Origin of the sequence: Neorhizobium sp. DAR64862/K0K3 (genome assembly GCF_050500185.1) — a bacterium.
Taxonomy (GTDB): Bacteria; Pseudomonadota; Alphaproteobacteria; order Rhizobiales; family Rhizobiaceae; genus Neorhizobium; species Neorhizobium soli.
On record NZ_CP191450.1, the window covers coordinates 698,971 to 756,641 of the forward strand.

Annotated in this window: 48 protein-coding genes and 1 pseudogene (2 of these 49 only partly in view); 26 read left to right on the forward strand and 23 right to left on the reverse strand. The window is 60.6% G+C overall.

Going from position 1 to position 57,671, the window contains the following annotated elements; all coding sequences use genetic code 11:
• Positions 1 to 155 carry the beginning of a 3-hydroxyacyl-CoA dehydrogenase gene (locus tag ACQY1L_RS20035; RefSeq protein ID WP_430245820.1) on the reverse strand. Its footprint begins 784 nt before the window's first position, so 155 of the gene's 939 nt are visible here — the first part of the coding sequence; its start codon is at positions 153 to 155; the stop codon falls past the left edge of the window.
• A 1,047-nt stretch (positions 156 to 1,202) separates the two neighbouring features.
• Between ACQY1L_RS20035 and ACQY1L_RS20040 the strand changes: the two genes are divergently transcribed.
• The 5 genes and pseudogenes from ACQY1L_RS20040 to ACQY1L_RS20060 all read left to right on the forward strand — a co-directional run.
• On the forward strand, positions 1,203 to 3,368 hold the full coding sequence (locus ACQY1L_RS20040; protein WP_430262123.1) for a bifunctional diguanylate cyclase/phosphodiesterase: 2,166 nt from the start codon (positions 1,203 to 1,205) through the stop codon (positions 3,366 to 3,368).
• A 287-nt stretch (positions 3,369 to 3,655) separates the two neighbouring features.
• Entirely contained in the window at positions 3,656 to 4,084 is a 429-nt protein-coding gene (locus tag ACQY1L_RS20045; RefSeq protein ID WP_062459130.1) for a YeeE/YedE family protein, read from the forward strand.
• The gene (locus ACQY1L_RS20050; protein ID WP_062459126.1) at positions 4,084 to 4,521 is read left to right on the forward strand and encodes a YeeE/YedE family protein; all 438 of its coding nucleotides are present in this window, start codon (positions 4,084 to 4,086) and stop codon (positions 4,519 to 4,521) included. Before ACQY1L_RS20045 ends, ACQY1L_RS20050 begins: the two co-directional genes overlap by 1 nt.
• A 347-nt stretch (positions 4,522 to 4,868) precedes the next feature.
• Complete coding sequence (locus ACQY1L_RS20055) at positions 4,869 to 6,482, forward strand: TolC family protein (RefSeq protein WP_430245825.1); 1,614 nt, start codon at positions 4,869 to 4,871, stop codon at positions 6,480 to 6,482.
• Between the two features lie 313 nt (positions 6,483 to 6,795).
• A pseudogene (locus tag ACQY1L_RS20060) lies at positions 6,796 to 7,077 on the forward strand (BapA/Bap/LapF family prefix-like domain-containing protein); the annotation flags it as partial.
• Positions 7,078 to 7,095: 18 nt separating this feature from the next.
• Here the strand turns inward: ACQY1L_RS20060 and ACQY1L_RS20065 are convergent.
• Entirely contained in the window at positions 7,096 to 8,007 is a 912-nt protein-coding gene (locus ACQY1L_RS20065; protein WP_430246082.1) for a hypothetical protein, read from the reverse strand.
• Between ACQY1L_RS20065 and ACQY1L_RS20070 the strand changes: the two genes are divergently transcribed.
• From ACQY1L_RS20070 to ACQY1L_RS20150, 17 genes are all read left to right on the forward strand, one after another.
• Entirely contained in the window at positions 7,960 to 9,867 is a 1,908-nt protein-coding gene (locus ACQY1L_RS20070) for an Ig-like domain-containing protein (protein WP_430245989.1), read from the forward strand. The two genes, ACQY1L_RS20065 and ACQY1L_RS20070, sit on opposite strands and share 48 nt — an antisense overlap.
• An 89-nt stretch (positions 9,868 to 9,956) precedes the next feature.
• Positions 9,957 to 12,164: a type I secretion system permease/ATPase gene (locus ACQY1L_RS20075; RefSeq protein ID WP_430245827.1), complete on the forward strand. Its 2,208-nt coding sequence runs from the start codon at positions 9,957 to 9,959 to the stop codon at positions 12,162 to 12,164.
• Positions 12,165 to 12,168: 4 nt separating this feature from the next.
• Entirely contained in the window at positions 12,169 to 13,368 is a 1,200-nt protein-coding gene (locus ACQY1L_RS20080; protein WP_430245829.1) for an HlyD family efflux transporter periplasmic adaptor subunit, read from the forward strand.
• A gap of 6 nt (positions 13,369 to 13,374) precedes the next feature.
• Positions 13,375 to 15,087 (forward strand): hypothetical protein, encoded by a 1,713-nt coding sequence (locus ACQY1L_RS20085; RefSeq protein ID WP_430245831.1) that lies wholly within the window; start codon positions 13,375 to 13,377, stop codon positions 15,085 to 15,087.
• A gap of 179 nt (positions 15,088 to 15,266) precedes the next feature.
• Complete coding sequence (locus ACQY1L_RS20090) at positions 15,267 to 16,211, forward strand: DMT family transporter (protein ID WP_430245833.1); 945 nt, start codon at positions 15,267 to 15,269, stop codon at positions 16,209 to 16,211.
• A 58-nt stretch (positions 16,212 to 16,269) separates the two neighbouring features.
• Positions 16,270 to 17,550: a 3-oxo-tetronate kinase gene (gene otnK / locus ACQY1L_RS20095; RefSeq protein ID WP_430245835.1), complete on the forward strand. Its 1,281-nt coding sequence runs from the start codon at positions 16,270 to 16,272 to the stop codon at positions 17,548 to 17,550.
• A 5-nt stretch (positions 17,551 to 17,555) separates the two neighbouring features.
• Complete coding sequence (locus tag ACQY1L_RS20100) at positions 17,556 to 18,203, forward strand: class II aldolase/adducin family protein (RefSeq protein WP_062577786.1); 648 nt, start codon at positions 17,556 to 17,558, stop codon at positions 18,201 to 18,203.
• A 20-nt stretch (positions 18,204 to 18,223) separates the two neighbouring features.
• Positions 18,224 to 19,012, forward strand: coding sequence for a shikimate dehydrogenase family protein (locus ACQY1L_RS20105; protein WP_062577784.1), 789 nt, complete (start codon positions 18,224 to 18,226; stop codon positions 19,010 to 19,012).
• Between the two features lie 124 nt (positions 19,013 to 19,136).
• The gene (locus ACQY1L_RS20110) at positions 19,137 to 20,246 is read left to right on the forward strand and encodes an ABC transporter ATP-binding protein (protein ID WP_430245837.1); all 1,110 of its coding nucleotides are present in this window, start codon (positions 19,137 to 19,139) and stop codon (positions 20,244 to 20,246) included.
• 53 nt (positions 20,247 to 20,299) lie between these two features.
• Positions 20,300 to 21,121 carry an ABC transporter permease gene (locus tag ACQY1L_RS20115; protein ID WP_062578383.1) on the forward strand — a complete coding sequence of 274 codons (822 nt, stop codon included), beginning with the start codon at positions 20,300 to 20,302 and terminating at the stop codon, positions 21,119 to 21,121.
• Entirely contained in the window at positions 21,118 to 21,909 is a 792-nt protein-coding gene (locus tag ACQY1L_RS20120) for an ABC transporter permease (RefSeq protein WP_192078362.1), read from the forward strand. Before ACQY1L_RS20115 ends, ACQY1L_RS20120 begins: the two co-directional genes overlap by 4 nt.
• Positions 21,910 to 21,952: 43 nt before the next feature.
• On the forward strand, positions 21,953 to 23,020 hold the full coding sequence (locus ACQY1L_RS20125; RefSeq protein WP_430245839.1) for an extracellular solute-binding protein: 1,068 nt from the start codon (positions 21,953 to 21,955) through the stop codon (positions 23,018 to 23,020).
• 116 nt (positions 23,021 to 23,136) lie between these two features.
• Positions 23,137 to 23,487, forward strand: a complete 351-nt coding sequence (locus tag ACQY1L_RS20130) for a hypothetical protein (protein WP_062577779.1) — start codon at positions 23,137 to 23,139, stop codon at positions 23,485 to 23,487.
• Entirely contained in the window at positions 23,477 to 25,723 is a 2,247-nt protein-coding gene (locus ACQY1L_RS20135; RefSeq protein WP_430245841.1) for a N,N-dimethylformamidase beta subunit family domain-containing protein, read from the forward strand. Before ACQY1L_RS20130 ends, ACQY1L_RS20135 begins: the two co-directional genes overlap by 11 nt.
• A gap of 83 nt (positions 25,724 to 25,806) precedes the next feature.
• Positions 25,807 to 27,474 carry a N,N-dimethylformamidase beta subunit family domain-containing protein gene (locus ACQY1L_RS20140; protein ID WP_430245843.1) on the forward strand — a complete coding sequence of 556 codons (1,668 nt, stop codon included), beginning with the start codon at positions 25,807 to 25,809 and terminating at the stop codon, positions 27,472 to 27,474.
• 63 nt (positions 27,475 to 27,537) lie between these two features.
• Positions 27,538 to 28,404, forward strand: a complete 867-nt coding sequence (locus tag ACQY1L_RS20145) for a transketolase (protein ID WP_430245845.1) — start codon at positions 27,538 to 27,540, stop codon at positions 28,402 to 28,404.
• Positions 28,401 to 29,399, forward strand: coding sequence for a transketolase family protein (locus ACQY1L_RS20150; protein ID WP_430245847.1), 999 nt, complete (start codon positions 28,401 to 28,403; stop codon positions 29,397 to 29,399). Before ACQY1L_RS20145 ends, ACQY1L_RS20150 begins: the two co-directional genes overlap by 4 nt.
• A gap of 23 nt (positions 29,400 to 29,422) precedes the next feature.
• On the opposite strand, the gene ACQY1L_RS20155 is transcribed toward ACQY1L_RS20150, so the two are convergent.
• Positions 29,423 to 30,145, reverse strand: a complete 723-nt coding sequence (locus ACQY1L_RS20155; RefSeq protein WP_156461761.1) for a GntR family transcriptional regulator — start codon at positions 30,143 to 30,145, stop codon at positions 29,423 to 29,425.
• Between the two features lie 277 nt (positions 30,146 to 30,422).
• On the opposite strand from ACQY1L_RS20155, the gene ACQY1L_RS20160 reads away from it, so the two are divergent.
• Complete coding sequence (locus tag ACQY1L_RS20160; protein ID WP_430245849.1) at positions 30,423 to 31,640, forward strand: aminotransferase class III-fold pyridoxal phosphate-dependent enzyme; 1,218 nt, start codon at positions 30,423 to 30,425, stop codon at positions 31,638 to 31,640.
• Positions 31,641 to 31,747: 107 nt separating this feature from the next.
• Here the strand turns inward: ACQY1L_RS20160 and ACQY1L_RS20165 are convergent, their stop codons facing one another.
• The 6 genes from ACQY1L_RS20165 to ACQY1L_RS20190 all read right to left on the reverse strand — a co-directional run bounded on the left by ACQY1L_RS20165 (position 31,748) and on the right by ACQY1L_RS20190 (position 37,638).
• On the reverse strand, positions 31,748 to 32,851 hold the full coding sequence (locus tag ACQY1L_RS20165) for an FAD-dependent oxidoreductase (RefSeq protein ID WP_430245851.1): 1,104 nt from the start codon (positions 32,849 to 32,851) through the stop codon (positions 31,748 to 31,750).
• Positions 32,844 to 33,518 (reverse strand): ATP-binding cassette domain-containing protein, encoded by a 675-nt coding sequence (locus tag ACQY1L_RS20170; protein WP_062577766.1) that lies wholly within the window; start codon positions 33,516 to 33,518, stop codon positions 32,844 to 32,846. The genes ACQY1L_RS20165 and ACQY1L_RS20170 overlap by 8 nt, the downstream gene beginning before the upstream one ends.
• A complete protein-coding gene (locus ACQY1L_RS20175; protein ID WP_092663438.1) occupies positions 33,518 to 35,206 on the reverse strand; it encodes an ABC transporter permease in 1,689 nt (562 codons plus the stop codon). The genes ACQY1L_RS20170 and ACQY1L_RS20175 overlap by 1 nt, the downstream gene beginning before the upstream one ends.
• Positions 35,207 to 35,248: 42 nt before the next feature.
• Positions 35,249 to 36,478, reverse strand: coding sequence for an ABC transporter substrate-binding protein (locus ACQY1L_RS20180; protein ID WP_430245853.1), 1,230 nt, complete (start codon positions 36,476 to 36,478; stop codon positions 35,249 to 35,251).
• Between the two features lie 87 nt (positions 36,479 to 36,565).
• Positions 36,566 to 36,850, reverse strand: coding sequence for a zf-HC2 domain-containing protein (locus ACQY1L_RS20185; protein ID WP_430245855.1), 285 nt, complete (start codon positions 36,848 to 36,850; stop codon positions 36,566 to 36,568).
• On the reverse strand, positions 36,847 to 37,638 hold the full coding sequence (locus ACQY1L_RS20190; RefSeq protein WP_430245856.1) for a TVP38/TMEM64 family protein: 792 nt from the start codon (positions 37,636 to 37,638) through the stop codon (positions 36,847 to 36,849). The genes ACQY1L_RS20185 and ACQY1L_RS20190 overlap by 4 nt, the downstream gene beginning before the upstream one ends.
• 154 nt (positions 37,639 to 37,792) lie before the next feature.
• On the opposite strand from ACQY1L_RS20190, the gene ACQY1L_RS20195 reads away from it, so the two are divergent.
• On the forward strand, positions 37,793 to 38,401 hold the full coding sequence (locus ACQY1L_RS20195; RefSeq protein WP_062463278.1) for an RNA polymerase sigma factor: 609 nt from the start codon (positions 37,793 to 37,795) through the stop codon (positions 38,399 to 38,401).
• 17 nt (positions 38,402 to 38,418) lie between these two features.
• Here ACQY1L_RS20195 and ACQY1L_RS20200 read toward each other — a convergent pair whose 3' ends face one another.
• From ACQY1L_RS20200 to ACQY1L_RS20240, 9 genes are all read right to left on the reverse strand, one after another.
• Positions 38,419 to 39,036: a CDP-alcohol phosphatidyltransferase family protein gene (locus tag ACQY1L_RS20200; RefSeq protein ID WP_430245859.1), complete on the reverse strand. Its 618-nt coding sequence runs from the start codon at positions 39,034 to 39,036 to the stop codon at positions 38,419 to 38,421.
• The gene (locus tag ACQY1L_RS20205; protein WP_430245861.1) at positions 39,033 to 40,535 is read right to left on the reverse strand and encodes a dihydrolipoyl dehydrogenase family protein; all 1,503 of its coding nucleotides are present in this window, start codon (positions 40,533 to 40,535) and stop codon (positions 39,033 to 39,035) included. The genes ACQY1L_RS20200 and ACQY1L_RS20205 overlap by 4 nt, the downstream gene beginning before the upstream one ends.
• Before the next feature lie 164 nt (positions 40,536 to 40,699).
• A complete protein-coding gene (locus ACQY1L_RS20210) occupies positions 40,700 to 41,959 on the reverse strand; it encodes a DUF2254 domain-containing protein (protein ID WP_430245863.1) in 1,260 nt (419 codons plus the stop codon).
• Between the two features lie 254 nt (positions 41,960 to 42,213).
• Positions 42,214 to 44,202 (reverse strand): BCCT family transporter, encoded by a 1,989-nt coding sequence (locus ACQY1L_RS20215; RefSeq protein ID WP_430245866.1) that lies wholly within the window; start codon positions 44,200 to 44,202, stop codon positions 42,214 to 42,216.
• Between the two features lie 363 nt (positions 44,203 to 44,565).
• A complete protein-coding gene (locus tag ACQY1L_RS20220; RefSeq protein WP_430245868.1) occupies positions 44,566 to 45,276 on the reverse strand; it encodes a ribonuclease activity regulator RraA in 711 nt (236 codons plus the stop codon).
• A 20-nt stretch (positions 45,277 to 45,296) separates the two neighbouring features.
• On the reverse strand, positions 45,297 to 47,033 hold the full coding sequence (araD, locus tag ACQY1L_RS20225) for an L-arabinonate dehydratase (RefSeq protein ID WP_430245870.1): 1,737 nt from the start codon (positions 47,031 to 47,033) through the stop codon (positions 45,297 to 45,299).
• Positions 47,034 to 47,082: 49 nt separating this feature from the next.
• Positions 47,083 to 48,582, reverse strand: a complete 1,500-nt coding sequence (locus tag ACQY1L_RS20230; RefSeq protein WP_430245872.1) for a tripartite tricarboxylate transporter permease — start codon at positions 48,580 to 48,582, stop codon at positions 47,083 to 47,085.
• A gap of 51 nt (positions 48,583 to 48,633) precedes the next feature.
• On the reverse strand, positions 48,634 to 49,113 hold the full coding sequence (locus ACQY1L_RS20235; RefSeq protein WP_430245874.1) for a tripartite tricarboxylate transporter TctB family protein: 480 nt from the start codon (positions 49,111 to 49,113) through the stop codon (positions 48,634 to 48,636).
• Positions 49,114 to 49,175: 62 nt separating this feature from the next.
• Positions 49,176 to 50,156 carry a Bug family tripartite tricarboxylate transporter substrate binding protein gene (locus tag ACQY1L_RS20240; protein WP_430245876.1) on the reverse strand — a complete coding sequence of 327 codons (981 nt, stop codon included), beginning with the start codon at positions 50,154 to 50,156 and terminating at the stop codon, positions 49,176 to 49,178.
• A gap of 240 nt (positions 50,157 to 50,396) precedes the next feature.
• On the opposite strand from ACQY1L_RS20240, the gene ACQY1L_RS20245 reads away from it, so the two are divergent.
• Positions 50,397 to 51,422, forward strand: a complete 1,026-nt coding sequence (locus ACQY1L_RS20245) for a LacI family DNA-binding transcriptional regulator (protein WP_430245878.1) — start codon at positions 50,397 to 50,399, stop codon at positions 51,420 to 51,422.
• Positions 51,423 to 51,425: 3 nt separating this feature from the next.
• Here ACQY1L_RS20245 and ACQY1L_RS20250 read toward each other — a convergent pair whose 3' ends face one another.
• Positions 51,426 to 52,586 carry an L-talarate/galactarate dehydratase gene (locus ACQY1L_RS20250; RefSeq protein WP_430245991.1) on the reverse strand — a complete coding sequence of 387 codons (1,161 nt, stop codon included), beginning with the start codon at positions 52,584 to 52,586 and terminating at the stop codon, positions 51,426 to 51,428.
• A gap of 127 nt (positions 52,587 to 52,713) precedes the next feature.
• On the opposite strand from ACQY1L_RS20250, the gene ACQY1L_RS20255 reads away from it, so the two are divergent.
• The gene (locus ACQY1L_RS20255; protein WP_430245879.1) at positions 52,714 to 53,613 is read left to right on the forward strand and encodes a LysR family transcriptional regulator; all 900 of its coding nucleotides are present in this window, start codon (positions 52,714 to 52,716) and stop codon (positions 53,611 to 53,613) included.
• Between the two features lie 211 nt (positions 53,614 to 53,824).
• On the opposite strand, the gene ACQY1L_RS20260 is transcribed toward ACQY1L_RS20255, so the two are convergent.
• The 4 genes in view from ACQY1L_RS20260 to ACQY1L_RS20275 are tightly spaced (at most 15 nt apart) and all read right to left on the reverse strand, a layout consistent with a single transcriptional unit that may run on beyond the window.
• On the reverse strand, positions 53,825 to 54,706 hold the full coding sequence (locus tag ACQY1L_RS20260; RefSeq protein ID WP_092662780.1) for a dihydrodipicolinate synthase family protein: 882 nt from the start codon (positions 54,704 to 54,706) through the stop codon (positions 53,825 to 53,827).
• A gap of 15 nt (positions 54,707 to 54,721) precedes the next feature.
• Positions 54,722 to 56,347, reverse strand: coding sequence for an ABC transporter ATP-binding protein (locus tag ACQY1L_RS20265; protein WP_430245881.1), 1,626 nt, complete (start codon positions 56,345 to 56,347; stop codon positions 54,722 to 54,724).
• The gene (locus tag ACQY1L_RS20270) at positions 56,340 to 57,269 is read right to left on the reverse strand and encodes an ABC transporter permease (protein WP_430245993.1); all 930 of its coding nucleotides are present in this window, start codon (positions 57,267 to 57,269) and stop codon (positions 56,340 to 56,342) included. The genes ACQY1L_RS20265 and ACQY1L_RS20270 overlap by 8 nt, the downstream gene beginning before the upstream one ends.
• Before the next feature lie 14 nt (positions 57,270 to 57,283).
• A protein-coding gene (locus ACQY1L_RS20275) for an ABC transporter permease (RefSeq protein WP_092663432.1) crosses the window boundary here: on the reverse strand, positions 57,284 to 57,671 show its 3' portion. The gene runs 527 nt beyond the window's last position; only the last 388 of its 915 coding nucleotides appear in the window; its start codon lies beyond the right edge, outside the window; the stop codon is at positions 57,284 to 57,286.

Here is a 57,671-nt window from a genome sequence, read left to right on the forward strand (position 1 = left end):
CCGACGGCCTTGTCGATCTGCGCGCCGATGACAGTCTCGGCGTTTTCGCGGGCATCATAAACGGTGACGTCCATGCCGGCCCGCGCGAAGACAATCGCCCAGCCCTGCCCCACCAGACCTGCGCCGACGATGGCAACGTTCCTGATCGCATTCATGCCCTGGATCTCCCCTTGTGAGCTGCAGCAAAGGCAGCGCCTTCACGCTGGCTGGGTGAGCAAGCAGCAAGGCTGCCCGAGGGTCAATCGCCGATCATCCCAGTGAAAATCTTTCACGAAGGAAGGCGTCCCACCGTCGTCGTATCGGTCTTTTGGCAGTCGAGGAGGCAGGCGGTTGCTCCCGGACTGATATCCCGAAGCAGCGTCACCGCCGGGGTTTACTTCATTCCAGAACCGAACTTTTCCGAAGGAATTTCCGCAATCTCGGTGCTAGTGCGTCCTCGACGGCGAAGAGCCTGTCTCGCCGTAAACAGAGAAATCCTTGGACAGCCCACCTCATGCAGAGATGCGATGCCGGAGGACCGCTCCGACGAATTCGCTAGCGTGACGCCGAACAGCATTGAAAGCCTTCCAACCACGCGAGGAATTCGGACGGTTGTGTCAGTGCGCTGAAAGGACAGTGGCCGACATCGCGGTTTGCCTTCGCGGCGATGGTTCCCCGATGGAAAGCCAACAGAAGTTGCTCCTTATCGACTCCAAGGTTTCCATCCTGTTCTTCGCGGACTGAGAAGTCATCGAAGACACTTTTGCATCGCGTAGCGAGCATGAGTCCATGCCTCCCATTGTTAAGTTGGAGGTCAAACTAGTCATCGGGCCTGAATGGTGACTGAATACCAGCTCCCGCAGTTTCACACGACCAGAAGTTCCAAGAGCGCGCGACCACTGTGTTGGACGCAGTTTGTGTGGCGGTAATTTCCGATTGGAAGCCCGCCAAACGGCGTCGGGCCGCCCGTGAATGGTTGATGGGTGTTGTCCAGGCAAAGGGTGGTAGGCAGTTCGCGCATGCCAGTTAACCCAGCGGATTTGTCTGGAGAATGCCTGCGATAAGGCTTATCCCTCAGCCGCTCTTCGCACTCGTGCTAGGAGGATGCCTGAGGAAGTCGTGCCGCTGTTTCGCCATTTAACGCAGACGTAACCACCTTACTTACCCGTGCTTTAATAGCCTCTGTTTTACCATCACGTAAAATAAGAGATGACGGTTGCGGGATGAAGATACAGTTTCAGAGTCAGTGGTTTCTACGATGGTGCCTGCCGGCTCTCGTTTCTTTGGTCGTCTGTGGTCTGCTTTTACTGAGTTTGAGTTGGGCGGCTGCTACAAGCGATGAGGTGGCCGCAGCAAGGCAGCGCGATCTCATGAAACTTACGGTCGCGAAACTGACGGCTGGCATTGCGCATGACCAGGAAAGCGCAACTGTCTGGGACGACGCCGTGAGGCATGCAACCAGTGGTGACCTGAAATGGATCGAGACGAACCTCGGTTCATGGATGCACAGCTATTTTGGGCATGATGGCGCTTTAGTCCTTCGACCGGACCTCTCTGTGCAATATCTGTTTTCATCCGAGACAGACTATTCCCCTACCCCAGATGATCTCCGCAACGCCTACTTGCCGCTCGCTAAAAAGCTTCAAGCGCGTCTACTTGCCGAAGATACCGAGGGTATCAGCGAACGGACGCTTTCGATTGGCGAAGCTGATCTGAGCTATGTCGGATTTCGACCTGCAATTGTCAGCATAAAGCCAATCGTTTCGGACACCGGTGATCTGGAACAGACGCCGGGCGAGGAAATGCTGCATGTGAGCATACGCTTTCTCGACGGCGATCTTCCTCTGGCAATCGGTACCGAATATGAGTTCGCCAAACTGGAGTTCACCTCCAAGCGACCTCGGGAACGGAATGTTGCTTACGTACCCTTGGTCGCACGAGACGGGCAAGTTTTTGGATACTTCCGTTGGAACCCATTCCAACCCGGACAATATGTATTCGAAGCCACTGCCCCGGCCCTTTTTATCGCGTTTATCGCACTTTTCGCTGGGACCAGTTTTTCTGGAGGTGCAATCTGGCGCCGCTCCGAGCGGCTGGCTGCGAGCCGCGCAGAACTGAAACATCAAGCCTCCCACGATGCCCTGACCGGGCTTGCAAACCGCGCTTACTTCAACGAGCAACTCAATCGTCAACTATCGAGCGGGCACGCCGAGGCTCTCCACTGTGTGTTGTTCGTTGATCTTGATCGCTTCAAGGCTGTCAACGATACGTTCGGTCACCCGGTTGGCGACAAGCTGATCTGCTTGGCAGCAAACCGGATGCGCGATCTCCTGCCGCAATCTCTTTTGGCGCGGGTGGGAGGCGACGAATTCACCATTCTGCTGGGAGAAAATGATGCCAGGAATGCTGAAGATCTCGCATCGAAAATTGTGCAGTCACTGCGGGCACCGTTCGAAATCGGAACGACGCATGTCGTCATTGGCGCAAGCGTCGGAGCAGCTCTAGCAACCGGCCCATGTGACCCCATCGAACTGACGCGCCAGGCTGATATCGCGCTTTATCATGCCAAAGCAGCCGGCAGGAATACCCATGCGGTGTTTGGTGAACATATGGACGAACTGCTACGCAGGCGCAGGGCGTTGGAAAGTGATCTCCGTTTTGCAGTCGAGACCAGGACCCAGCTCGAGACTTTTTATCAACCAGTCTTCAATGCGACCGACGGAAGCATTTGTTCTCTCGAAGCGCTTGCTCGGTGGAAGCACCCGACGATGGGCTACATAAGTCCCGACCAGTTCATTCCTCTGGCGGAGGACATCGGGTTGATCAACGACATCGGCGCCCTTGTGCTGGACAATGCATGCAGGACTCTTGCTGATCTTCCCGGCATCTCTATTGCGATCAACGCTTCGCCGCTTGAGCTTGGTTCTCCCGGCTACAGTCTGCGGGTTTTGACGACCCTCGCAAACATGAACGTAAGCCCCGAGAGGCTTGAGATCGAGATGACCGAAACTGCAACTGCGGATAACACGATCGACCTGAAGCGAACCATAGCCATGCTGCGAAAAGCAGGCGTCCGGTTTGCCATAGACGACTTTGGAACCGGGTATTCTTCATTCTCGCGCGTGCAGAATATCGAGGTGGATCGCATCAAAATCGATAGGTCGTTTATCGGCGAAATGCACCAAAGCGGCAGCAGGGCCGTTGTTGTTGCGATGATTGGCATGGCCAGAGCGAAAGGGCTGAAGATAACGGCTGAAGGCGTTGAGACAATCGAGCAGCGTGCCGAACTTGAACGGCTTGGATGCGACGATCTTCAGGGCTTTCTGATGTCGCGACCTCTTCCTCGCCAGGACGTTGCAGCATACGTCTCCCGGATGGCTCGAACCTGAAGGGGACAGGTTACGCTGGGGCTTTGCATTCTGATGCCATGCCCCGGCAGGAAGACCCCACGCGCAGACTTAAACCCATGCGTCCACCGCTGCGTCATCGTAACGGAACTTGCTTGGCGTCGTTTCGGACGCGCTTACGGCCATCACGCGTTTAGCAGTACCGCGCTGCTGCTGCGTTGTCATTTGAGCGTGTAGGGACTGCGCGCCAGTTCCCCCTGGCCGAAGACAACGGCATCCATTATCTGAAGATATCGGTCAACGCGCTGTCGGCGCCAAGGAAACGACCCATGTCTGATCTCAGCTTTATCTGGCCGCTGTCCGGCGGCCTTCTGATTGGCCTTTCCGCCGCGATCTACCTGCTGCTGAACGGTCGGATAGCCGGAATTTCCGGTCTGGCCGCATCTGCTGTCGGATGGACAGGCAGTGGAATCAGTCCGCTCGGGGTCGGTTTTCTGGTTGGCATACTCGGTGGAGCTGCCGCCGCCTTTACCTTGTTACGGCACGCAGAGTTCGCGATCACCGCCTCGCCTCCCCTTCTTGTGGTAGGCGGGCTCCTGGTCGGCTTCGGGACGCGGCTTGGTTCCGGCTGCACCAGCGGCCACGGTGTTTGCGGACTGGCACGCCTATCGCCCCGGTCCATCGTCGCGACGGCAACGTTCATGATCGTGGCGGCAGCAACCGTCTTCATTACCCGACATTTGATGGGAGTGGCATGATGACCCAGCGCATTCTCGTCTCCATCGCCTGCGGAATTCTGTTCGGCATTGGCCTTGTCGTGTCCGACATGGTCAATCCTGCCCGTGTTCTGGCGTTCCTCGATGTGACCGGTAACTGGGATCCGTCGCTTGCTTTCGTGATGGGCGGGGCACTGATCCCGTCATCAATTGCCTATGCGATCCGGCGTCGTTGCAGCAAACCGGTCTTCGAAACCCAGTTCCATGTGCCGACGAGCCGCATGATCGACCGTCCGCTTGTCGCAGGCGCTGCACTGTTTGGTCTCGGCTGGGGCCTCGTCGGTCTATGCCCGGGTCCCGCAATCGCCTCTCTCGTTACAGGCCGCTGGGAAGCAGCACTGTTCGTCGCGGCCATGCTTGCCGGTATGTTTGTCCATCGCATGGTGTCGTCCCGACAGACTGTGGCAGCGCGGTCCTGATGGGACGGAGAAGGTAACTTCCGCAACCTCGATGGCATTCGAACCACCATCCCATGAACCATTGAAGGCAGTATAAGGGTTTCTTTACTCCCGCATTGTCGAGCATAGCATTTACCAGAAGCCAGTTTAGCTTCGCCCTCTCGTCCGGCCCGCGGCGCGGCCTTCTCCCGCCCACTCCGACAACACAATCATCATGCTCCAGAGACTGACGAGGTCTCAGTTAAGCAGTCATTAACCATCTTCAGACGTATATTAGAATTGCTTGAAATGCTTCGGCTTGGAAAGTAGTCGAGCGGCGGTGGTTTGTCTTTGCAGGTCCGTCTGGACCTGCGGGCTTGGGGGATACGATGAGCATGCTTTCCCGTGTTGTCCGGACGGCGATATTTGTGCCGCTCGCCTTCAGCGTTGCGTCTTGCGCGCAGACACAGACGCGGGCGCGGACGACATCGGTCGACAGTATCGCGACCGCATCAGTCCCGAGCTCTCGGCCCGCAGTGAAGGACCGGAACACGATTTTGACCATGCAGGCGGCCGTCCGGCGGGCGGTCGACTATCAGCCATCGATCATGCAGGCGGCGGGCGAACTCAACCAGCAAGGCGCGGCGATCCGGGATGCACGCTCGGGATATTTTCCGTCGATCGGGGGCGGGATCGATGTCGGCAGGCGCAGCGCTTTCGGGAACGGTTTTCAGCCGGCCGCCACCGTGACGGCGTCGCAGATGATCTACGACTTCGGGAAAGTCTCCAGTCAGGTCGCCAGTGCCACGGCGACAGAGGAAACCCGGCGCGCCGAGTTCATTGCCGTGGTCGACAACGTGATCAGGGACACCGCGCTTGCGTCCCTCGAAACCCTGAGAAACCGCAGTCTGGCGGTTGTCGCGTCCGATCAGGTGCGCGACACGAAGGAAATCCTCGAGCTCGTCAACGCGCGAACGGAACAGGGAGCCAGCACGAGATCGGACAAGCTTCAGGCCGAAGCGCGGGTGCAGATGGCCCAGACCACGGCACTGGAGATCAGGTCTCAGTCGGAGCGCTGGCAGGGCAGCATGGCGTCGCTGTTGGGTATGTCCGGGAAGATCAATCTCGGAGCGAGTATTCCCTCAGACCTCCCCAATGCCTGCTCTGCCAAAGAGCCCGATTGGGATACGGTGCCGAGCGTCCGGGCAGCGGCATCGAAGAAGACGGCCGCCGAGGCCAACCTGCGGTTCAGCAAGGCCGATGTCCTGCCCACCCTGGCGCTTGAAGGCGGTAGCAGCATGGATCTGCTCGGAAATTCACCAGGCAGCCCGGACTATACGATCGGTCTGAAACTGACCGGCAAGCTTTACAATGGCGGCTCCTATAAGGCCCGGAGCGAAGCTGGCCAGTTCGCGGTTCAGTCCGCTGAGGCCGGCATCGCCAGTGCCAGGACAGGCGCGCAGCGGAGCTGGATGGAATCGCGCACGCAGCTGTCTGGAATGCGCGCTTTGCTCACGACACTCGCCTCGCGACAGACGCTGATGCGCGAAACCCGAGATCTTTATCAGAGGCAGTTCCTCGACCTGGGAACGCGGACTCTCCTCGATGTCTTGAATGCCGATCAGGAGCTACATGCCGCACGTTTCGACGCAATCAACATCCAGTTCGATGTCCATAAGCTGAATATCGAGTGTGCCTCCGCAGCGGGGCGCTTGCGGGACATCTTCAAGCTCGAAAAGAAGCCGGGCACGGCCGCGACCGTCCTGAACGGCGGCGCATCCAGGTCGGAGACGCCAATCGAAATGGCGGTCACGATGCCTGCGCGACAAGCACTGCCGATAGAGGCAGGACCAGCTGCCGCAGAGAATGCCGAACGCGGAGCAGACGTTGAGACCAAGCTAAGCGAGGCGCTTGCCGTTTCGCTTCAAGCCTCAAGTATCGGCGCGGACGTTAAGGACAAGCGAAACCGGTTTGAAGAGCTTGCTCTGCGCGGCGCTCTCTAGCCCGCAGGGGTCAAATTCGTTTTTGTCCGCCTCTCAGAAACGCAAATACGCTGACCGGCATTAACCCTGCATCAACCGTCCGATGCGAGAATTAGTTATCGCTAATTGATAACGTTCTAAAATTGAGCAAGTCTTATCCCAGAGTTTCTTGGTAGGATTGACAGCAATCGAGACACTGCCGGACCAGCCAGTTCGGTATTCAACATTTTGCCCGGCGCAGACCTTTGACGGTCCGTGTCATCGCATCTCGCTGCCCATCCGCCAGGTCCGTTCAGTTTCGCTGTGACGCTCACGGCCTTAAGAGGATGTATCCATGGTTGCCGTTGTAACGAATATCGCAAGTGGTGAAAGCATTACCGTCGCATCGGGAAACATCTCTGTCCGTGAACCAAGCGTTATTCAGCTTGAGGTCGGCCCGAAAGACATTGCTGCGACCATCCGTCAGGGCGACGATCTCGTCATCCGCCTGCAGAACGGTGAGGCGATCCGAGTTGCCGATTTCTACGCCAGCGGCCCTGGTGAAGCATCAAGCAAGCTGGTCCTGGTGGATGAGAACGGGGTCGTCTGGGATGGCAACCACACCGTCGGAGAAGCCGATTTCTCATTCACCGAGTCAGCCGGCGGCGACCAGTTGGTGGGTGGCGCTGAAGGTGGTGGCGATGCATCCATTCTCGGCCTTGCTGCACTCGGCGCGCTTGGAGCTGGAGGAATAGCTCTCGCTTCCGGAGGCGGCGGCGGTGGCGACGACAACGATGACTCGGACGCTGATGCAGACGCGGATGCAGATGCTGACGCCGACGCCGACGCCGATGCGGATGCGGATGCAGACGCGGATGCCGACGCGGATGCGGATGCCGACGCGGATGCGGATGCCGACGCAGACGCCGATGCGGATGCAGATGCTGACGCCGATGCCGATGCGGACGCGGATGCGGATGCGGACGCCGATGCTGACGCCGATGCGGATGCAGACGCGGATGCCGATGCAGACGCGGATGCCGATGCAGACGCGGATGCCGATGCCGACGCGGATGCCGATGCCGACGCGGATGCCGATGCGGACGCGGATGCTGACGCCGATGCGGATGCAGATGCAGACGCGGATGCCGACGCAGACGCGGATGCCGACGCTGACGCCGATGCCGACGCTGACGCCGATGCGGATGCCGACGCTGACGCCGATGCGGATGCCGACGCTGACGCCGATGCGGATGCCGACGCAGACGCGGATGCCGACGCAGACGCCGATGCAGACGCGGATGCCGATGCCGATGCAGATGCAGATGCTGACGCGGATGCCGACGCTGACGCCGATGCGGATGCGGATGCAGATGCAGACGCCGATGCCGATGCAGACACAACCGCCTACGACAATACCGCCGTCGCGTCGATCAACCTTTCCCCCGTGGTGACCAACGTTGATATAGGTACCCAGACTTACGGCGTTGCCGTCAGCCTTGGTGGCTTGGATCTCCAGGTGCTTCCGAACGTCGAAACGATCGATTTCAACGTCGAGGAGGGCCATACGCTCGATGCACGTTTTGAACTCGACGAGGGCCTAAGTCTCGGCGTTCTGTCCGATTATCAGGTGGTCATCCAACGATTTGACGGTGTCCAGTGGACCAACGTCACAGGCACCGGCACCGGCAATGCCACACTGCTGGACCTGCAGTTGCTGGATGGTGCACCGACAGTGAGCCTGGAGGATCTTGGACCGGGCCAGTACCGCGCCTTTATCGCCTACGACGGCTTGCTGGGTGCGGGCCTCGGAAGCGAGCTGACGATCACCGGGACGGATACCGACACAACCAGTATCGGCGCCATCGCCGTAGTTGCTGCCAGCGGCAACGTGATCACCGACGCAGGTATCGGCGGCGAAATCGACGCGGTCAATCCCGGCACCATCATTCAGAGCATCAATGCCACACCGGTGACCGCTGCAGGCGCAACCATCCAGGGAGATCACGGTACACTGGTCATCGGCCAGGATGGCAGCTACACCTACACCCCGAACCCCGATGCAGCCGGCATCGGACGGGTAGACTCCTTCGAATACACGATCTTCGATCCGCAAACCCAGGCGACTTCGACTGCGGAACTGCATGTCCAGATCGACAGCGAGGGACAAAACCTCACCTTCTCGACGATTGATCCAACGGCGGATGCGAGCCTCGGATTTGTCGCCACGGACGACGCTGGGGCGGCGACCGTCGTGACCACTCACCCCGTGACGGAGGCCGTGAACGCCGACTTCCTCGATGTCTCGTTGGGACTGTTTGGGGGAAGTGAAACGGGAACGTTCACGGTGGCCGCCGGATCCGTGGCAACGGTTCAGATCGGCGCGGACACAGACCAGCTTCTGGGTCTCCTCGGGACAACGACGATCGCCGTCGAAATGCAGCAGGCTGACCTCAGTTGGACGGTCGTCGAAACCAGCACAGGTGCCAATCTGGCCGAGCTTGCCGGTTTGCTTGGCGGCTCCACAGGCCTGGAACTACAGGACCTGGACGCGGGCAACTACCGCGTTACGGTATCGCAGGATGGCGTGAACATCGGTGGCAACATCGACGTTCAGCTCGCCACGTCGACGAGTGACCTCGGAACGGTCATTTCCGATGGCGTAGTCGCGGCAGTCGGCAACGTTCTGGACGGTGATACGCTCGGCTCCAACTTCACCAACTTCCAGGTATCCAATGGGACAGTGTTTGTCGATCCGGCCGCCGCAGGTACCGTCATCGTGGGTGATCACGGCACGCTCAAAGTCTCTGCCGATGGCAGCTATTCCTATGAGCCGAACGACACACTCGGCCTTGATGGAATGACCGACAGCTTCACCTACCGTCTCGTTCATCCCAATGGAGAGGTCGTTGAAGCAGAGTTGACGATCCTCATCGACCAGGCCGAGCCCATCGCCGGAACGTCGATGATGATGGCGGCCGATACAGGCTCTGAAGCTTTGCAGCCGAGCATGCTGACGTCCGCGTTCGCAGACTTCGACCTCCTGGATCTCGATACCGGAAGTCACGGCCGTTTCGGCGATCTGACAGACGTCATCTCGCTGGATGGTGTGAGCACCGAACTCGGTGAGTTCATCGATCTCGGGAGCGTCAGCGTACTGCCGATCGACGTTGACCTCCACGAACTTCTGAGCGGAGACCAGGGCCTTGTCGTGGACGGTGACCTTGATATCGGCGGGCTCGCCGGAGCCGACGGTGTTGCCGACCTGCCCGAGTTTGCCGGCAACCTCGTCCCCACGGTCTTGGAGGACACGACCGTGGACCTGCTGGACGGTTCGGCCGACAGTGTGCTGCATGGCGGCTTGCTGGGGGAACTGTGGGCAGCCTGCTCGACGACGACGCTCTGCACCATGCCGGTACCTCAGTGATCTAGCCCTCAGTCGTGCTGCTGCCGGTTCTGCGGCAGCGGCACGACACCCGCTCGCCCGTCGTTTGCAGACGCTTGAAAGGCACGGCATTGACCCAAGCAACACCTCAGTTCGACGTCGTGCAGCAGAACCAGGCGGACGGCTGGATCGAAATGTTTGAGCAGGTTGCCCGGATTTACGGACTGGGCTTCTCGATCGAAGCGGCCCGCAAGGCTGCGGCGGCTTATTCGCTGGAAGACCAGGCGAAATACGTCCAGCGGCTCGCGCAAAAATTCGGGCTTTGTGTGAAGCTGGCTCAACCCAGTCTGGACATCATGACCAGCTGGAGGCTTCCCGTCATCGTGCAGCTCAAGGACGGGTCGGTTGCAACGGTTGTCGCCATCGATGCGCAACGCAATGGCGCCGTCGTCTTTGCCGGCGACAACGGTCTGAAAACGACGCTGGCGATCGATGTGCTGTGTGCCGAGGCAACGCTTGCGGCCATTCCCAGGCCGGCACGCTCCACACCTGACTCGAGGGTAGACACCTATATCGCCCCGCATGACGAAAGCTGGTTCAGACGGTTCGCGCTCGGTGACCTGCGCCCCTATGGCTATGTTCTGGTGGCATCACTGATCGCCAACGCGCTGTCACTCGCCGGCGTCATCTTCTCGATGCAGGTCTATGACCGCGTTGTCCCCGCCAACTCCATGAGCACCCTTTATGTGCTGTTTGCAGGCGTCATGCTCGCCGTGCTGTTCGACTTTGTCGTTCGCAAGATTAGAGGTTCGATCATCGATATCCTCGGCAAGCGCTGTGATCTGCGACTGTCCGACCTGATCTTCGGCCACGCGCTGCGTGTGAAAAACAGCGTCCGCCCAAGATCGACCGGAACATTCATTGCTCAGTTGCGGGATCTTGAGCAGGTCCGCGAGGTGTTCACCTCGACCACCGTTGCCGCGGTCGCGGACCTGCCGTTCTTCTTCCTGTTTCTGGTCATCTTCTGGTTCGTGGGCGGGATGCTGGTCGTCATCCCGGCGGTCGCACTCTTGCTGCTTGTCCTGCCTGGAATTCTGTCACAACGAAGACTGCACCAGAGCGCCAGCGCTGCAATGCGCGAGGCATCGCTCCGCAACGCGATCCTGGTGGAGAGCATTCAGGGCATCGACGACATCAAGATGCTGCAGGCGGAGGAGCGCTTCCAGCAGAAATGGAATAACTACAACGCGGTCAATGCCGATGCCCAACTGAAGATGCGCGTTCTGACGTCGTCTCTGACCGGCTGGAGCCACAGCGTTCAGACGAGCGTTTACGCGTTCATCGTATTCTTCGGCGCACCGATCGTCATGGCTGGGGACATGACAACGGGTGCGCTTGTTGCCTGCTCCATTCTCGGTTCCAGGATGATGGCGCCGATGGCGCAGCTCACCCAGGTTCTCAGCCGTGTCCAGCAGGCAAAAATCGGGCTGAAGAGCCTTGACGCGATCATGCAGATGCCCGTCGACCATCCGGTCGCCGAGACACGCATCTCTATTTCCGCCATTGCCGGAACCTACGAGTTTCGATCGACCGCGTTCCACCACGCGGAGCCTGCCGGTAAACCGGCTCTGGTCTTGAGAAGCCTCAAGATCGCCGCCGGCGACAAGATTGCCGTACTGGGCAAGAACGGTGCAGGGAAATCGACTTTTCTGCAGGCGCTATCTGGGATGATCGAACCGAGTTCCGGCGAAGTCATGCTCGACAATATTGCGCTGAGACATATCGATCCGTCGGATCTGCGCCGTGACGTGGGGCTGCTGACCCAGAATTCCCGCCTCTTCCACGGGACCCTGAGGGAGAACGTTACGCTCGGTGCCTCCAACGCCTCCCAGTCCGCAATCCTCGACGCGCTCTCGATCGTCGGTGCCGACGAATTTATCCGCGCTCTGCCAAAGGGACTCGACTACCCGTTGCAGGAGGGCGGCAACGGGCTGTCCGGCGGGCAGCTGCAGGCGCTCCTCCTCGCCCGCCTGCTGGTGCGCGATCCCAATGTCGTCCTGCTCGATGAGCCGACAGCCGCCATGGACGAGGCCACGGAGCGGTTGTTCATATCGCGCTTCCAGACCTGGTCGCGCGACAAGACGGTTGTCATCGCAACCCATCGCATGCGGGTTCTGGAACTGGTCGACAGGGTGATGGTTTTCGACAAGGGTCAGCTGGTGCTCGACGAGGCAAAGGCAGATGCGATGACGACGCTGAAGGGCATCAAGCCGCTCGCCCCAGAAAAAACAGTGCCACCCAAACTGGTCCCTGTTCACAACACGTCTGGCGGGATTTGAAGACATGGCAGAGATCTCGAGCGACAAGGCTTCGGACTACGGGTGGGCTTTCGGTGACGAGGACGATGTCCAGCTGTCAAAGGCAAAGACCGTCATTCTTCTGGCCATGATCCTCCTGACAATCGCGACGGTTTGGGCTTATTTCGCCATGCTTGAAGAGGTCTCCACCGGCGCGGGTCGTGTCGTTCCGATCAGGCGCGAACAGGTCATCCAGTCGCTTGAGGGGGGCATCGTTTCGGAGCTCTTTGTTCGCGAAAACCAGATTGTAGAAACCGGCCAGCTTCTGGCGCAGCTAGATCCGACGATCACCGAATCGGATGTCGGTGAATCATCGGCCAAATACCGTGCCGCGCTTGCGGCCGCCGCACGCCTGACGGCCGAGATCAACCGGACACCTTTGACCTTTCCGACCGAGCTGAATGCCTATCCGGATCTCATCCGTTCGGAAACCCAGCAATTCGAGGCGCGGACGACAAGCCTTGAACAGTCTCTGGAATGGATGGAACAAGCGATCGTGCTGGCCAAACGCGAGCTGGAAATGAGCGAGTCGCTTGCCAAGATCGGCGCCGCCAGCAATGTCGAGATCATCCGGCTGAAGCGGGAACTGGTCGATCTTGAAATGAAGAAGGTCGATATCGCCGCCAAGCAGAACCTCAGCGCCCGCGAGGAACTCGCCAAGGCAAATTCCGACATCACATCGCTGTCCTCGACCATCAAGGGACGGTCCGACAGCCTGCAGCGCCTGACGCATCGCTCACCGGTGCGAGGCATCGTCAAGAATATCGAGGTGTCGACGATCGGTGGCGTCGTGCCGCCAAACGGCAAGCTGATGGATATCATCCCGCTGGACGACGAGTTGCTGATAGAAGCGCGTATATCGCCACGCGATATCGCCTTCATTCACCCCGATCAGCGCGCCAGCGTCAAGATCAGCGCCTATGACTACGCCGTCTATGGCGGGCTGGAGGGTCGGGTAACTGCGATTTCCCCCGATACGATGCGCGACGAGGTCGATCCCAACACGTTCTATTACCGTGTGTTCGTGCAGACCACCACAGATGCGCTGGTGACCGCGCAAGGGACGCGCCTGCCGATCGTTCCGGGCATGGTGGCAACCGTCGATGTCAACACGGGCAGCAAGAGTGTGTTGGACTACTTGATCAAACCCTTCAACAAAGCGCGCGAGGCGCTGCGCGAGCGATAGGTCACCATGCCCGCAGAAACCTTCGGCCTTGCGCGGATGGATCGCCTTCGAGACCCTGTTCGGCAGGTCATCCAACCACTCGACGCACCGCATCCGGCTTATGTGCTGTTTGTCTCGATCAGCGACGGAGACAGACGAGCGTCCGTTGCAACGGTCGGCGCCGACAGTTTTGACGCAGCCTGGCAAAAGGCTCTAATTGCCGCCGGCGACCTCCTGGACAGCCAAAGGCTCGACGGCCGTCTGTTGCGGATCGACTGGCCGGTGCGGATCGAGAAGATCACGGTCAAGACCCTCCACAAACAGCTTGGTCGCACCAAGAGAAACTACTTCCGACTCGGACTGTCGCTCGACGACCAATTCGAAACCGCGTTCCTGGACAACGAACTGAACGCCAACGCCATGCTTTATGGTGGCAACAAGGTCGAGCACTGCGTTCTAAACGAACGAAACTTCGCGCTCTATGCGAAGACACGATTTGGAAACGCGTTCGAAACGGATTTCGCCGAGGCGAGAGCGCTCTGGGCGTTTACAACGAGCGGTTTTTTTCTCGATGAGGAAGGCCGACACTACCGTCTTTGCGGCGAAGGTGCGGGAAGCGGTCAGCGTGAAGGTCAGCCGCTTGATCGTGCCATGCTCGATCGCCTGATCGACTCCTCATCCAGCTATCTTGCGTCTCAGGTCAAGCCGGACGGCGCGTTCGTCTACGGCTATCACCCGTGCTTCGACCGCGAGATCCGCACCTACAATGTCCTGCGCCATGCAAGCACGACCTATGCAATGATCGAAGCTTACGAGGTAACGAGGGATAGCAAGACGAGAGCGGCAATAGAGCGCTCGCTCGGGCAGCTGACCGGTCATCTTACCCGGATCGCAAGACTGCCTGATGGGGCCGAGGCCGCCGTTCTGATCGACGTCGGTTCGGAGATAAAGCTCGGCGGCAATGCCGTCTTCCTCCTGGCGCTCGCGAAATATACAAGTGTCATGAGCGATGATCGATATCTGCCGCTGATGGATAAGCTCGCCACCGGCATCGTTCATATGCAGGACGCAAAGACCGGTGAATTCCGCCACGTCCTGCTTTACCCGGACCTTTCCACCAAGGCCGAGTTCCGCACTGTCTATTACGACGGCGAGGCCGCCTTCGCGCTGATGCGCCTTTATGCGCTCACCCGCGATATCCGCTGGATCAGCGCTGTTGAAAAAGCTTTCGAGCATTTCCTGCGCCGGAACTACACTCAATATCACGACCACTGGCTGGGTTATTGCGCCAACGAACTGACGCTGTTTCGGCCGGAGGAACGCTATTTCCGCTTCTGCGTCGAAAATGTCAGCACCTATCTCGATTTTGTCGCCAATCGCATCACCACCTTTCCGACACTGCTGGAACTGATGATGGCAACCCGGCAGGCGCTGTCGCGGATTGCTGACCACCCGGATCTGGTTCCGCTCCTCGGCGAGATCGACCTTGCAGCGTTCGAGGTAGCGCTCGAAAAACGCGCTCATTACCTGCTGAACGGTCATTTCTACCCGGAGGTGGCGATGTTCATGCGCAACCCAAGGCGGATCATGGGTTCGTTCTACATCCGCCACCACGCGTTTCGCGTAAGGATCGACGATGTGGAACACTATCTGTCCGGGCTGATCGCCTATCGCGCGTATCTGAACGAGAAAGAGGCGTTCAAATCGCTGGTCTCTCGGCAGGCAGGAGCCGGGTCATAGTACGGCTCACCAAGGGCGAGTGGCGTAACGATCGGCAAGTCGCGGTAACATTTTACCATATCAAGAATGACCATTGGGGAAGCTCGAACAGATCAAGATAAAGGATCCTCAGAAACTGCGACCCTAGGCGTGGAAATATGATATATTTTCCATGCCCTATGCCATGGGATCGAATTGTCTTGAGACGTGTCAACATCCATGCACTCCTTGCCTATGCGGCCTTCTCCATCACTGACGCTAGTGTAAAGGCCGCCGGCGGCGGCCATTTGTCGGTCTTCCAGATGGCATTCATCGTCAACGTCTTCGCAGCTCTGGCCGTTCTCTTCACCCGCCATCCCGGCGAACGATGGCGCAACTTCTGGCGCACCGCCCATCCTCTTGCCGTGCACGGCCGCGCGATCTGCGGAGTTGTCGCCAGTCTTACAGGTGTCTACGCTTTCACCGCGATCCCGCTGGCGCAGGCCTACGCGCTGGTGTTCATGGCGCCCCTGTTCGTGACCATCATGTCGGCACTGGTGCTGAAGGAGCATGTGGGGATGTGGCGCTGGTCAGCCGTTATTATCGGCTCCATCGGCGTTCTCCTTGTCGTGAAGCCGGGCCACGAGGCATTCGAGGGCGGCCATCTTGCCGCGATATTCACCGGCCTCGGCACTGGCACGGCGGTCATCATTCTTCGGCGCGTTAACGGCAAGGTTAAGACAACGAGTGTTCTGGGAACACTCATCGCCTACCTTCTCCTAGTCAACGCGGGGGTTATGCTCATCCACGGCGCCATCGTGCCGACATTGAAGGAATGCGCCCTGCTGGCGCTTGCCGGCATGTCTTACGGCCTTGGTCAATGGGCCTTCGTGTCGGCCACGCGCCACGGGAACGCTACCCAGATCGCGCCAATGCACTACTCGCAGCTGGCGTGGGCTGTGGTCTTCGGCGCATTGATCTTCGACGAATTTCCCGATGCCGTTGCGCTTGTCGGTATCTCGATCATAATTTTCGCTGGCCTCTTGACGGTCTTGCGCGAGAAAATGCGTGGCACCAGCGGTCCGATCGGTAAGGCTGCAACCGTTGACAACGCCGACCTCGGGCACGATGCCGCGGAAATTTATCCGCCACCCATTCCCAAATAAAATATTTGATATATCATGTATCGTCTATCTGAAGCGCAATAGGGATGGTCGTGCAGACATGATGGGCAAGCCGGTGTTCGGGGTCGTGGCCGACGATCTCACAGGTGGAATGGAAACTGCCGCAATGCTTGTCGCGCACGGCGTCGACTGCGCATTTGTGACCGATCCTGAGGCTGTGGATACAATCGGCGATGTCGACGCTATCGTCGTTGCGCAGAAAACCCGCGTCATTCCGGCGGCACAAGCCGTTGCAAGAACCGAAAGAGCGGCCCGAGCATTGCTTGCGCGCGCCACACGCCAAATCTTCTTCAAGTATTGCGCAACGTTCGACTCGACCGATGACGGAAATATCGGCCCCGTGGCTGACATCCTGATGGCGACCACCGGCGCGCCCTATGCCGCCTTCTGTCCTGCCTCGCCGGCACTGAAGCGTACAGTCTACAACGGGCACCTGTTTCTCGGCAGCCAACTGATTTCGGAATCCCCCAAGCGGCACGATCCACTGACACCAATGACCGATCCGGACCTCGTCCGCGTGCTGCAGCGGCAGACGAAGACCCGAGTCGGGCTACTTGCCCACCCCGCCGTCAGCGAGGGCGGCACGACGCTCCGGCTGGCCGTCGCCGACCAAGCAGCAGAGGGCATCCGCTATTTCATTACCGATACGATCTACGATCGTGATCTCGACGCCATCGCCGAACTGACCTGCGACTGGCCTCTAATGACCGGCAATGCCACAATCGTCCAGCACTATCCGGCGCTGTGGCGACAGAGAGGTCTCCTGACCGGCGAACCGCATACGCGCAGCCTTCAGCCTGTGTCAGGCAAGGGTGTCGTGCTGTCTGGCAGTTGCGCCGAACGGACACTCGAACAGCTCGCCGACTTCGAGCGGTCGCATCCCGTCCTGCGGATCGATCTAACTGACATCGACAGCGCCGAGTCCGCGGTCGATGCAGCCCTCCGTTGGGCGCTGCCAAAACTCGAGACCGGCCCAGTCGGACTGTCGACATCCGCCGCGCCAGAGGCCGTTGCCGCTGCGCAGGCGCGGTACGGCAGGGATGGCGCTGCGGCGCTTGGCGAAAAGATCGTCGGCGACCTTGCCGTCGCCTTCCATGGCGCCGGCGTGCGGCGGTTCGTCGTCGCCGGTGGAGAAACGTCCGGGTCCGTCGTCGAGCGCCTCGGCATCCGCGGCCTGAATGTCGGTCCCTATGGCGGCCCGGGCGTCGGCACGGCAACCACGAACGGTGACGAGCCCGTCGCTTTCTGCCTGAAGTCCGGCAAACTCGGCCCTGTCGACCTTTTCACCCGGGCGCTGGCGTCCATGAAGAACCCGGAGTAAATCGTATGAACGAGATGGACCTGCGAAAGACGATGCTCGACCTCGTCGCGAAGCTGGAAGTCAAGGGCTTTAATCACGGTTCGAGCGGCAATGTTAGCTGCCGCATCGGCGACGACATGCTGGTCACACCGACCGGTGGCAACAGCAGCAACATGACCGTGGAGCAACTGGTGCGGCTGGACCGGAATGGCGACAACGTCGGCAATGGCATCCCGTCCAGCGAATGGCATATGCATCAGGCAATTCTCCAAGCCTATCCGCATGTCCAGGCGATAATTCATACCCATGCGGACTGCTGCGTGGCGCTCTCCTGCCTCGCCAGGCCAATCCCTGCATTTCACTACATGATCGCCAGCTTCGGCGGCACGGACGTGCCATGCGCACCCTACGCCACGTTCGGCACGAAAGCGCTGGCGGATGGCGCCGTCGCGGCGCTGAAGGACCGGAAGGCGTGCCTTCTCGCCAATCATGGCATGATCGTTGCCGCCCCTTCCTTGCAGCAGGCCTTCGACCTGACGGTGAAGCTCGAGACGCTTGCCCGCCAGTACATTCTCGCCCGTCAGGCCGGCGAGCCTGCAATCATTCCCGACGACGAGATCGTACGGGTTCTGGAACGCTACAAGGGCTACGGCCGCAGCCGGTTGCCCGGCTGATCGTAAGGGGAGGATGCACCATGGAGATCACCGGCACCTCTAAGATCATGTTCGTACTTGCCGATCCCGTGGACCACGTCCGCGCCAGCGCCGTGCTGAATGCCTATTTCGCCGAGAGCGGCGAGGACCTCGCGACATCGCCGCTTGCCGTTCGCCCGCGGGACCTCGGCACCGTCGTCGACGCGATCCGCTGCATGGGCAACGTCGTCGGCTTCGGCGTCACTATCCCGCACAAGGTGGCGATCATGCCGCTGCTAAATGAGGTCACCAACCGGGCCCGGATGATTGGCGCCGTGAACTTCGTCCGGCGAAGCCGTGACGGCTGGCTGGTTGGCGACAATCTCGATGCACCAGGCTTTCTTGCCGGCCTCGACGCCCACGGATGCTCCGTCGAAGGCAAACGGGTTCTGCAACTCGGCGCGGGCGGTGCCGGCCGCGCCACGGCAATGGCAATTGCAGAAGCCGGCGCTGCGGAACTGCGGATCTCCAATCGTGACGAAGCGCGCGGCCACGCTCTCGCCGACGCGGTACAGGCCCTGTTCCCGGCAACAAGGGTATCGGCCGGACCCGCTCCGCCGGAAGACTTTGATCTGATCGTCAATACAACGCCACTCGGAATGAAGCCTGGGGATGCGGTCCCGGCAGAGATCGGCGGCATCGCCAGTTCTACTGTGGTTTACGACATCATCGTCAATCCGCCAGTGACCAGGCTGATGGATGCGGCCTGCGCGCGCGGTGCCGTCACCATCGGCGGAAAAGCCATGCTCGACGCGCAAATGGCCCTTGTCGCAACATTCATTAAGCAGTAGCATTCCGATATATCAAATATCGAACGGAGTTCGCCACGTATAGGTACAATACTAATCGCATTCTGAAGGGTCTCGCGCCCTGAGCCAAGCCAAACAAAAAAAGTGGGAACAGGCTTCATTGACTATGGCAACAAACAGAGCACCGGCGGCTGGCGCGTCTATCCGCATAAGTCGTCTTGAGAAGCGCTTCGGGAGCGTCTTCGCCGTCAACGGCGTCGACATCGAAATCGCTGCAGGAGAATTTTTGGCGCTGCTCGGACCAAGCGGCTCCGGCAAGACGACGATCCTGATGAGTGTGGCGGGTTTCGAGTTTCCCACGAGCGGAAACATTGTCGTCGATGAGGAAGACCTCACCTATCTCCCCGCGAACAAGCGCAACCTGGGAATGGTATTCCAGAACTACACGCTGTTTCCGCACGTGTCCATTTTGGACAACGTTGCCTTTCCCCTAAAGATGCGTGGCATGGCGAAAGCCGAGCGACACGCCAAGGCTGAAGAAGCGCTCGCCACCGTACGCCTCGCCGGTTACGGGGAGCGCTTTCCAAACCAGTTGTCCGGCGGCCAGCAGCAGCGGATCGCGCTGGCTCGGGCAATCGTCTATCGCCCCCGTGTCCTGCTGATGGACGAGCCTTTAAGCGCTCTCGACAAGAACCTTCGCGAGGATATGCAGCTTGAAATCAAGCGCCTGCATGCCGAGCTCGGCATTACCGTGATCTTTGTCACCCACGACCAGAGCGAAGCGCTCACCATGGCGGACCGGGTCGCGGTGCTGAAGGACGGCAAGATCCAGCAGATCGGACCGTCGCGCGAGCTTTATGAGCGTCCAGCCAATCTCTTCACCGCCGGATTTATCGGCGAGATGAACTTCATCAACGTCACGGTGGAAAGCATCGTCGACACGATGACGGTCCTGCTGCCGTCGGGCGAACGCTGGACCGTTCCGGCCGCTGCGGCCGTCGACACAATGCAGACTGGCCAGAAAGCCGTTCTCGGCTTCAGGCCCGAGCGCTTGGCTCTCGGCACCGGTGTTTCCGATTACTCGCTGCAAGTCACCCTGTCTGACGTCGTCTATGCGGGGGCCGCCCTGCTGCTGATTGGCACATTGCCCGACGGAACGGAAATCCGCGCTCGCCTTCCCGGCGCTTCCGATCTCGCCGCACTGACACGCGGCGCGACAGCGACCTTCAGCGTTCCGAAAGAAGCGATCCTGCTCTATGCCGAGGGGACAAAGTGACCAGTCGCACCCGATCCCAGTTCTGGCATTCTGACGGTCGACGCCTCAGCGGACTGGCAACGCTGCTGCTGCTGGCGCCGTTCTTCGCCATCATCGCATTCGTCTTCCTCTACCCAATCGCCCAGCTTCTTTACATCAGCTTCATGGAACCGGCCCCAACACTCGATAACTACGCACGGGTCGTCACAAATCCGGTCTATGCGCGAGTACTGATGCGGACCGTGTGGACTGCTGTGCTGGTAACCGGCCTTGCCATCTTGCTCGGCTTCCCGGTCGCCTACTTTATGAGCCGCGCCCGCGGCACCACGGCTGCCCTGGTCGGCGCCTGCGTCATTCTACCCCTGTGGTCGAGCGTGCTGGTGCGTACTGCTGCGTGGTCGTTCCTCTTCCAGCGTGAAGGCTTAGTGAATTCCGGCCTGATCGCTGTCGGCATCACATCAGAGCCGCTGAAGCTTCTCTACACGCAAGGAGCGGTCGTTGTGGCGATGACTCACGTGCTCCTGCCGTTCATGATCCTGCCGATCTTCGGATCCCTGCGCGCCATTCCCAACGACTATCTACGCGCCGCAGCAGTTCTGGGCGCGTCGCGGTTCGCCACCTTCCGAGAAGTGATCCTGCCACTCAGCCTGCCGGGCATCGCCAGCGGCTCGCTGCTGGTATTCCTGACCGCACTTGGCTTCTTCATCACACCGGCACTGCTCGGATCGCCGCAGGAACTGATGATCGCCACACTTGTCTCGCAGCAAATTCGCGAGGTCCTGGACTGGCCGTTCGCCTCGGCACTCGTCGGCGTCCTGACGCTGTTCGTTACCCTGCTCGCAATCATCTTCAGCAAGACGCTCCGGTTCGATCGTTTGATGGGGGCGCAATCATGAAACCACCCGTCGACAAAGGCTCGCTGGCTCTCGGCGCATATGTCTACGCCGTTCTCGCCTTCATCATCATTCCGCTGGTCATTGTCATCCCGATGTCCTTTGGCACAAGCGACTACCTGGAGTTCCCTCCACGCGGCTTTACGCTGAAATGGTACGAGGAATTTTTCGCCAGCCGCCAATGGCGCAACGCCATGTGGCTCAGCGTGCAGGTTGCCTTCCTCACCGCGATCTCGGCGTCGGTCATCGGCACCGCGGCGACGTACGCCATGGTCCGCGGAAGGAGCAGTCTCGCGACGCTCTTCCAGATCCTGCTGATCGGCCCGATCATTGTCCCGCACATCGCGCTGGCGGTCGGTCTCTACCTGTTCTTCCAGTCGATCGGGCTGTCCGGGACGGTTCCAGGCTTTGTGCTTGCCCACACCATCCTGGCGCTTCCCTTCGTCGTGTTCACAACCGCCTCTGCACTTGGGAAGGTGGATGCGAACCTGGAAGCGGCGGCGATGAGCTGCGGTGCGAGCCGTTTCAACGCTTTCCGTTTGATTACGCTTCCCCTCATTCTGCCGAACGTGGTGAGCGGCGCGCTGTTTGCCTTCATCATCTCCTTCGATGAACCGGTCGTTTCCTTCTTCCTGTCCGGTGTCCGCTACAAAACCCTTCCGCGACGGATGTTCGAAGACATCGAGCAAAACCTGACCCCCATCATTCCGGCGATCGCCACGCTGCTGATCGTCCTCTCCATAATAATACTCGCCGTCGCCTTTCTCATGAGGTCGCGAGCCAAAACCTGACTGGGAACCACGCGTAAAACTGAAAAACAAGAGGAGAACCATCATGCCGATACAGAACTGGAAATGGACCACCGCAGCGATCACAATCGCCGCAGGAATAGCCGCCACGACGCCCGCCGTCGCGCAGGAACTGGAGGAGCAGCTGGTCATCGCCACGACAGGCGGCCTGATGGGCAATTCGCTTGCCAAGTATTTCTACGAACCGTTCGCCGAGGCCAAGGACGTTGAAGTGGTGCCCGTCGCCATCGAGGTTCCCGACCAGTGGGCGCGTGCGGAAGCGATGACGCGCACAGGAAACGTCGAATTCGATATCGTCACTGCCACCGGCCCCGATCTCGTCGCGCGCACTAACATGCTCGAGAAGATTGACTGTAGCCAGCTTCCCAGCGTGCAGAAATTCGGCGTTGCGGATGCTTGCACGCCCTACGGCGTCGCCCGGACCACCGGTGGCATGCTGATCAACTACAATACCGACGTGTTCAAGGACAAGGCGCCGAAGACCTGGGCGGATTTCTGGAACGTCAAGGATTTTCCCGGCCCGCGCGGCCTGCCTGACACCGGCGATCGCGACTGGTGGGTTCCCGTCGCAGCACTTTTGGCGGACGGAGTGAAACAGACCGAACTCTTCCCGCTCGATCTCGACCGCGCGTATAAAAAGCTCGATGAAATCAGGCCGCATGTCGCGGTCTGGTGGAAGACCGGCGACCAGGTGCAGCAGATCATGCGCAACAAGGAAGTCGTGATGACCATGAGCTACTCCGGCCGCGCGCTGGCAGTGGTCAAGGAAGGCGCGCCGGTTGCCATGTCCTGGGACGGAGCTATCCGCGACACAGGCTATATGGCGATCCTCAAGGGTGCGCCCGACAAGAATGCCGCGCTCGCCTATCTCGACTACTTCTATGCCAATTCCGAAGCGCATGTGCCTTTCATGCGTGACGTGAACTACGCGACCGGCAGCAAGACCGTCTACGACCAGCTGAAGCCGGAGGAAGCCAAGCTCTTCGCGACGTCGCCGGAGAACTACGAGAAGCTGGTGAAACCCGACTTCGAATGGATCGGCGCCCATCGCGACGAACTGCGTCAGCGCTGGACAGCCTGGCTGACCCGCTAATCACTTTAAAACGGTCAGTCACAACTGCTCCTCATCGCCTTCTCCCCGTTCTGTGGGGGGAAGGCCCAAAATGCCGATAAGCAAATACATACGACTGCAACGACAGGACGATTTCCATGGATCACACCAGTGACCCGAACGCGCTGCGCTATGTCATCGACCCGCAACGGCTCGATCTGGTGGAGGAGTTCCGCGACAGCCCGCTAGGCGTGCATGGGGCCGAACTTCGCAAGATGCTGGCCAAGATGCGCTGGGGCAAAGCCCAGGGTCGTCTCGTGCTGGTCGTGCTGGAGGCCGGGAAGGCCTGGCGCCTCTCGCGCATTCCCGAGCGGCGCGGCGATCCGATGCCTTTCGTCGACGAGCGCATCTTCACCTCGCTGGCCGAGGCGGAATGGCATGTCTTCAAGATCCGCTGGCAGGCCATGACGGGTGCAACATTACCCCCGGAGTATCAAGGTGATCTATAAGACCAACGAGTATCTCGGCTACCCCGACCGCATCAGCGTTCCGGCTGGAGAAACCGTCAAGTTCCAGCTGTCGAGCAAGCGAGACGCCGTTAAGGTCGAAGTCATGCGCCTTCGCTGCGGTGACGTCGACGTCAACGGACCGGGTTTCAAATACGACCTGATGAACAGCACCATCGATGGCGTCCATACCTGCCTCGACCAAGAAATTCGCCCCGGCTCTTGCGCGGTGATACATCACGGTGGCGCACTTGTTCCGAGCGGCGACGCATGGTCTTTCGGCTGCTACATTTATCCGACCCGCATCGCCGACAACGCCCGCGGTATCATGGGCAGCTGGTGCGAAAGCACAGCCGAGGGATATGCGCTCGAACTCGATGTCGAGGGCCATCCCGTTCTGCGCATCGGAAGCCTTAGCCTGACCCTCGACGTCAAGGCGCGCGAGCGTGTCTGGTCCTTCATCTCCGCAACTCTCGACTTCGCAAAGAAGACTGCAACGCTGTCGCTGATCGTGCCTGCCGACGGCACGCGTCCGGCTGTTGCCCACGCCGAGACTTTCGACCTTTCCGACATGTCGGCACTCGACAGCGGCCTGGATTTTCTGATCGCAGCGCATCATCTGGACGGCGCGAAACGTTACACTGCCCACTTCGACGGCAAGATCGAGGCGCCGCGAGTCGTGTCGCTGGCGCTGAGTGCCGAAGCGCTGAGGGTTTACGACTGCCAGCCTCGCACCGGCTCTACCGCACCCGGTCTTGTCGCCTCCTGGGATTTCGGCGACGGTATCACCTCGCTCGACGTGAAGGATCTTTCCGCCAACTGCCTGCACGGGCGTCTGCACCAGTTGCCCCGCCGCGGCGTCACGGGCTTCTTCTGGTCCGGTGCGGTTCATGACTTCCGGCTTGCGCCGCGCGAATACGCCGCCATCCATTTTCACAGCGATGACATCTACGACTGCCAGTGGCAGACGACCTTCTCTCTCGATGTGCCCGAGGAGTGGCGAACCGGCGTCTATGCGCTGCGGCTGACGCCGGCCGGCGACGAACCGGAGCCGGACTGCGAGAGCTATGTGACGTTCTTCGTCACACCCGGCAAGAAGACGAAGCGGGCCGACCTCGTGGTCGTGCTTTCGGTTGCCACCTATCTGGCCTATGCCAACAGCGCGCTGCGTCTCTATCAGGTGCATTTCGAGACGCTGATGGAGCACGTGCTGTGGCTGCCGCTGGACGATGTCTACATGCAGGAGCATCCTCAGATCGGCCAGTCTACCTATGACAGCCATGTCGATGGATCCGGCCGCGCCTATTCGTCCTGGCTCCGTCCGGTGCTCAGCATGCGGCCGCGCGGCTACTGGTTCAACCTGATCAACGACACCCATATTCTCGACTGGCTCGAGGAGAAGGGCATCGCCTACGACGTCATCACCGATATCGAGCTGGACCGCGAGGGTGCCCGGGCGCTCAAACCGTACCGGGCGATGATGACGCCGACGCATGCCGAATACTACTCTTTCAACATGATGAACGGCATCATGGAGTACCAGAATGCAGGCGGTCGCCACGTCTCGATGGGCGGCAATGCCTTCTACTGGCGATGCGGCTTTCATCCCGCGGCTCCGGCGGCGCTCGAAGTGCGCCGCGGCATGGCGGGTACGCGCACCTGGGAGTCCGAGCCGGGCGAAGTGCATCTGGCAGGTACCGGCGAACCGGGTGCACTCTGGCGGCACAGCGGCTTTGCGCCACAAAAACTGGTCGGCACGGGCTTCTCGGCCATGATCAACGACACCTGCACCTACTATGTGCGCATGCCCGACAGTGAGGATCCGCGAGCGGCCTTCATCTTCGAAGGCACCGGCAGACACGAAAAATTCGGCGATTTCGGCTTCCGCTATGGCGGCGCCGTCGGCAGCGAGATCGACCGTCTCGACTACGAGCTCGGGACGCCGCGCCACGCGCTGCTGCTTGCAACCTCCGAAGGTCTCGGCGCCGGCGCACTTCCGACACCGGAGGAGTTCCGAACCATGGTCGACGGGCTCGACGGCACCCAGAACGCACTTGTCCGCGCCGACATGGTGTTCTTCGAGACAGCCAATGGCGGGGCGGTCTTCGCTTCGGGCTCGATCACGTTCGGCATGTCGCTGGGCTACAACAACTACGACAACAATATCAGTGCCATCACGCTCAACGTCGTGAAGCGGTTCCTCGACCCGGAACCGTTCGTCCTGCCGAGTTTGGCATAGGCGGAAATGCCAGGTCGCACATGCCAGTGCGGCCTTTCGAACCCGGCGGCATCGACCGCAAATATCGCAAGAGACCTTTACCAATGGCAGACAGACCGGAATTCCAATCGCCTGAACTCGGCACCATGAATGTTGCGCCCCGCAAGGTGCGGCCAATGTATGCCGACGATCACTGGAACAGCCAGCCATGGTACGAAGCGCCGCGCGAAGATCCCGATATTCCCGAGGTCTATACCTACACAGATGCGATCTCCTACGATCCGGGCGACGAGGTCACCTTCCACTCGACCTCGACTGCCAAGACATGGCGCATGCAGATCTATCGTGACGGTTTGCACCCGGAGACGGTGCATGAGGTCGAGGCAATCAACGGCGTATTTTCGTCAACACCCAAGGATGCCTACCGTAACGGCTGCAACTGGCCGGTCAGCCATCAGTGGACGCTTCCGGTCGACCTCAAGTCTGGCTTCTACAGGGTCGTCTCGACCTGCGAGAGGCCGAACGGCATCAAGTTCGTCCAGCATCACTTCTTTGTCGTGCGCCCCACGGACAAAACCCGCCGCGCCAAGATCCTGATGGTCCTGCCTACCGGCACCTGGACGTCCTATAATGACTTTGGCGGTGCTAACCACTATTTCGGCGTCGAGGGCGAAAAGCAGGACCAGCCCTCGCCCGTCCTCTCGCTGGAACGGCCCTGGACGCGCGGGATCGTCTGGCTACCAGCGGGTGCCCCGCGCATCTGCGCCGATCCCGCGCCGGAAATGGGTGATGCACCGCGATACGCGATGAAGGAATGGGCCTACGCCAACGGCTTCGGCCAGTATTATGCGGCCGCCGGATGGGCGCAATTCGACCGTCACTTCGTGCTTTGGGCCGAAAAGGAGGGGTTCGAGCTGGACATGATTACCCAGACCGACCTGCACTACCGACCGGAACTGCTCGACGCCTATCCTTGCGTCACAATTATCGGTCATGACGAATACTGGACCTGGGAGATGCGCGAGACGATTGAGCGCTATGTCGAAGGCGGTGGACACCTCGCTCGCTTCGGCGCCAACTTCCTCTGGCAGATCCGGCTTGAGGAGGATGGCAAACGCCAGATCTGCCACAAATTCAAAGCAAGCCAGAAGGACCCGGTCGCCGGCACGGACAAGGCGCACCTGCTCACCAGCGCCTGGGAAGACCACACCGTGAAGTGGCCAGGCGCCTCCACCGTCGGCGTCAACGGTGCGCACGGGATGTACGCATCTTGGGGTGGTTTCGCCCCGAACGGCCAGAAAGGCATGACCGTTTACCGACCGACCCACTGGGCATTTGCGGGGACCGGACTGCACTATGCCGACATCTTCGGCGACAAGCAGCATATCTTCGCCTACGAGGTGGACGGGCTGGACTACACGTTCCGCCACGGCCTCCCCTACCCCGTCGAGGTCGAGGGCCAACCCGACACGATCGAGATCCTTGCCATGTCGCCGGCGGTACTCGCCGAAGACGAGCCCGAAGGCGAAGGCTTCCGCTACTATGTGCGCGGCAGCGACCACGAGGGCCTTGTCGAATGCGTGACCGGCGAAGTAACGCCAGAGGGGCTCGCCAAATACAAATACGGTTCCGGCATGATGGTGCACATGACCCGCGGCAAAGGCGAGGTGTTGACCGCTGCCACCTGTGAATGGGTCATGGGCCTGAAGCGTGGCGATCCCTTTACTCAGCGCATCACCCGCAACATCCTCGACCGGTTCACGGCTGGCTGAACCGCACCGAGGGAGGTCCGCAACAATGTCAGAAATGAACGATGGCTTGGGAGGGCCTAGCCTATGAACAGTGCCATCAGCCGCGAACGGCAGCCTGCAGTCCGCATACGCGATGCAGCTGAACTTGCGCGCATCGCCCTGTCCCTCCGGCGCGACGTGATCGATCTCGTGGCGCCAACGGGCCAGGGTTACGTCCAGCAGGGGCTTGGTGCAGCCGATCTCTTTGCCGTCCTGTATTTCGCCGAAATGCGGCTCGACCCGACCGACCCGCGATGGCCGGATCGCGACCGCTTTCTTCTCTCGACGGCGCATAACACTGCGATCTTTTACGCGACGCTTGCTGCGCGCGGGCTCGTCGACCGAAATCTGGTGCGCGACTACTGCAAGGACGGCTCCGTATTCGAGGTCAACGCGTCGGAGCGGGTCGGCACGGCGATCGAAGCAACGCTTGGCTCGCTCGGACAAGGCCTTTCGGTTGGCATCGGCATGGCGCTGGCAGCACGGCGCAGGAAGTCGGACAGCCGCATCTATGTGGTGCTTGGCGACGGCGAATTGCAGGAGGGCCAGCTCTGGGAGGCTGCCCTCTACGCTGGCAGCGCCGGTCTCTCCAATCTCTGTCTGATCATCGACTACAATAGCATGCAGGTCGAAGGTCACATCGACAAGGTAGTATCGGTTGAGCCCGTTGCCGAGAAGTTCAAGGCATTCGGATGGGCATCCGAGAACATCGACGGACACGATATTCCGGCATTGCTAACGGCGCTCGATCAAGCCCGTGGTCGGGACAGGCCGACCTGCCTCGTGGCCACAACGATTGCCGGCAAGGGCGTGCCTTCGCTCGAAGGGATCCTCGCACACAATCTGAAACTGCCAGCCGACGTCGCCGAGGAAGCGCTGGTCGCACTTGCTGACGCAAAGGAGCGAACATGAGCCAGAGCAAAGATCGCGGATCGCTGGAAGTCCTGGACTTCAACGTGCGTGGTGCGTCTGCGGCAACTGCACGGAAACACTACGGCGAAGCGCTATTGCAGGCCGCACGCGACGACGAACGGATTGTATGCCTGACGGCGGATCTGACACTTCCAACGGAGACGGACCTGTTTCGGGATCAATTGCCGGAGCGCTTTCACCAGGTCGGCATCGCCGAAGCCAATATGATCGGCATTGCCGGGGGCTTGGCCCGGTCCGGCGAAATCCCATTCGTTCACAGCTTTTGCGTCTTTGTCACCCGTCGCTGCTACGACCAGGTGGCGATGCAAGTCGCCTATCCACGCGCCAACGTGAAGATCGTCGGCGTCATTCCCGGATTGACGACACTGCTTGGTGTATCCCATCAGGCGATCGACGATATTGCCCTGATGCGCGCTTTGCCGAACATGACGGTAATCGAACCGAGCAGCCCGGACCAAGTACGTGCATCGGTCGCCGCGATCGCCAAGTATGACGGTCCCGTCTACCTTCGGCTAAAGCGCACCGACGGGACGGAAAGAGCCGGTGAAACCGCGTCCGAATTCACCATCGGGAAGATGCGGGTGCTGCGCGAGGGCAGACAGGGTCTGATTGTCGCCTGCGGCATGATGGTCGACATCGCACTGTCGGCCGCTGACGAACTGAGCCGCGAGGGCGTCGAAATGACGATCGTCGACATGTCGACGATCAAGCCGCTCGATCCCGACTTGATCGACCTCGCCCGACGGATGCCGCTCGTGGTTACGGCGGAGAATCACTCGATCATCGGCGGGCTCGGCAGCGCGGTGGCGGAGATGCTGATGGAGAACGACGTGTCGTCGAAATTCCGCCGGATCGGCGTCCGCGACACGTTTGCGGAAGGCGGCACCACGCCATTTCTCTTCGAGAAATATGGACTATCCGCAAATGCCCTAGCCGCGACGGTGCGGCAGACCCTAGCGCAGCAGGAGCGATAACAGGCGCTACAAACTTTGCAGAGTCAGGGAGTGGGTGGCGGCAGGTATCGGGTACCGCCGGATTTCTCTAGCAGGCGCACTAGGTTTTGGCCACCCTCCATCATGTCTGCCTGAATGGCCTCGCGTACCTTGTCCGCACGACGCTGCCGCAAGTACTTGAGGACGGAGAGGTGCTGATGCTCGTTCGGGTAGGTCGGGGGAGCGCTCGGGTAGTGAAAGTTCAAGAGCGGACCGTTGCGCATCCAGATATCGTCTAGTATGGCCAGGACCTCCGGCAGTTCGGACCCCTCGTACAGGCCGCGATGGAACTGCCAGTTGGCGCGCACGGCATCCGACCACCGCTGCTGCTTCTCCGCGGCAATCAGTTCGGCGTGGATGGCCTCCATACGATCGATGTCTGCTTCCGATACACGCGTCGTCGCGTGTTCCGCCGCAAGGCCCTCCAAGAACAGCCTGACCGTCCGCAGCTCGATATACTGCTTGGCGGTCATGTGGGACACGGCGATTGAACGACCCGCCTGCATTTCTAAAGCTCTGGCGCGAACGAGCTGCATTAGGGCTTCGCGAATCGGTGTTTCGGACACATTCATCGTTGCAGCCAGGTCGCGGATCTTAAAGCGATGGCCCGGCCAGAAACGCCCTTCCATCAAAGCCTGTCGAAGGTTGTTGTAAACCAGTCCGGTGAGGCTATCGCGTGCGACTGGTCCAACACCATTCGGGTCTGTCGCCCGATCCGATCCACTCATCTCATTCCCCATCACAGCCGAACCATGCCAACCAAAGCCACGGACTATATATAATATACGTGGAGGGCGCCGGTTGTTTCAAGCGTCGGCGGCCGGAGCGTTGATTTGGGTACAGATGATGCCCTGCCTCCCACGATTCTCTCACCATTTGTTATGATACGTCGGCGGCACGAGACAGGGGTACGCGTTCGAATTTCTCTATTAAATATTGTTTGCCACCGACATATATGATATATCAAATTATCAGATGGAGTTTTCGATGTTGGAGCTGGTCAGGATGCAAGACGCCGCGTTGCGCGCACGTGCACAAAAAGTCGTTCCTGGTGGAATGTGGGGACACCTGAATGCTGCAAAGCTGCCGGACAGATATCCGCAGTTTTTCAGCCACGGCGAAGGTGGCCTGCTTTGGGATGTCGATGGCAACCGCTATGTTGACTTCATGTGCAGTTGGGGTCCCAATCTCCTGGGTCACAAGCACCCCGAAGTCGAGGAGGCGGCCGAACGCCAGAGGCGCATGGGTGATTGCCTCAACGGACCAGCTGAAGTCATGGTCGAACTGGCCGAACTCGTAGTGGATACTATTTCCCACGCCGACTGGACAATGTTCCAGAAGAACGGCACCGACGCTACTACAACCTGCGTCACTGTTGCTCGCGCGGCGACCGGTAAGCGGAAAATCCTTGTCGCCAAGGGCGCCTATCACGGCGCAGTTCCGTGGTGCTCTCCGTCGCTCATCGGCGTAACGGCAGAAGATCGTGCTCACCTCGCCTACTACACGTTCAATGATATTGAATCGCTCGAAGATGCGGTCAATGAAGCTGGTGACGACATTGCCTCGATCGTCGTCTCGGCCTATCGCCACGACATGAGTTTTGATCAGGAACTGCCCACTCAGGATTTTGCCAGGGCCGTAAGACGGCTCGCCGACGCCAAAGGTGCGGCCGTTATCCTCGACGAGGTTCGCACCGGTTTCCGTCTTCATACGGCCGGCAGCTGGGAGCCGCTTGGCGTCAGTCCCGATCTTTCCGCCTGGAGCAAGGCAATCGCCAACGGTTACGCCCTTTCGGCGGTGACCGGCAGTGACTGGCTGCGCAAGGCGGCCTCGCAGGTGTTCGTCACGGGCTCATTCTGGGCTGGTGCCGTGTCGATGGCTGCCGCTCTTGCAACGCTAAAGGTGGTCCGCCGCGACAACGTCCCGGACAAGATTGCGCGGCTTGGTCAAATGCTGCGCGATGGTCTGGAAACACGTTCACGCCAGTTCGGTCTATCGATCCGTCAGTCAGGCCCCGCGCAGATGCCGACCGTTCTGTTTGACGACGACGCCGACTTCGCGAAAGGATATGCGTTCTGTAACGCAACCCTTGCCAAGGGCGTCTATTTCCATCCGCGGCACAACATGTTCCTTTGCGCGGCCCATACGGAAGCTGACATCGCCGTCGCTCTCGAAGCCGCCGAGCACGGATTTGCAACTGTTGCAAAGACTGCTCCGAATTAGCTCGGCGCGCCTCATGCAGTGTTGCCACGGTTACCCGCTCGCTCGAGGCGCACTGAACGATCAACCAGAATGGGCTCGCTTCGAGAAATAGCGACAAGGCGGCCGCTTCACTCCTGATATTTCCGCATGAAGCGGCTGTCGATGCGATGCTTCCAATTGGCCACCCAGCGGCCGGCCACGGCTATGTTCCACTTGTCGGCAATGGCCCGCCCGTCGGCGAGAGAGATCAGTGCCAGCCACTGCCGTTGCGGTTGATAAGAAAGCGGGGCTTCTCCGCAGAGGCTGCGGCGGATGTTCTCGGCCAGGACCGGTCCTTGGCGCACGGCAAACACGCCGGCCTTTGGACGGGGGCTCGGCAGAGATGCGACGTCGCCGGCAGCGAAGACATCCGGATGCGAAAGGGATCGCAGCGTATCATCCACGCGAATGAAACCGTTTTGGTCGAGGAGAAGGCCGGTCTCGCGCAAGAAGCCTGGTGCGCCGCTCGACGTCGTCCAGATGACCTGATCTGCTGCGAGCCGCCGCCCATCACGGGCGATGAGTTCAGCGTCGTGGAAAGCGACGACATCGAACGCGGGGTGATGGGCGATGGCCGCCCTTCGCAATTCCCGCTCCAACAAATGCCGCGCCCGCCGACTGCGCTCCGGAACCGGCTCCGCTGCCCGTCCGACGAGTATTATGCGGATGTCTCGTCCGGAAAACCGGCGTCTGAGCGCAAAGGCGACCTCCACGCCTGCCACCCCCTGCCCTACGACCGCGATCGTTGAGAGCCGTCCTTCTGGGGCCAGCGCATCGAGCCGGGCAAGGCGATCGGCAAAGCTTGCGATCGGCTTTACGGAGATGCCGGCCGATATGCCGTCGGGCAGTATAGGGGTGGAGCCGATATCGATCGAGAGCAGCCCGTAGCCGAGGTTTTGGCCGCTCGCGACTGAGACCACCCGGCGTTCCGGGTCGATAGCGGTCGCCGTGGTTTCGGCAAAGGCGCCGCCAGCGCGCGCGCACAAGGTCGCCAGATCGATGTGGAAATCGTCGAAACCGTATTCCCCCGAGATATGGCCCGGAAGCATGCCGGAATAAGGCGCATAGCGCGATGGCGAAACCAGCGTGATCTGCGCGCCGAGACCCATCTGCCCCAACAGGCGCACCACCTCGACATGGGCGTGGCCACCACCGAGAAGCACGACCGGGATTTTCGCGTTCGCCTCAGTCATGAGCTGCTCCCTTCATGCCAATACGATGAACGGGACCGCCAGCGGCCTCGGCATCCGCTTCGTCATGGGTGACAAGAATGACCGGCAGGCCGGCGGTTCTTGCACGCTCGAACACGAGGGTTCGCATCTGGGCGCGCAACTCCATATCGAGCTTGGAGAAGGGCTCGTCGAGAAGCAGCAATCTCGGCCGGGAGACGAGAACGCGAGCAAGCGCCACCCTGCCCTTTTGCCCGCCGGAGAGCGTGGCCGGGTCCCGATCCGCAAAATCTGCAAGGTTCATGTCGGCGAGAATGTCTGCCGCGATCTGCCGGCGTTGGCGGCGATCTCGCACATCTGCCGGAATGGCGAAGGCGACATTGGCGCCAACAGACATATGCGGGAAGAGCAGCGGGTCCTGGAACAGGATCCCGGCGCGACGGGCTTGCGGCTCCAGCGACAGGAGATCGACACCATCGACAAAGACGGTCCCTTTGGCGTCGAATACAGGATCGAGAAACCCGCCGATGAAGGACAGCAAGGTGGATTTGCCCGATCCCGAAGGTCCCATGACGGTGACGACTGAACCGGGAGGAACGTCCGCGGTCAGCGCAATCAGGCTGACATCACCCAGACGGATCAACACATTCGAGAGGGAGAGGCCATTGGTCGGCTGTCGCTGGACGATCATCAGACCCTCATATCCCGGCGGTTGCGGTGGAGCGCTGCGGGGATCAGCGCGAAGAGCACGAAGGCGAGGAAAGGCAGGATGGTCTGCAGCAGGGCATAGACTCCGATGACACGGCGGTTGTTGCCGGAGGCTAGAGCGACGGCCTCCGTGGTGATGGTCGAGAGCCGCCCCTCCCCGATCAGGAGGGTTGGCAGATACTGCCCAACCGAGACGGCAAAGCCAAGGGCAAGTGCTGTCAGGATCGGACGGACCAGCATGGGCAGGCGGATCGACACGAGCACCGACAGCCGTGACCGGCCGAGTGCTGTCGCAATGATCTCGTAGCGACGATCGAGCGCGCGCCAGGGATCGGCGAGCGAGAGAAAGACATAAGGCAGCACAAAGACCAGGTGCACGAGCACGAGGGCTGTCAGCCTGTAATCGCCGCCACCACTACCGATGAAAAGCAGCTGCAGGCCGAAAACGAAGGTGATCTGCGGCACGATCAGCGGCAGGTAGAGCATCAACAGCGCCTTCTGGCTCACGCGGCGTCCCGTCTGAATCTCCCGCTCCAGGCAGCCGACGGTCAGCAGGATGGCCAGCAGCGTCGAGGCGAGACCTGTCACCAGTGTCGTTACGAGCGGATCGCCAATGCGCGGCAAGGCACTCATCCAGCTCCTCGGCGTAAAACTCTGCGGCAGGATATCGGGAAACTGCCACAGACCGGCGACAGACCAGATGGCCAGAATGGCGAGGCCTGCGAAGACGGCTCCGCCGATCAGGCCGACGACCAGGATCGACGCGCGGCGCAGCAACTGGTCGCGAACGAACCGCCATCCCCTGTCCCGCGATGCGCGGAGCAGGACCGCAGCGACCCGCTCCAGCATCAACCACAAGAGCAATCCTGCCAGGGTGACGCCCAGTTGCAGGACGGCACCGGCCGAGGCGAGGAAACGCACGGACAGATCCGGATCGTTCATCCACTGGACGAGCCGGGTCGCGAGCGTGCCGGGCAGGTTGGGACCAAGGATCAGCGCCACATCCACGACCGAGGACGAGTAGGCGATGACGGCATAGACGGCAAAACGGATCTGCCGGTAAAGCGACGGCCAGAGCAGGTAGACGAAGCCCGCAATACGCCCATAACCGAAGGAGGCTGCAAGCCTTCGCGCAGCGGAAAGCTCCACCTGCGGCAGGGCCGCCAACGTGACCAGAAACAGGAACGGTGTTTCCTTGATCACGAGGCCCGCGATCATCGTCAGCCCCATCGGGTCATGGGGGATAAGAATGTCCGGCGGCCGATCAATGCCAAAGAGAGGCGCGACGAGGCGAATAAGGAAACCCGATGGCGCGATCAGGAAGGCGAGCCCGAAAGCGGCCGCCGCATGGGGCACGGCCAGGAGAGGCGACAGCAGATGCTGCAGGCGTGACAGCGTCGGTGTGCCGGCGTAACTCGCAACGAAGATCAGCGTGATGCCGAGAGAAATCAGGGTGGCGGCGAGGCCGGTTGCTACACTCAAGACTGCCGCTGTTGGCAGACCCGGTGTCGCCGCAAGATCTCGAAAGGGTTGCAGGCTGAGGTCATGTCCGCCGAGTGCGGGCAGATAGCCGAAGGCCGGCAGCAACGTGCCGAGGAGCCCGAAAGTGATCGGCAGGACCAGAAGGCTAAGCGTGACGGCAACCGCACTCCTCGGAAGAAGTGCGGTCATTCCGTTCAAAAAGGAGCGATCGGTCGCCTGGGCTGTCACAGCTCAGTTTCCGCTGGCGTAGCGCCGGCGCCATTCGACCTCGATGCGCTCCATCCAGCTCGCATGCGGCTCGGCAATCACGGGGCCGAGCTTGTCCGGCGCAAGGGTGGCTGCGCCGAGGTCGAGCGCTTTGAAGGCGGCACGATCCGGCTCCGGCAGTTTTGACATGGCGAGAACGGTCGGATCACCCCAATAAGTCGGGTCCTGCTTGCGAAGCTGCGCTTCAGGCGAGATGAGGAAGTTCGCCGTCACCAGCGCCCCCTCCTTCGCATTGGCATTGTAGGGGATGGCGACGAAATGGGTGTTGCCGAGCGTGCCTTTGGAGAAGGTGAAGGAGCGCACGGTCTGGGGCAGTTCGCCGGCCTTGATCCCGGCAGAGGCTTCCGACGGATTGAAGGCGAAGATGATGTCCAGTTCGCCGTCGGCCAGCTTCTGTTTCATATCCGAATAGTTCTGCGGGAATGTCTTGCCCGAACGCCAGGCTGCCGGATGCAACTGGTCGAGATAGGCAAAGAGCGGCTCGACATCAGCGTTAAAAGTCTCTTCGCTGACCGGCTTCGCCAGTTTGGAGGGGTCGGCGATCACCTCGCTCAAAACCTGTTTCAGAAAGGACGAGCCGCTGAAGTCCGGTGGGGCCGGATAGGAAAACCGGCCTGGGTTCTTCTTCGCCCAATTGAGAAGCGCAGTCGCGTTGTCCGGCATGGCGAAGGCTTCGGTGCGCGCGCTGTCATGGAAGAAAACCATCTTCGCGCCACCCCAGGGGCTTTCAAGGCCCTCTGTCGGCTCGGTGAAATCTGTGAGGATGGTCGGCTGGTTTTCGACATCGACATAGGCCCAGTTGGGCAGCGAGCTTGCCCAGCCGGGGGTGAGGAGCAGCCCTTGCTGCTTCATCGAGACGAAGTTTTCGCCGTTGATCCAGATGAGATCGACCGAGCCGCCGTCATTCTTGCCGGCGGCTTTCTCGGCGATCACCTTGGCGACCGCGCTTGCGGTATCCTCGAGCTTCACCTGCACCACGCTCACCCCGTAGCGTGACTGCATCTCGGCGCCCACCCATTCGAGATAGGCGTTGATGTTTTCCGAGCCGCCCCAGGCGTTGAAATAGACCGTCTGGCCGGTTGCTGCCTTCTCGACGGCTGCCCAGTCGGAAAGCTCGGGGCCGGCGGCTCTCGCCGGAAAGCTACTTGTGGCTGCCATCAAAGCGGCGGCGAAAATCCCTGTCATCAATCGCATTCTGTGCCCTACTCCCTGAAAGTCGACCGCCTGACGCTGACGCGCTGCGGCTCCTGTTTGAGTTACGTCTTCGAGATGCGCCGGGTTTCATGCTTTCTTGCCGGGACCCATTTTTCGTCGCGCGAGCGCGGCCGTAATCTCCTCGCTTGGTGCCGGATCATGTAGGGCGCCCGCCATTGCAGTCAGATCATGGGTGATGCGCATCTGTTCGACGAAGGCCCGGCATCCCCGGCAAATCGCCAGGTGGAGCTTGATGTTGAGCCGCGGCCAGAAGCCGAGATCGCCGTCGATCAGAAGGCTGGCGCGCTCGACCACTTCACTGCATCGAAACATGGCTAAGCCCTCCCCGGATGTGGTAAAGTGAACGCTCATTGCGAACTCCTGCGCTTGCGGATCTGCCGCACGAGCGTCGGGATCAGCGCCACCAGCGCCAGCGCGAAGAAGGCGAGCGTGATATCGCGCGTCACGAGATCCGAAATCTGCGCTTGCCTTCCGCTCGCCTGCGCGGCGACCAGCACACTGTCAACTCCCTGGCCGAGATAGGCATAGGCGAAAGTTCCTGGTAGGATGCCGAAGAACGTGGCGGCTATGAAACGACCGAGGCTGATGTCGAACAGGGCAGCCGCGATATTGACGACGAAGAAGGGAAAGACCGGAGCGAGACGGATGACGAAGAGATAGCCGAAGGCATTCTCCCGGAAACCGTCCGCCATCTTCTTGATGACCCCATCAACCCGGTGGCGCAGAAAATCGCCGAAGGCCGAGCGCGTGGCGAGGAACAGGATCGCCGCACCGACCGTGGCACCAACGGCCACCAGCGCCCCCCCGATCATCCAGCCGAAGAGGAAACCACCGAAGATGGTCAGCACGGACGCTGCCGGAAACGAGAAGGCGACGGCCGCGATATAGACGAGCAGGAAGATCACGGCCGACCAGAGGACATTGGCGTCGACGTAACTCCTCAAAGCCTGCCGTTGTTCGGCAAGAAATCCGAGGCTGAGATAGTCCTGCAGGCCGACGGCATAGCCGAGTGCGAGGCCAGCGATGACGAGGACCAAGGGCGTATAACGCCACACGCTACCTTGGCCGACAGCGCCCTTCGAGGTGGTGGGCTCGTCATCCGGCGGCGCGCCGTGTTGTGGGGAACGGCTGTCAATCATGGCGGTTTCCGTGAAACTGCGGCATGCCTTGTGGGATCGGATGTACCGGCGCGACAGATCCCGCGTGGTCACTATGGCTTGATAGGATCGAATGCGGCTGGACTTTGAAGGCGATTGTTTCGCTAATGACGCCTGAGCTGAGGTTGGGGGCAGCATGGCGCAGGTTGATTGTGATGATCGGGCTCTGGCGCTGCGTCTCGTCGAGGGGGATGCGGCAGCGTTCGAGTTGCTTTATCGTCGGCACAATGCTGCGATGATCCGCCTTTGCAACGGCATCGTCCGCTCGCGTGTCATCGCGGAAGACGTCGCGCAGGACACCTGGGTCACAGTGCTCGACCGCATCGATCTCTTCGAGGGGCGCGGATCGCTTGCAAGCTGGATCTACACTATCCTGATCAACAAGGCGCGCAGCCGCGCCAGACGCGAAGGCCGCACGGTTTCTTTCGACGATTTTGGTGTCGACGGCACCCTCAACGACGCTTTCGACGGGCGCGGCCACTGGCGTACCATGCCCGCACTTTGGGAAAACCTGACGCCGGAACGCCATGTCGAGGGTCGAAGCGTTCTGCAGCATGTGGAAGCCGTCATCGAAACTCTGCCTCAGGCGCAGCGCGCGGTGCTGATCCTGCGCGGCCAGCAGGAGCTCGATCCGGCGGAGGTCTGCACCCTTCTCGACATTTCCGAGGGCAATATGCGGGTACTTCTGCACCGAGCGCGGCTGACGGTGCGCAACGCGCTTGACCGGCTGAATGCGGATCTCTGAGAGGGACACGGCGTGGCTCATCGATCATCTCCGGAAAAGGCGACCCAGCCCTGGCGCCAGCGGATGACGGTCGTCACCCCGCAAAGCGCGGCAAATCCATAGGCAATCAGCGGGAAATGCCAAGGCAAGAGGCACATGGCGATGAAGACCGCGATCGTCTCGAAGCCTTCGGCGAGACCGCCAGCGTAGTAGATGCCCTTGGTGGGAAATTCCGGGGCCTCGCGGCAGAGTTTCGCCGCAACTGCCGAGAAAGCGAGGAAGGACGAGCCTGTGCCGACGAAGGACACGATCAGCACCGCTGCGGGCAGCGCATTGATCTCGGGCACCGCAACCGCGAAACCGAGCGGGATCAGCGCGTAGAAGACCATGTCGAGCGCGATGTCGAGATACGCGCCACGATCCGTCGGACCATGCAGGCGGGCAACCGCACCATCGAGCCCGTCCAGCGCCCGGTTCACAAGGATCAGCAGAAGCGCCACCCAAAAGTAGCCGAGGCAGAGAGCGGCGAAGGCGCCGAGCCCGCCCCCGAAACCAACGAGGCTGATCTGATCTGCACGAACCCCACGATGGGCCAGAAACGCAGCGATGGGCTGCAGAGTTGCCTTCTGCAGCGGCAGGATCTTGGCGTCGATCATCCGCGCCTCCAGGTCTGGAAGCGTTCAAGCAGCGAGAGCAGAAACCCGTTGATGTGATTGCGGCGCCACTGGCCTGCCACCATCTTGTTGGCCTCTGCCAGCGTCGGGTAGATATGGATCGTGCCGAGGATCTTGCCGAGCCCATGGCCATGTTTCATGGCGAAGACGAATTCTGCAAGCAAGTCGCCGGCGTGCTCGCCGACAATGGTTGCACCCAGGATCTTGTCCTTGCCCGGCACGGTCAGCACCTTGACGAAGCCGCGGGCGGATCCATCAGCGATCGCGCGATCGAGATCGTCCAAGCCAAAACGCGTCACCTCATGCGGAATATTCTTCTGCCTGGCATCGTCTTCCGAAAGCCCGACACGCGCCACTTCCGGATCGGTGAAGGTCGCCCACGGAATGACCGAGTAATCGGCCTTGAAGCGCTTGAGATCACCGAACAGCGCATTGATCGCCGCAAACCAGGCCTGATGCCCGGCGACATGGGTGAACTGGTAGGGCCCTGCAACATCGCCTGCCGCCAGGATGTTCGGATGAAGGGTCTGGAGGTATTCGTTGGTCTCGACCACACGATCGACCTTGATGCCCAGATCTTCGAGCCCGAAGCCCTTCAGCCTCGGGGCGCGTCCGACCGCGACGATGATCTCGTCAAAGCCGATGCGGAACTTGGCCCCGTCCTTCTCGACCTCGATCCATTTTTCACCGGCATCCGCGCCACAGGCGACCGCCTTGTGACTGGTCAGCACATTGACGCCGTCCGCCTTCATCGAGGCTTCGACGACCCTGGCCGCATCATCGTCCTCACGCATCATCAGCCGTGGTGCCATCTGGATCTGCGTGACCTCGGAGCCAAGTCGAGCAAAACTCTGCGCCAGCTCGCAGCCGATCGGCCCTCCGCCCAAAACGACGAGCCTCTGCGGCACAGAAGGGCGATCGCGGAGCCGCTCCCACATGGTATCGGATGTGAGATAGCCAATTTCGGCGAGGCCCGGTATCGGGGGCACAAAGGCCTGGGCGCCGGTCGCAATGATGATCGCGCGCGTCGTCAGACGCTGCGTGCCGCCTTCGTTCAGGGAAATTTCCACCGTCCAGGGATCGATCAGCTTTGCGTAGCCCTGCAGGACTTCGACGCCGAGCCCCGTATAGCGCTCGACGCTGTCATGCGGCTCGATCTCGGCGATCACCCTGTGGATCCGCTCCATCACGGCGGAAAAAGGCACCTTCGGCTCGACCGGCTCCAGGCCGTAATGGTCTGCATGGCGCATCTGGTGCGCCACCTTTGCGCTCTTGATCAGGGCCTTCGAGGGGACGCAGCCAAAGTTGAGGCAATCGCCGCCCATCTTGTTCGCCTCGACCAGCGTCACCTTCGCCTTGGCGGCGGCAGCGATATAGGCAGACACCAGCCCAGCGGATCCGGCGCCAATGACCACCAGGTTGCGATCGAAACGCTTCGGCCGCGTCCAGGTGGATCGGGAAAAGCCCTCGTTCTGGTCCATAGATTTCGTCTTTCCACCCGCAATATACGTTGCTTCAGGAAGACGCGCAGGAATCCACATTGTTACAAGGCTTCATCAAGATTTCCTGTGATGAATGGATTTTCCCTTCAGAACAGCGCTATTACGCGATGCTGGCTTCGCTCGTCACGCTTGAACAACCGCAGCTACAATCCCCCAACCGCCTCTGCCGCGGCTTTTACGCGCTCGAAATCCGCCGGCAAAGTCAGTCCATGTTTGGCCCGCTCAAGGGCCTCCCTCGAGTGGCGTATGGCATTTTCGCGATAGCGATCATGTTCAAACGTCGCGAGAATTCGCAGCACTTTCTGCAATCTCAGCCCGACTTCGACAACGCCGGCGCCGTCCCGCGCGATCGGTGTGAAGAGATCATCAAACAGTTCGTCAAGGCTGATCGCCGGCACGTAGACATTTGGATACGGCACTTCATGCTCATCCTCCCCTGTCGTTTCGTTCCAGACAGCCAGAACGCGCACTGTCCGCGTGAGAACATCGATCGCGGTACCGGGATCGTTGGTGGCCGCCGAAAGGGCGCGAGACGCAATCTCCGACAGAACTGCAGCGCCAAATCGCGGGTCCTGATCATAGGACCTGGTATCGCCCACCGTGAAACAGCGGGAGATTGCCGTTGTCTCCTCGCCGTCATCGGCGCCGTCGATCCACGCAACCGGCGTCGACGGATCCACAAACTGACCCGGAATCATGTGAATGTATATCTGCGCTTTCGCGTCGGTTGCGATGCCGGAAAGGGCGCCGGTATCAAGATGCTGCACGTACCCTATCCGATCGACAAAGACCGGTCTCGCCGTGGCCGGAATGGTCTCGAAAGCGCTTAACCGGCTTCCGCCGAGATACGGTTGCTTACGCCGGGACCGCATCGCCTCTACGGTGACCTTTTCCACTCTCTCGGTCGTTTCTGTGACACGCCCGAGCCTGGAAAGGTGGTCGATCCAACGCAAGAGCGTGACGACAATCAGCACAATCACGGCAACTGTCACAACAAAGAGAACGACGCGACCGCGGTCGCCGTAGGCGCCGGTGCTCAACGCGATGATCCCGACAAGACTGAAGAGGAAGGAGCCGATGAAGGTCGCGAGCACGTTCTGCGTCGTGCTGTCCTCCATGACCAGCGTGGTCGCACGCGGTGTGACGTTGCTGGTCGCAGCCGAATAGGCCGACACCATAGTGCTGAGGGAGAATGTCGTGACCGTCAGCATGCTCGAGGCAATGATGCCCAGGATATTGTCGACAGCGTCAGCGCCAATCTTCGTCGGAAGATCACCTGGAATGAACGGACTGGCGACGATGGCGACAAGTGCGGTGATAATGGCAAGGATGGAAAACAGACTTGCCCGAAACCAGATTTTCCGGACCAGTTTCGACAAAAGCCAAACCCAGCGTGATGTCATCGGTCTTCTCACTCTTCTGGCTCATCGCGGGCCGTCTCTTGTCGACGTCTCAGGTGTACGCCTTTGCCTGCCAAGTTGGGATTAATGAGGTCGCCCGTCAGTCTGCCGCGACACTTGGTGTCCGCTTTGGAGCTCAACCCACGTAGCGGGATCTCGGATCAAGCGTCTGCGAACAGACCGCCTTCCGCTACGATGAGCGTCGGACCTGTTATGGTAACAGGCGCGCCTTGCAACGAGGCCGCCCCCCATAACAGCTATATTCCGGATGGATGTTCTGGAGCACTGTGGACCAGCTGAAACTCCGGCGAATGCACCAGGTGAAGATAGCGTTCGAACTGCGCCAGGACGTCGCTGATGAGTTGATCGCGCGACATCCCCATCACGTCATACCCGCGATTGCCGCTCGAGAAATAGGTCCGCGCTTCAAAGCGAAACTCAGGCTCTCCGGCCCGCACAGGCGTAAAACTCGCGACGCGCTGCTTTGTGGGTGTGACACCGTAGACAAAGTCACGAACATCTTGTGCGGGTGAGCGCAGGACGATCGCTCCGTCCGTGTCATCGACCACCTGCGCATGCCGTCCCCGGGAGGTCAGTTCCTGCGCGACCTGATCAAGGGCTGGACGCACATACGTGTCGATGAAGCGACGGACATCGGCTTCGGTCGCGGTGGCCAGCATCAGGGCCAGTCTCCGCTGCCAGGTCTGCCCGGATGCCGGCTGGGCAGCCGGAAGAGTGGCGCCGTTGTGCGCATCGCGCTGTGCAAGGTCCTCTCGCATGCCCAGATACAGCGAAAGGACAAGACCGAGCATGATCACGGCAAACGGCAGCGCGCTGGCGACAGTGGCAGATTGCAGCGCTGTCAGGCCACCGGCGAGCAGCAGGCACCCCGCCACGAAACCCTCCATAACGCACCAGAAAACCCGCTGTCCTGTTGTCGTGTTCGTCTCGCCGCCGGCTGCAATGGAGTCCACGACAAGCGCACCCGAATCTGCCGAGGTGATGAAGAAGATTGACACCAGCAGAACCGCGAGCGTCGAGGTAATTGCCGGCAGCGGCAGATACTCGAAGAACCGGAACAGCCCCACTGATACGTCATTGGCGATAGCCGCGCCGAGAGCGCCGTTGGCGATGCCGGTATCGATAAACATCGCTGTATTGCCGAACACCGTCATCCAGAAGAAGGTGAACCCGGCGGGAATGAAGAGGACGGCGACGACGAATTCCCGCACGGTTCTGCCGCGGGAAATGCGGGCGATGAACATGCCGACGAATGGCGACCAGGAGATCCACCAGGCCCAGTAGAACAGGGTCCAGGCATCAACCCAGGGCGTCGGCTCATAGGCGTAGATGTTGAATGTGCGCAGGACCAGCGTGTCGAAATAGAGACCGAGGTTCTGCACGAAATCCCGAAACAACAGGCTGGTCGGACCAACCACGAGAACGAAGATCATCAACAGGATGGCAACGATAAGGTTGGTTTCCGACAGGATGCGGACGCCCTTGTCGAGGCCGGTCACGACCGACACTGTCGCCATCGCGGTCACGACTGCGATCAACGGCAACTGCACAGCGATGCCGATCGGAACGCCGAGAAGATGGTTGAGACCCGCATTGATCTGCGAGACGCCGACACCGAGCGACGTGGCGATCCCAAACATCGTGCCGACAATCGCAAAGATATCCACCGCGTGACCGATCGGACCATCGATACGGTTTTTGAGAATCGGGTAGAGGCCGGAACGGATCGTCAGCGGCAGGTTGTAGCGATAGCCGAAATAGGCGAGCGACAGGCCGACAACGGCGTAGATTGCCCAGGCGTGGATCCCCCAATGGAAGAAGGTCACAGTCATTGCTTCGCGCATGGCTGCGACCGAACGCGGCTCGGCCGTCGGCGGCGCCATGAAATGCGTCATCGGCTCACCGACGGCGTAGAACATCAGGCCGATCCCCATGCCGGCGGCAAACAGCATGGCGATCCACGACAGAAAGCGGAAATCGGGAACGGAATCATCCGGACCAAGCTTGAGCTGTCCGAAGCGGCCGAAACAGAGCAGCAGGACGGATGCGAGAAATATGCCGACGGAAAGCAAATAGAACCAGCCGAACGCGCCGAGGATCGATGCCTGTACGGCGCCAAAAAAAGCGCCCGCTTGCCCGGGTATGGCGATGCCGACCACCAGAAACAGACCGATGACGATGACTGAGCCGTAGAAAACCGGGGGGTTGATGACAAAACTTTTCATACCGCGGATTTGTCCTCCTGCGCTCCGACTTGCGGATCATTGGGACGGACGATCCCGCCCCAATCCGGCCGCTTTTCATGGAAACTAGGCGGCGCTCCTGAAAAGTCCACAATGACGACGCAAGCCGATGCCTATCGCAAATGTCCATTCTTCGACCATGACGGCGAGACATGATACGAGACCGAAGTTTGCAATCGTGCTCCAGCTTGGCCGTCGTTACTCGCGAACAGCGTATGTCGGCCTCCGGTGAGGCGTTGAAACGCGCGGCAACCACAGATCATCGTGGTAGGGCAAAATAGCTTCGCAAGCGCCACCTCCAGAGGTCTTGGCCGACCGTCACCCTGGACCCCGGCCTCCATCCCCTCACCGACCATTCGCCTTTCTCCATTCGGCAAAGATCGACAAATTGTTCTCGTCCGTAGCGGGATACAGGCCGATGATCGTGTGGCCGGCCTTGACCCGTTCGGCGACAAAATCCTCGTAGGCCGTCATCTCGACCGCCTCGTCTGCGATGTCGTCGGCGATTTCCAGCGGGATGATGATGACACTGTCGTCGTCGCCGACCACGATATCGCCCGGGAATACGGCGACGTCGCCGCAGCCGATCGGCACGTTGATGTCGATCGCCTCGTGCAGGGTGAGGTTTGTCGGGCTGGAGGGTCGGTGATGATAGGCGGGAATGTCCAGTTCGCCGATCACCATCGCGTCACGAAAGCCGCCATCGGTCACGACCCCTGCCCCGCCGCGCACCATCAGCCGGGTAATGAGAATATCGCCAGCGGACGCCGCACGTGCATCCTTTCGGCTGTCCATCACAAGCACATGCCCCTGAGGGCAGGTCTCGATCGCGTGGCGCTGCGGATGCTGAGGGTTGCGAAACACCGTCATGGGATTGCGGTCCTCGCGCGCCGGCATGTAGCGCAGCGTGAAAGCGGGCCCAACCATGTTGCTGCCCTTCGGCTTGACCGGCCGCACGTCTTGGATCGTCTGGTTCCTGAGGCCACGCTTGTAGAGCGCCGAGCAGAGCGTTGCGACGGAGACGCCCATCAGTTTGTCACGGGTTGCGGGGTTCATAGTTTCTCCTTGATGCTTGCTCAGTTGATCGCCGGCTCGGTCACCTTGGCGCCGAAGTCCGTCTTCAGGAAGTCGAAGTCGCAGCCCTTGTCGGCCTGCTCGATATGTTTGGTGAACATGAAGCCGTAGCCCCGTTCATAGCGCGGCTCCGGCGCCACCCAGGCGGCGCGACGCGCGTCGAGCTCTTCGCCCGCGACCAGCATGTTGAGGCTGCGTGCCGGAATATCGAGTTCCACCATGTCACCAGTCTTCAGCAGCGCCAGCGGACCGCCGACGAAGGCTTCTGGCGAGGCATGCAACACGCAGGCGCCGAAACTCGTGCCCGACATGCGGGCATCGGAAATCCGCACCATATCGCGCAGGCCGAGCTTCAGAAGCGCCTTCGGCATCGGGATCATGCCCCATTCCGGCATGCCCGGCCCGCCTTGAGGCCCGGCATTGCGCAGGACCAGCACGGTTTCCGGCGTCAGCGGATAATCCGGGTCGTCGATGATCGTCTTCAATTCGGCATAGCTGTTTGCCACCAGTGCCGGGCCGCGGTGCTTGTGAAATTTCGGATCGCAGGCGGCGGGCTTGATCACCGCTCCATCCGGGCAAAGGTTGCCCTTCAGCACGGCGAGAGACCCTTCATGATAGACCGGATTGTCGAGCGGCCGAATGACGTCCTCGTTGTAGATCTTCACCTGATCCAGACCGTCAGTCAGCGGCAGGCCGGTAACGGTGATCGCCGCCGGATCGAGCTTGTCGCCCAGTTGCTTCATCAGAGCCCTGAGGCCGCCAGCATAAAAGAAATCTTCCATCAGATAGGTGCTGCCGGATGGGCGGATATTGGCAATGACGGGCGTGGTGCGGCCGATCCTGTCGAGGTCGTCGAGTTCCAGCGGAATACCAGCCCGGCGTGCCATGGCGATCAGGTGAATGATCGCATTGGTCGAACACCCCGTCGCCATCGCGATCGTCACCGCATTGTTCACGGCAGCAGGGGTGATCACCTTGTCCGGCGTCAGATCCTCCCACACCATCTCGACGATGCGACGCCCGCAGGTGGCCGACATGCGCTGGTGGTTGGCATCCGCAGCCGGAATGGAAGAGGCGTTGGGCAGCGTCAGCCCCATGCCTTCGGCAATCGCCGTCATCGTGGAGGCCGTACCCATCGTCATGCAGTGACCGTAGCTTCGAGCGATACCGCCCTCGATCCCCTGCCATTCCTCCTTGGAGATGGTGCCGGCCCGTCGCTCGTCCCAGTATTTGAACCCATCGGTGCCGGAGCCCAGCGCCTTGCCGGCATAGTTGCCGCGCAGCATCGGTCCTGCCGGCAGGTAGATAAAGGGAACGCCCATCGATACCGCACCCATCACCAGGCCCGGCGTGGTCTTGTCACAGCCGCCCATCAGCACAGCGCCATCGACCGGGTGCGAGCGGAGAAGCTCTTCCGTCTCCATGGCGAGCATGTTGCGGTAAAGCATCGTGGTCGGCTTGACGAAGTTTTCAGACAGAGAGAGCGCCGGCAGCTCCATCGGGAAACCGCCCGCCTGCAGCACGCCGCGCTTCACCCATTCCACACGCTCGCGAAAATGCATGTGGCAGGGCTGCGCATCCGACCAGGTGTTGATGATCGCGATGATCGGCCGGCCTTCCCAGTCTTCCGGGGCATATCCCATCTGCATCGTTCGCGACCGGTGCCCGAACGACCGCTGATCATCCGGCATCATCCAGCGCGCCGAGCGTAGTTCTTCGTAAGTCTTCCTGCCTGCCATTCCAAACTCCCGTGCCGCGAGGGCACTCTTCCAAGATCAAGACGATCGCTTATTCGGTAAACGCCTCTTCGCGTTTGCGGCTGATGCTCGGTGCCAGAACGAGCGCGAGAACGGCGACGGCGAAGATCAGCAGCGACAGGCTGAGCGGGCTGCGCACGAAGATCGACGGATCGCCCTGGCTGATCAGCATCGCGCGCCGCAGGTTCTCCTCCAGCATCGGTCCGAGGATGAAACCCAGCAGCAGCGGTGCCGGTTCGAAGCGCATCTTGCTGAGCGCGAAACCGACAACGGTGAAGCCTGCCATGACGAAGACGTCGAACACGCTGTTGTTGATGCTGTAGGCGCCGATGCAGCAGAAGCCGATGATGGCCGGAAACAGCAAATGATAGGGGACCGTCAGCATCCGCACCCAGAGCCCGATCAGCGGCAGGTTGAGGATCACGAGCATCAGATTGCCCGACCACATCGAAACGATCATGCCCCAGAACAGTTCAGGCTCGTCTGAGATGACGTTCGGGCCGGGCGTGATGCCCTGGATGATCATTGCGCCCACCATCAGTGCCATCACCGGGTTGCCGGGAATGCCGAGCGTCAACATGGGGATGAACGAGGTTTGCGCGCCGGCATTGTTGGCCGCTTCCGGCGCAGCCACACCCTCGATCGCCCCTTTACCGAATTCGGCCCGGTTCGGAGAGATCCGTTTTTCCACGGCGTAAGAGGCAAACGACGCCAGCATCGCCCCGCCGCCCGGCAGCACGCCGAGGAAGGAACCGAGTGCCGTGCCGCGCAGGACCGGCGCGATAATCCGCTTGAAGTCCTCCTTGGTCAGCATCAGGCCGGTCACCTTCTTGATGCCGACCGAGCGTTCCTGCTCGCTTTCCAGATTGCGCAGGATCTCGCAGATGCCGAATATACCCATGCTGACGGCGACGAAATTCAGTCCGTCATAGAGTTCCGGAATGTCGAAGACATAGCGCGGCGTTCCGCTCTCGACGTCTGTCCCGACCGTGCCGAGGATCAGTCCGAACACGATCATCGCGAACGCCTTGAGCAGTGATCCGCTGGCAAGCGCCACGGACGCGACGAGGCCGAGAACCATCAGCGAGAAATATTCCGCCGGCCCGAAATTGAGGGCGACGGCAGCAAGCGGCGGTGCTGCGACCGCAAGCAGGATCGTCGCGACCGTGCCGGCGAAGAAGGATCCGAGGGCCGCGGTCGCGAGCGCTGCTCCGGCGCGGCCATTTCTGGCCATCTGGTAACCGTCGATCGCGGTGACGACGGACGAGCTTTCGCCCGGAAGGTTGATGAGCACCGCCGTTGTCGAGCCCCCATACTGGGCGCCGTAGAAAATGCCGGCCAGCATGATGAGGGCGGATTCCGGTGGCAGTCCGAAGGTGATCGGCAAAAGCATGGCGATCGTGGCCGTCGGCCCGAGCCCCGGCAGGACGCCGATTGCGGTGCCCAAGAGACAGCCGACAAAGCCGTAGAACAGGTTCATCGGCATGAAGGCGGTCGAGGCGCCGAGCCAGAGGTTAGAAAAGAGATCCATATGCAATCCAATCCGGTTTCGTCGGCTGCCCTAAGGCATCAGATGCGGGCGTCAGATGAGTTCGCCGATGAAGGGAACCCATGGGCCGAAGGCGCTGACAGGAAGCGAAAGGAGTTTTGTGAAAAGCAGAGAGGAACAGACCGCGAGAAACAGCCCCAGCAGGATCGAGTGCCGCCAGTTTGCGTATCGGCTTGCGGTCGCGACCCCGACGATCATGAGGAACATTGTCGGTGCAAGACCAAGGCCCGAGAGCAACAGGCCGAAGCCGACCGGCGCCGCAATCACCAGGGCATAGGCCCTCCAGTTCCAGACCTCCGGCTCGCTCTCCTCGACGCCGACCATCACCGCCTGCACGATGATCAGCCCACCGATCCCGATCAGGAGCAGGCTCAGCATGATCGGGAAATAGCCGGGGCCCATCTGGAACGAGGTGCCGACTGCGAGCTCGCGGCCGAACCAGATGAACAGAAGTCCGGCGCAAATCATCGTCACGCCGCCGACGAAGTCGCGGCCGTTTCTAATTTTCAGCATGGCTTGATACTCAGGTGTGAAAGATGTGCCGGCCGGAGACTAGACCCGGCCGGCAGATTGTCTCACTGCAGCGGCACGTTGGCGGCCTTGATGACTCCGGCCCACTTCGCCGTTTCCTTGTCGATGAAGGCCTGGAACTCGGCCGACGTATTGCCGACAGGCGTCACGCCCATCGCTTCGAGCTTTGCCTTCATCGCCGGATCGGCAACGATCGCCTGCACTTCCTTGCTGAGCTTTTCGACGATTTCCGGCGGCGTGCCGGGAGGAGCAAAGAGCCCGTGCCACGAGGTTGCCTCGAAGCCGGGGATCACGCTTGCCATGGTCGGCACGTCAGCGAGCAGATTGGCCTTTTCCAGGCTGGTGACGGCCAGCGCCTTCACCTTTCCGGCCTTCACCTGTTGTGCGGCAGTGGGAATATTGTCGAACATCATATCCACGTGTCCGGCGACAACGTCCAGGATGGCCTGGCTGCTGCCCTTGTAGGGGACATGCGTGATCTTGATGCCGGTCTTTGTCGCGAGCAGCTCACCTGCAAGGTGGATCGATGTGCCGACACCGGACGAAGCGTAGGTATGCTTGCCGGGCTCCGTTTTCAGAAACGCGATCAGCTCCTCGACAGTGTTGGCCTTGATCTTGTCCGGGTTGACGACAAGCACGTTTGGCAGGCTGGCGATCAGCGAAATCGGCGCAAAGCCCTTTTCCCGGTCGTAAGGCAGGTTCTTATAAAGTGTCTGGTTGATCGCGTTCGAGCTGACTGTGCCCATGCCGATCGTGTAGCCATCGGGCTTGGAGCGGGCGAGATCGCCAAGGCCGATATTGCCGCCGGCACCTGGCTTGTTCTCAACGATGAAACGCTGGCCCAACCGCTTGTCGAGTTCTTCCGCGACGAGGCGGCCGAATGTGTCGGTATTGCCACCGGCCGCAAACGGAACGACGACGGTCACGGTCTTTGTCGGATAGTCCTGTGCGCGGCTACCCGTCATGCCGGCCACAGATATCGCGGCCGTAGCGGCCGCCAGCGTCATCAAACGCTTGAGGTTCATAATACTTCCTCCACTTGTCCGGTATCTGGCCGGTCCCATTAAACCACTCTTCGAAATCCTCCTCCCGAAGAAATGGAAGCGCTTTCATTCTATCGTCAAAATTTCCAACCGCAACCTCGAAGAGCAAATTTCTTATTGTTTGGAATCAGATTGATACGCACCTGACAGTACAATTTATCCTGTTCGCACTTGATTAGTTCTAAAATGAAAGCGTAACTCATTTTGAGAGGTACGTTCACGATGACAGACGATTTCAATAGCAAGCGCATGACGAGCAACAGCCCGGTGACACTTGCCGATATCGCGAAGCTCGCAGGGGTCTCGCCGGTCACTGTATCGCGTGCCATCAACACGCCCGCTCTGGTGAAACCGCGGACGCTGGAGGCGATCGAGAAAGTCATTGCGAGGACGGGCTACGTGCCCAATCTTCTCGCGGGCGGCCTTGCTTCCCGAAGGACCAGGCTCATCGCCGCGATCGTTCCCTCTGTGGCCAGCACCATCTTTGCCGAAACGATCGAGGGCCTCAATGCAGAACTGGTCTCTGCCGGTTATCAGCTTCTGCTCGGCCTCTCCGGCTATGAGCCAGCGCGCGAACTGGAACTGACCCGAGCCATTCTCGCTCGCCGGCCCGATGGCGTGATCCTTACCGGTATCACACATCTCAAGGAAACCCGCGCGATGCTGACGGGCGCCGGCCTACCAATCGTCGAGATCTGGGATTCGACACCCTCGCCGCTTGATACTGCCGTCGGGTTTTCGCATGCCGCTGTCGGCGCACTGGTTGCCGAGCATCTTCTCATCCGGGGATATGACCGTTACGCACAGGTCGGCGCCAACGATCCCCGCGCCGTCCAGCGCCGCGACGGTTTCGTCAGCCGCCTGAAAGGTGTCGCCGATGTCGAGCTGCCGGACCTGGAAATGAATTCGCCCTCCACCTTCCGCGATGGAAGGTTGGCGATGGCACAGCTTCTCGATCGCGGAAAAGGAACGCTCGGGGTCTTCTGCTCGTCGGACGTGGTTGCCCACGGGGCACTGGCGGAAGCTTACGCCCGCGGATGCCGCATGCCGGACGAGCTTGCCATCGTCGGGTTCGGTGATTTCGACTTCGCGCCTCACACCCACCCGCCGCTGACCACCGTGCGGATCGATCGCCGCGACATCGGAACCAAAGCGGCCCAGTCGATCCTTCGAAAGATTGCAGGCGACAAGAATGTGGAAGCGATGATCAACATCGATTTCCACATCGTTGTCCGGGGAACCGCCTGAGCCTCAGGCCCGCTTGCCGAACTCCGCCGTGCCGCGTGTCCAGTGGGCAGCCTGTTCCGAAAGCGTGATCCCGAGGCCCGGACGGCTTGGTACCAGCATGCGCCCATCTCGGATCTCGAGCCGTTCCTTGAACAGCGGATCGAGCCAGTCGAAATGCTCCACCCACGGCTCCAGCTCATAGGCTGCGGCAAGATGCAGGTGAATTTCCATGGCGAAATGCGGGGCGAGCTGGAGTTTCTTCGCCTCGGCCAGCGCGCAGATTTTCAGAAACGGTGTGATACCACCCACCCGCGGGGCGTCCGGCTGGATGAAATCGACCGAATTGTTCTGGATCAGCGCCACATGCTCCAGCACACTCGTCAACATTTCACCAGTGGCGATAGGCGTATCGAGCTGGGCGGCAAGCGCCGCATGCCCTTCTACGTCATAGGCATCCAGCGGCTCTTCAATCCACGTCAAGTGATAGGGCTCCATCAGGCGGCCGAAGCGCATGGCGGTCGGGCGGTCCCATTGCTGGTTGGCATCGACCATCATCGCCGCTCGCTCGCCAATGCGCTCGTGCACGGCGGCAACGCGCTTGAGGTCGAGTGCCATGTCGGGCTGGCCCACCTTGATCTTGATGCCGCCGATCCCCGCCGCGATCGACTGCTCGACATTCTCGAGAACCTCCTCGATCGGCGAAGAGAGAAAGCCACCGGACGTATTGTAACACTGCACGCTATCGCGATGCGCGCCCAGCAGCTTTGCGAGGGGCAGTCCGGCGCGCTTGGCCTTGAGGTCCCACAGCCCCACGTCGAAGGCCGCGATCGCCTGTACGGCAAGCCCGCTGCGCCCAACCGATGCCCCCGCCCAGCACAGCTTGTTCCACAACTTGCCGATATCGTTCGGATCCTCACCGATCAGCACGTTGGCGATTTCCTTGGCATGCTCGTACTGGCCAGGACCTCCGGCGCGCTTGGAATAGCTGAAACCTATGCCGGAATGGCCATTTTTCGTCTCAATCTCGGCAAACAGGAACGCCACTTCGGTGAGCGGGCGCTGCCGTCCGGTCAGCACTTTCGCATCGCTGATCGGGGTCTTCAGCGGCAGGAAGACCGAAGACAGCTTGATCCATGCGATGCTGTCTGCCTCGACGGCGGTCTGCGATGCATTCTTCTTTTCCATTTGCGCGTCCATGTCTCCAACCCCTCCTGTCCTTCGCCCTCAATGAGCGTCCTGCTTGACGAATACGCGGCCGATCAATCTAAGTCCAAACCGAAGATTGTCGCTCAGCGATACAGGAATTGAATAGATGCTCGATATGGTTCAGGTGAAATCCTTCGTCGCCGTCGCGTCAGAACTCAATTTCAGCCGCGCCGCAAGACAGTTGAACATCACCCAGCCGCCACTCAGCCGGCAGATCAGGCTGCTGGAACAGCAACTCGACGTGACGCTCTTCGAGCGCAACAGCCGGCGCGTCACGCTGACCCCGGCTGGCCTCGCCTTTCTGGCCGAAGCGCAAAAACTTCTGGCACAAGGTGATGCAGCGATAACGGCGACACGCCGCGCCGCCCGCGGCAGCGCCGGCTCCATTCGGATCGCTTTCGTCGGCGCCGCAACCTACGGCTTTCTGCCGCACTTCATATCAGCCGCCCGGACGCTTACGCCGCAGATCGAACTCGACCTGGTACAGATGGAAACGGCCGAACAGTTGCAGGCGATCAATCGCGGCGATGTCGACCTCGGCTTCTCCCGCCCGCTTTCGGGCACGCATCAATTGCAAAGCCTGTGCGTTGTGCGGGAACCGATGATGCTGGCCATCCCGCGGGCACACCCGCTGGGATCGCGGCGAAGGCCGACGCTGGAGGCGCTGAACGGCGAACCGATCATCATGTTCTCACCCCAGGCCCGCTATCTGCACGAAAAGCTCGCCGCATTGATGACCGACAACAACATCACGCCCCACATCGTCCAGAGCATGACCCATTCACAGGCCATCCTGTCGCTGGTCAGCGCCGGCATCGGCCTCGCCATCGTCCCGGCGGCAACGCGCCACGCATGCTACGACAACGTCGTCTTCCGCCCGCTCGACCTCAGGCAGGAATGCGTCGCGGAACTGCATGCCATATGGAGCAGCGAAAACCGCAATCCCCTATTGCCGGAGATTCGCTCTCTTGTTGGAAGCTCCGCAGTGCGTGATCTCTCCAGCTAGATCTGCAGAGGCAGTCGGTGCTCGATTTCAGGACCATCTCTCGCCAATCCAGTTCTCGGACGAGTCTTGGATGTTAATCGGGCCTCGTGCTGCCTGACTCCACTCTTCGTGGCCGAGTGCCCCAGAATAGCTGATCGCAGCATCAGGATCCGTCAGCGCTGCATGACTGGAGCACGGTTCCGGTCCGGACCTTCAATATCTCAGTCGCTGCTTACAGCAGTCCGAACGTCTTCAGCGTTTCGCCGATGCGGGCGTCCTGCTCCGCATTTGGCAGCAGTGCCGGCTGGCGGCTGGCGCCGACGGAGGGGTCCTGCAGGTAGAGCGCGCGCTTGACCATGGCCGGCGGGAAGCCGTGGGCGTAGAGATCGGTGCGGAAAGCGGTGTAGATGTCCTGCTGCCGTTCGGCTTCTGCGATATCGCCTGAATTGAAGCCGCCGACGATGCCGGCCAAGACGTCAGGCATAGCGTTTCCGAGACCGGAGATGCAGCCGGCAGCGCCGTTCTGCAGCGCCCAGAGCACGAGATGGTCGGGGCCGGAATAGACTTCGAAACCGTCGACCTCCTTGGAAACCTGAAGATAGGCGGCCAGTGTCTCCTGCGCGCCGCCGGAATCCTTGATGCCCGCGATATTGCCGTGGGTCGCCAGTTTGCGGGCGGTTTCCGGCTCGATATGGTTCTGGGTACGGGCTGGGATATCGTAGAGATAGACCGGCGTGTCGACGGCATCAGCGACAGTCGAGAAGTGGCGGACCAGACCATCCTGCGTGCAGGCTATGAAGAACGGCGTGATGACGGCGATGCCGGTCACGCCTATCCGGTCGAATTCCTTGGCAAGCTGCAGCGTTTCGAAAGTGGCCGGCATGCCGGCGTTCACGATGACATCGACCTTGCCTCCGACTTCATCGACCACTTCTTCGAGCAGCTTGATCTTTTCGCCGTGGGTGAGCGCCGAAAAATCACCATTGGTGCCGGCGCACATGATATTGTTGCCGGCCGCGACCTGACGGCGCACTTGGGCGCGCGTGGCCTCGTAATTGATGGTCTCGTCGTCGTTGAAGCATGTCACGATCGCGACGAAGGCTTTCTTGGTCATTATTCTACTCCGGGATCAAATCTGGGAAACGCGTGCGAGGCGCGCATTGCGGTTTGCGGCCTGCACATCCGGATCCGGATCGAGGCTCGCGGCAAGAAGCGCCTGCGTATAGGGCATTTGCGGATTGTCGAAGACCTGCGCGACAGTGCCGAACTCGACGACCTCGCCCTTCTGCATGACCATCACGTAATCGGCGAAATCGCGCACCAGCGGCAGGTCGTGGGCGATGAAGATAAAGGCGATGCCCATCTTCTTGCGCAAGCCGTCGAGCAGCCGGATCACCTGCGCCTGGACAGACACGTCGAGTGCCGACACGGCCTCGTCGCAAACGATCAGTTGCGGCTCGAGCGCAAGGGCGCGGGCAATGGCGATGCGCTGGCGTTGACCGCCGGAAAACTGGTGCGGGTAACGCCCCATATGCTCGGGCGACAGGCCGACCTGATCGAGCAGTTCGGCGGCGCGCGCCCGCCACTTGGCTTTGGGCAGGATTTCCGGGTGGATGACCCAGGCCTCGGAGATCAGCTGGTAGACCGTCATGCGCGGGTTGAGCGACTGGGTCGGGTCCTGAAACACCATCTGCAGATCACGGCGCAGCTTGAACAGGTCGCCCGGCGACATCGTGAACAGGTCTTTGCCCTTCCAGCGCGCGGTGCCACCATCCGGCTCTTCGAGGCGCAACAGCACGCGGGCAAGCGTCGATTTTCCCGACCCGCTTTCGCCAACGACGGCGACGGTTTCACCCGGCTTCAGCTCGAAGGACACGCCCTTCAGCGCTTCGAAGCCCCCATAGAACTTGCGGACATCCTTGACGCTGAGGATCGATGCGCCGTGTGCGTCCGGCTCGTGCATGTCGCCCTTGCCGGGGGCGGCGGCGATCAACTTCTTGGTATAGGCGTGCTGCGGGTTGCGGTAGACGTCGCGAACCGTGCCGCTTTCGACAAGTTGGCCCTTTTCCATCACGACGACACGATCGGCAACTTCCGAGACGACGCCGAGATCGTGCGTGATGATCAGCACACCCATTCCCGTCTCGCGCTGCAACTCCTTCAAAAGTGCCAGCACCTCCGCCTGCACGGTGACATCGAGTGCAGTGGTCGGCTCGTCGGCAATCAGCAGGTCGGGTTTGAGCGCCAGCGCCATGGCGATCATGACGCGCTGACGCTGGCCGCCGGAAAACTCGTGCGGATATTTGTCGAGCGCAGCTTCAGGATCCGGCAGCGCCACCCGCTTGAACAGGCGCAAGGCTTCGGCCTGCGCCTGCGTGGTGCTGATGCCGTGGGTCTTCAGCGCCTCGCGCATCTGCCAGCCAACGGTATAGACCGGGTTGAGGTGGCTGAGCGGATCCTGGAAGATCATGGCGATGCGTCGGCCGTTGACCGCGCGGCGCGCCTCGCCAGACATTTTCAAGAGATTCTTGCCGTCGAGCAGGATCTCGCCGGACGTGATCTTGCCCGGCGGCATGTCGATCAGGTTCATGATCGCCGCCGACGATACCGATTTGCCAGAACCGCTTTCGCCGAGGATGGCGAGCGTTTCGCCACGGTCGAGATAGTAGGAAATGTTGCGCACGGCGTGGACGGTGCCGGACACGGTGTGAAAGTCGACGGAGAGATCGCGGACCTCGAGAAGATGATCAGCCATGTTTCGATCCTTTCATTTCCAGGCGCCAGCGCTGAACCGGGTCGAGCGCAATCCGCAGCCAGTTGGAGAGAAGGTTGAGCGACAGCGTGGTCAGAATGATTGCAAGACCGGGCCAGAAGGACAGCCACCAGGCATTGGTCAGGTATTGGCGCCCCTGGGCAATCATCAGGCCCCAGGTGATTTCCGGCGGCTGGATGCCGATGCCGAGGAAGGAAAGCGCGCTTTCCGCCAGCATCACATAGGCAAAATCGAGCGTGGCAAGCGTCATCAGCGTCGGAAAGACGACGGGCAGGATGTGGCGGAAGAGTATGCGCTTGGACGATGCGCCCATGACGCGGGCGGCCTGCACGAACATGCGGCTCTTGATTTCGAGAACCTCCGCGCGAGTGGTGCGCAGATAGACCGGGATACGGGTGATCGACAGGACAAGCATCAGGTTGAGGATCGATGAGCCCAGAACATAGAGCACGATCACTGCAACCAGCAGCGACGGGAAGGACATGATGACGTCGGCGATACGCATGATGACCTGGCTCGTCCGCTCCGACGCGAAGCCGGCGATCAGGCCAAGCAGCGTGCCGATGACAGCCGAAATCAGCACGGCACCTGCCGCAACCATGATCGTGTTCTGCGTAGCGACAATGATGCGCGGCCAGAGCGGGCGACCCAGTGCGTCGGCGCCGAGCCACATGAACCAGTCGCGGCTGAAATCGAACGGCGCGAGATTGCGACCGCGCAGGTTCTGCTTGGTGGCGAGATCATCAAGAAGGGTCGGTCCGATGATCGCTATGACAATGACGAAGACGAGGAAGATGGCGGCGCAGAGCGCAAACTTGTCGGCCCAGAGCATACGCGCCATGCGGACGAAGAAGCCCGGTTCGGCGGCAATGGCATTCTCGGGCGCGGGGGATGGGACGGCCATGGTCATGTCGATCCTCAGTAGCGGATGCGTGGATCAAGCAGAGCATAGGCAAGGTCGATCACGAGGTTCATGAGGAAGATGGCGAAAGCGGTGACAAGGATCGCCGCCAGCACGACGTTGAAGTCTCGCTGCAGGATGCTGTCGATCATTAGCTTGCCGACGCCCGGGAAACCGAAGATGGTTTCGACGATCACCGCGCCGTTGAGAAGGCTGGCGGCCTGATCGCCGATGACGGTTATGACCGGCAGCATGGCGTTGCGCAGGGCGTGGATAAAGATGATCGGCCCCGATTTGACGCCCTTGGCGCGGGCAGTCTTCACGTAAGCCGAAGACAGTGCCGAAATCATCGAGCCGCGCACCACCTGGACGATGATACCGAATGGGCGCACGAACAGAACGCAG

Excerpts from the sequence above, each read along its gene's own strand:
- ACQY1L_RS20055 (WP_430245825.1), top strand. The coding sequence starts at position 4,869 with ATGAGCATGCTTTCCCGTGTTGTCCGGACGGCGATATTTGTGCCGCTC.
- ACQY1L_RS20180 (WP_430245853.1), bottom strand. The coding sequence starts at position 36,478 with ATGCGATTGATGACAGGGATTTTCGCCGCCGCTTTGATGGCAGCCACA.
- ACQY1L_RS20210 (WP_430245863.1), bottom strand. The coding sequence starts at position 41,959 with ATGACATCACGCTGGGTTTGGCTTTTGTCGAAACTGGTCCGGAAAATC.
- otnK (WP_430245835.1), top strand. The coding sequence starts at position 16,270 with ATGATGGGCAAGCCGGTGTTCGGGGTCGTGGCCGACGATCTCACAGGT.
- ACQY1L_RS20050 (WP_062459126.1), top strand. The coding sequence starts at position 4,084 with ATGACCCAGCGCATTCTCGTCTCCATCGCCTGCGGAATTCTGTTCGGC.
- ACQY1L_RS20130 (WP_062577779.1), top strand. The coding sequence starts at position 23,137 with ATGGATCACACCAGTGACCCGAACGCGCTGCGCTATGTCATCGACCCG.
- ACQY1L_RS20165 (WP_430245851.1), bottom strand. The coding sequence starts at position 32,851 with ATGACTGAGGCGAACGCGAAAATCCCGGTCGTGCTTCTCGGTGGTGGC.
- ACQY1L_RS20190 (WP_430245856.1), bottom strand. The coding sequence starts at position 37,638 with ATGATTGACAGCCGTTCCCCACAACACGGCGCGCCGCCGGATGACGAG.
- ACQY1L_RS20270 (WP_430245993.1), bottom strand. The coding sequence starts at position 57,269 with ATGGCCGTCCCATCCCCCGCGCCCGAGAATGCCATTGCCGCCGAACCG.
- ACQY1L_RS20085 (WP_430245831.1), top strand. The coding sequence starts at position 13,375 with ATGCCCGCAGAAACCTTCGGCCTTGCGCGGATGGATCGCCTTCGAGAC.
- ACQY1L_RS20160 (WP_430245849.1), top strand. The coding sequence starts at position 30,423 with ATGCAAGACGCCGCGTTGCGCGCACGTGCACAAAAAGTCGTTCCTGGT.
- ACQY1L_RS20100 (WP_062577786.1), top strand. The coding sequence starts at position 17,556 with ATGAACGAGATGGACCTGCGAAAGACGATGCTCGACCTCGTCGCGAAG.
- ACQY1L_RS20145 (WP_430245845.1), top strand. The coding sequence starts at position 27,538 with ATGAACAGTGCCATCAGCCGCGAACGGCAGCCTGCAGTCCGCATACGC.
- ACQY1L_RS20185 (WP_430245855.1), bottom strand. The coding sequence starts at position 36,850 with ATGAGCGTTCACTTTACCACATCCGGGGAGGGCTTAGCCATGTTTCGA.
- ACQY1L_RS20230 (WP_430245872.1), bottom strand. The coding sequence starts at position 48,582 with ATGGATCTCTTTTCTAACCTCTGGCTCGGCGCCTCGACCGCCTTCATG.
- araD (WP_430245870.1), bottom strand. The coding sequence starts at position 47,033 with ATGGCAGGCAGGAAGACTTACGAAGAACTACGCTCGGCGCGCTGGATG.
- ACQY1L_RS20155 (WP_156461761.1), bottom strand. The coding sequence starts at position 30,145 with ATGAGTGGATCGGATCGGGCGACAGACCCGAATGGTGTTGGACCAGTC.
- ACQY1L_RS20175 (WP_092663438.1), bottom strand. The coding sequence starts at position 35,206 with ATGACCGCACTTCTTCCGAGGAGTGCGGTTGCCGTCACGCTTAGCCTT.
- ACQY1L_RS20250 (WP_430245991.1), bottom strand. The coding sequence starts at position 52,586 with ATGGAAAAGAAGAATGCATCGCAGACCGCCGTCGAGGCAGACAGCATC.
- ACQY1L_RS20045 (WP_062459130.1), top strand. The coding sequence starts at position 3,656 with ATGTCTGATCTCAGCTTTATCTGGCCGCTGTCCGGCGGCCTTCTGATT.
- ACQY1L_RS20260 (WP_092662780.1), bottom strand. The coding sequence starts at position 54,706 with ATGACCAAGAAAGCCTTCGTCGCGATCGTGACATGCTTCAACGACGAC.
- ACQY1L_RS20170 (WP_062577766.1), bottom strand. The coding sequence starts at position 33,518 with ATGATCGTCCAGCGACAGCCGACCAATGGCCTCTCCCTCTCGAATGTG.
- ACQY1L_RS20125 (WP_430245839.1), top strand. The coding sequence starts at position 21,953 with ATGCCGATACAGAACTGGAAATGGACCACCGCAGCGATCACAATCGCC.
- ACQY1L_RS20040 (WP_430262123.1), top strand. The coding sequence starts at position 1,203 with ATGAAGATACAGTTTCAGAGTCAGTGGTTTCTACGATGGTGCCTGCCG.
- ACQY1L_RS20120 (WP_192078362.1), top strand. The coding sequence starts at position 21,118 with ATGAAACCACCCGTCGACAAAGGCTCGCTGGCTCTCGGCGCATATGTC.
- ACQY1L_RS20240 (WP_430245876.1), bottom strand. The coding sequence starts at position 50,156 with ATGAACCTCAAGCGTTTGATGACGCTGGCGGCCGCTACGGCCGCGATA.
- ACQY1L_RS20205 (WP_430245861.1), bottom strand. The coding sequence starts at position 40,535 with ATGGACCAGAACGAGGGCTTTTCCCGATCCACCTGGACGCGGCCGAAG.
- ACQY1L_RS20110 (WP_430245837.1), top strand. The coding sequence starts at position 19,137 with ATGGCAACAAACAGAGCACCGGCGGCTGGCGCGTCTATCCGCATAAGT.
- ACQY1L_RS20150 (WP_430245847.1), top strand. The coding sequence starts at position 28,401 with ATGAGCCAGAGCAAAGATCGCGGATCGCTGGAAGTCCTGGACTTCAAC.
- ACQY1L_RS20265 (WP_430245881.1), bottom strand. The coding sequence starts at position 56,347 with ATGGCTGATCATCTTCTCGAGGTCCGCGATCTCTCCGTCGACTTTCAC.
- ACQY1L_RS20105 (WP_062577784.1), top strand. The coding sequence starts at position 18,224 with ATGGAGATCACCGGCACCTCTAAGATCATGTTCGTACTTGCCGATCCC.
- ACQY1L_RS20140 (WP_430245843.1), top strand. The coding sequence starts at position 25,807 with ATGGCAGACAGACCGGAATTCCAATCGCCTGAACTCGGCACCATGAAT.
- ACQY1L_RS20215 (WP_430245866.1), bottom strand. The coding sequence starts at position 44,202 with ATGAAAAGTTTTGTCATCAACCCCCCGGTTTTCTACGGCTCAGTCATC.
- ACQY1L_RS20195 (WP_062463278.1), top strand. The coding sequence starts at position 37,793 with ATGGCGCAGGTTGATTGTGATGATCGGGCTCTGGCGCTGCGTCTCGTC.
- ACQY1L_RS20200 (WP_430245859.1), bottom strand. The coding sequence starts at position 39,036 with ATGATCGACGCCAAGATCCTGCCGCTGCAGAAGGCAACTCTGCAGCCC.
- ACQY1L_RS20245 (WP_430245878.1), top strand. The coding sequence starts at position 50,397 with ATGACAGACGATTTCAATAGCAAGCGCATGACGAGCAACAGCCCGGTG.
- ACQY1L_RS20235 (WP_430245874.1), bottom strand. The coding sequence starts at position 49,113 with ATGCTGAAAATTAGAAACGGCCGCGACTTCGTCGGCGGCGTGACGATG.
- ACQY1L_RS20065 (WP_430246082.1), bottom strand. The coding sequence starts at position 8,007 with ATGGCCCTCCTCGACGTTGAAATCGATCGTTTCGACGTTCGGAAGCAC.
- ACQY1L_RS20255 (WP_430245879.1), top strand. The coding sequence starts at position 52,714 with ATGCTCGATATGGTTCAGGTGAAATCCTTCGTCGCCGTCGCGTCAGAA.
- ACQY1L_RS20080 (WP_430245829.1), top strand. The coding sequence starts at position 12,169 with ATGGCAGAGATCTCGAGCGACAAGGCTTCGGACTACGGGTGGGCTTTC.
- ACQY1L_RS20220 (WP_430245868.1), bottom strand. The coding sequence starts at position 45,276 with ATGAACCCCGCAACCCGTGACAAACTGATGGGCGTCTCCGTCGCAACG.